The organism is Stutzerimonas stutzeri (assembly GCF_024448715.1).
Taxonomy (GTDB): Bacteria; Pseudomonadota; Gammaproteobacteria; order Pseudomonadales; family Pseudomonadaceae; genus Stutzerimonas; species Stutzerimonas stutzeri_AR.
Genome location: NZ_JAMOHZ010000001.1, coordinates 632,252 through 687,727, shown reverse-complemented (window position 1 = coordinate 687,727; position 55,476 = coordinate 632,252). Strand labels below are relative to the sequence as shown.

Genomic DNA, 55,476 nt, shown 5'->3' with positions numbered 1-55,476 from the left:
GGGTGCGGCCAGGAACCCGAACATGGTGTGCCCTACGTCGTGCAGCCCGAAAAAGTGATTCCCGGTGAGGCGCGTTGGTACGCCACCGCAGTTCCATTCGCCGGCTACGCCCAGCCTGTGCTGGGTCGCACCCATGTTGGCCGCCCGACCAAGCTGGAAGGCAATCCCAATCACCCCTCCAGCCTCGGCGCAGCCACCGCGTTCACCCAGGCCGCTATCCTTCAACTGTACGACCCGGATCGATCGCAAGCGCCGCGTTATCAGGGGCGCGGCACCACCTGGAATGCCTTCCAGACGGTGGCTTTCGAACGTGCGGCCAAGTGGGACGCCAGCGGCGGGCGCGGCCTGCATCTGCTGGCCGGGGCGAGCAGTTCGCCAACGCTGCAGCGGCAGTTCGCCGAATTGCTGAAGCGTTGGCCCGAAGCGCGCCTGTATCGCTTCGAGCCCTGGCATGGCGACGCTTACGCGGCTACCGAACAGGCGACCGGCCAGCCATTGGAAACCCATTACCGTTTCGAAAATGCCGAGTGGGTGTTGAGCTTCGAACATGACTGGCTTGGCGCAGGCCCGCACGAACTGCCCCACGCGCTGGGCTGGAGCGAGCGCAAGCGGCGGGCAGCGCGAGGTGAGGGCGAGGCCCGCCTGTTTGTCATCGAAGCGTTATCGACCGTGACCGGCGCCAAGGCCTCGGAGCGACGGCGTGTCGAGCCGGCCGAATTGCACGGCTATGTTCAGGCATTGGCCGCAGCGCTCGGCGAGAGCTCTGCACCGCCGCTTCCAGGCGATGCGCAACGCTGGATCGAGACCTTGGCGGAAGGGCTGCAGGCGCGTCGGGGGCGTTGTTTGATTACCGCTGGCGAATTCGCACCGCTCGACGTGCAGGCAGCGGTGCACTGGCTAAATCAGCGCCTCGGCAATATCGGCCACACCCTCGAATACACCCAGCCGATAACTTGGATCGAAGCCGGCGGCAGACGTCTGGATGATCTCCCAGCGTTGACGACCGCGATGGAACACGGCGAGGTCGAGGCCCTGCTGATGCTCGACTGCAATCCGGTACACACTGCGCCGGGCAACCTTGAGTTCGAGCGCTTACTGCAGCAGGTCCCGCTGCGTATCCATGCCGGCCTCTACTACGACGAGACCGCCGCTCATAGCCACTGGCACTTGCCGTTGAGCCATGCGCTCGATGGCTGGTGCGATATGCGCGCCGCGGACGGCAGCGTTTGTCTGGCACAACCGTTGGTGCGCCCGTTCTACAGCAGCCGTTCGCCGGACGAGATCCTCGCGTTGCTTCAGGGTCAACTGACGCCGGACGCCCGCGCGATGGTGCGTCAGACTTGGCAGAGCCTGGACGACCACGCCTGGCGTGAAGCGTTGGAGCGAGGCTTTATCTGCGCCTCGGCATACGACCCGGTTGAAGTGACCGTAAAGCCGCCACGCTGGGATTCGGTGGAGCCGCAAGAGGGACTGACTGTGCTGTTCCGACCCGATCCCAGCGTCTGGGACGGCCGTTTCGCCAATCTCGGCTGGCTGCAGGAACTGCCCAAGCCGATCAGCAAGTTGACTTGGGACAACGTCATCGGCATTTCCCCAAGCCTGAGCGAGCGGCGTGGCATTAGCAGTGGCGACCGGCTGCAGGTCACCATTGATGGCGCGTACATCGAAGGTCCGGCCTGGGTGATGCCCGGCCAGGCTGACGCCACGCTCAGCCTGTTCGGCGGTTACGGGCGCAGCCGTGCCGGCCGGGTGGGCGATGGCCTTGGCTACAACGTTGCGCCACTGCGCACGGCAAATGAGCCTTGGATGCGCCCCGGCGCCGCATTGACGCGTCTGGAGGGCCGAATCGAGCTGGCTTCAACCCAGCCGCACCACGTGCTGGCAGGCAAGGAACTGATCCGCAGCCTGCCGCGCGAAGAGGCATACCGGTACGAGCCGCCGAAACCCGCGCAACCGACCTTGTACCCGCCGCAGGCAAAAAGCGATACCGCCTGGGGCATGGTGATCGACCTGGACCAATGCATCGGTTGCAATGCCTGCGTGGTCGCATGCCAGGCGGAGAACAACGTTCCTGTGGTCGGCAAGGAACAGGTCCGGATGGGCCGCGAGATGCACTGGCTGCGGGTCGATCATTATTACGGCGGCGATCCGCGCGAGCCGAAGTCGGCATTTCAGCCCGTGCCCTGCATGCATTGCGATCAGGCACCGTGCGAGGTCGGCTGTCCGGTGAACGCCACGGTGCACGGCCCCGATGGGCTGAACGAGCAGATCTACAACCGCTGCATCGGCACCCGCACCTGTTCGTCGTACTGCCCGTACAAGGTCCGTCGATTCAACTGGTACAACCTCACGGCAGACGACCCGCCAGCATTGCAGGCGCAGCGCAATCCCAATGTCACCGTGCGTGGCCGCGGCGTGATGGAGAAATGCACGTACTGCGTCCAGCGCATCAGCGAGGCGCGCATCGCCGCTCGAATCGAAGACAGGGAAATCGCCGATGGCGAGGTGAAAACTGCATGCCAGCAGACCTGTCCGACCCAGGCGATCGTCTTCGGCAACCTGCTCGATCCGGCAGCCGAGGTCAACCGCGAGCGCCGCACCCGGCGCCACTACGCGTTGCTCGAAGAACTCAACACCAGACCCAAGACCACCTACCTCGGCCTGGTCGAAGACGCACCCGTATTGCCGGGCGAGGCGGCGCCGCTGGATCTGGAATCGGCGAAAGGGGAGCGCGATGGCTGACACACCGCATTTCCTGCGCCGCGACTTGCCGCTGGGTGAAGTGTCTGCACGAGTGCTCGACGTCCCGGTGCACTTCAATCGCTACCGCCGCGCCTGGTGGGTGCTGTTTCTCTGTGGCTGCCTGCTGCTCGGAGTATTTCTCGCCGCTGCGACCGTGGTGCTATGGAACGGCGTTGGCGTCTGGGGCAACAACATTCCGGTCAACTGGGGTTTTGCCATCATCAATTACATGTGGTGGCTTGGGATAGGGCATGCCGGCACCTTTATTTCCGCGCTGCTGTTGCTGCTCAACCGGCCCTGGCGCAATTCACTGAACCGCTTGGCCGAACTGATGACGCTGATGGCCGTGGTTTGCGCCGGCATCTACCCGATCCTGCATCTGGGGCGTCCCTGGCTGTTCTTCTGGACGGCGCCTTACCCGAACACCATGGAACTGTGGCCACAGTTCAAGAGCCCGACCGCCTGGGATTTTTTCGCCGTGCTCGGCTATCTCGGCGTGTCGCTGCTGTTTCTCTACGTGGGCTCGATCCCGGATTTCGCATCGGCGCGCGACCGGGCAACGAAGCGGCATTATCAGGTTTTCTACGGGTTGCTTGCCCTCGGCTGGCGTGGCGCAGCCTCGCATTGGAGCCATTGGCGCCGGACCTACCGCTTCATCGCGCTGCTAGCGGTGCCGCTGGTGTTCTCGGTATCCAGCGGCTATTCGTTCCTGCTCGATCTCGCTCCCGAAACCGGCTGGCATTCCACCGTGTTCCCGCCGTATTTCGTCGCCGGCGCGGTGTTTTCCGGCTTCGCCATGGTCATCGTCATCGCGCTCGGCCTGCGGCGTTTCTTTGGTTGGCAGGATCTGATCACCGACGCCCACCTGAACAAGCTCGGGTTGCTGTTGCTCGCCAGTGCCTGGATGACCGGCTACGGCTACATTCTCGAGCCGTTCATCGCGTTCTACTCGGGCAAGGAACATGAAATTCTGGTCACCCTCAACCGAATGGCAGGACCGACCGCCTGGAGTTTCTGGCTGGCGATCTTCTTCAATCTGGTGGTGGTGCAGGCACTGTGGTGGCCTGCGGTGCGGCGCAACGGCCGGGCGATGCTGGCGATCGCCATCGGCGTGCTGGTAGGGATGTGGTGCGAGCGCTATATGCTCATCGTCCAGCCGCCGACGCGGGACTATTTGGTGTCGAGCTGGCAGCCATACAGCCCATCGTTTTGGGATTGGGCGCTGTTCGTCGGCACCTTCGGCCTGTTCCTCGTGCCGTTTTCGCTTTTCATGCGCTTCTTGCCGATGGTCTCGACGTTCGAGGTCAAGAAAGTGCTGCACCGCTATCGCGGAGGCGCCGATGATTGAGCATCACTACGGCCTGCTCGCCGATTTCGCTCAGCCCGAGGCGCTGCTCGACGCGGCCCGCGCAGCGCGTGAGGCGGGTTACAAGCGGCTGGAAGCCTACAGCCCGTTTCCGCTGGAGGGGCTGGAAGAGATACTCGAACACCGCAGCAACAGCGTCTATTGGTTCGGCGTGGTCGGCGCGCTCTTCGGTGTTGCGCTCGGCCTCGGCATGCAGATTTACGCCAACCTCAGCTATCCGCTGGAAATTGGCGGCCGTCCACTGATCGCACTGCAATCGTTCAGCATCGTCACCTTTTTGATCATGGTCAGCAGCGCCACGCTGTTCGCCGTGTTCGGTCTGCTCTGGCGGTGCCGGCTGCCGCTGCTTTGGCATCCGCTGCATGGGGTCGAGGCCTTCGGCCGTGCCAGCGATGACCGCTTCCTGCTGTGTATCCGTGCCGACGATCCGTTGTACCAACGCACCGGGACGGCGTTGTGGCTGGCGGAGCGAGCGGTGTCGGTCAGCGAGGTGCCGGCATGAGGCGCTGGATAACCGCTGTGCTGCTGCCAGCGCTGCTTGCCGGTTGCGATGACATGTCGCGCCAGCCGCGGGACAGGGCACAGGAGTCCAGCGTTTTCTTTGCCGACGGTAAGGTCAATCAGACGCCTCCAGGCGGGACCGTCGCACGTGGCGATCTGGCCCGCGATGCCGAACTGGCACAGCGACCGGACATGACGATGGCGCTGTTGCAGCGTGGCGAAGAGCGCTACCGAATCTTCTGTTCGCCGTGCCACGGGCTCGCCGGTGATGGCAACGGCACCGTGGTCAACCGTGGTTTCCCACGCCCGCCGGATTTCACCGAATCCAGGCTGATCGACGCCCCTGACCGGCATTTTATGGATGTGATCGCCCACGGCTACGGACAGATGTACAGCTACGCAGCGCGTGTGGCGCCTGCGGATCGCTGGGCCATCGTCGGCTACATTCGCGCGCTGCAACTCAGCCGCCGCGCGGAGCTGAACGCGTTGCCGCAATCCGACCGAGCGACGCTGGAGACCTTGCCATGAGCGCACGCAAAGCGGCGACGGCGGCTGGCGTGCTGGGCCTGCTCGGATGGTTGCTGTGCCTGGTTTTCGCCAGCCGGGAAGCGGTCGCGGCCAGCCTCGCCAGCCTGCTTGGGTTTGCCGCTGTGCCGCTGGGTGGCGTGTGCCTGGGGCTCAGCCTGGCGCTGGTCAGCGGCAGCGCACGCGATCAGCTCTGGCCTTGGGCCGTGGTCAGCGGGCGATCCATGCCGGTGCTGGCGCTGATGGCCCTGCCGGTATTGGCCGGTGCGGGCGTGCTGTACGAGTGGGTCGGGGCCGAGGCGGGCGGATTTCGCGGTCTGTGGCTTGCCTGGCCGAGTTTCGCCATACGCGGCGTGCTCTACCTGGCACTGTGGATTGCGCTGGCGCGCTGGATATTGCCGACCGCGATCGTGCGTCCTGCCGCGTCCGGGATCGGCCTGATTGCGCTGGTGCTGAGCACATCTCTGGCGGCGGTCGACTGGTCCATGTCGCTGGAGCCGCATTTCAAATCGAGTCTTTATGGACTTATCTGGTTCGCACGGCTGTTGCTCGGCGGTGTCGCCTTCAACTGCCTGCTGGCACCGTCGGCGAACGCCGAACGCCCTGGCGTGCTGCGCGGCATGCTGGCTGCTGCGGTGCTGGTCTGGCTGTACCTGCATTTCATGCAATATCTGGTGATCTGGTACGGCAATTTGCCGGAGGAGATTCGCTGGTATCAGCATCGCGGCGAAGGCGGCTGGCTGTGGCTGACCTGGCTGCTCGGCGCGGGGCAGACGCTGGTGTTCCTCGCACTGCTCTGGCCGATTTCACAGCGCCCCAGGCTGCTTGCCGGTCTGGCGACGGCGACGCTGCTGTTGGGTCTGGCCGAGGGCGCGTGGCTGAGTTTGCCGGGTCTCGCTCATGTTCAACCGTCGTTGTTGGGTGTTTCCCTGATTTGCGCCTGGCTCGCTGGCGGCGGGCTGCTGGCGCTGGCGTTGCTGCCGAGGAGGACGACATGAGCGTGCCGGTCGACCCGGTTTCCAAGGAAGACGGCTTCGAGCACCAGGACGCCAACGTCAAGGTGCTGATGATGGTCGGCTTCAGTATTTTCGTCGTGTTGCTGCTGTCCGGAGCGGGCGTCGCGGGCCTGTTGTGGTGGTACGACAAACAGCCCGAGCCGCCAACCACGGCGCTCGAACGGCAGCTGCAAACACCGCCGGAGCCGCGTCTGGAGAACGATCCGCGCGCCGGCGGCAACCGAGTGCTAAGCCAGGCACGCACGCTGATCTCAGGTTATGGCTGGATCGACCGCGAGGCAGGTCTGGCGCGTATTCCGGTGCAGCGTGGCATGGCCTTGTTGGCTGAACGCGGCTGGCCCTCGCGCGTGGAGCCAGGCGAAACGACGCCGCCGCGCGTGCAGCAGGCCAAGGGGAGGGCGCAGCCGTGAGGCATCAACCCCTGGCCACGTCCCGCTTTGAACGCTACTTCGTCACCTTGCTTCTGGCATTGCTCGTCCTGCTGCACGGTGTCCCGGCCGCAGCCGAGGCGCCGTTCGATCCGTTCGCTGCCGCTGGGATCGAGCAAAAGCCCGGCGCTCAGGCGCCGCTCGACCTGCGCTTCCGGGATAACGAAGGCAAGTTGGTTGAGCTTGGCGAACTGATTGCCGAACGCCCGGTAATCCTCGCGCCGGTCTATTACCGTTGCCCGAATGTCTGCGGTGCGCAGTTGGCGAGCCTGTTCAATCTGCTCACGGCATTGTCGTTCGAAGTCGGAAAGGATTACGAGGTGATCGCCTTCAGCTTCGACCCGCGCGAGACCCCCGCTGATGCCCAGGCCGAGCGTGCCAAGCTGCGCGAGCGTTGGCCGCAATTGGCGGACTCGCCGCACGTGCACTTCCTGACGGACAGCGCGCCCATGGAGCAGGCCAGCAACAACCTATCAAACCCTGGCCCCGCGGCAACACCCATCCCGCAACAATCCTCCGGCGCCGCGCTGGCCGAGGCTATCGGCTTTCGCTACCGCTGGGACCCGGAAATCCAGGAGTACGCCCACGCCTCGGCCATCGCGACCCTGAGCCCGGCCGGGAAATTGGTGCGCTGGCTGTACGGCCTCGGCTACCAGCCGGACGACATGCGCCTGGCATTGACCGACGCCGGCGAAGGGCGCGTTGGCTCGCTCGGCGATCAATTGTTGCTGCTCTGCTATCACTACAATCCGCGCACTGGCGGCTACGACAACATCGTCATCGCCGCCCTGCAGGTTGGTGGCATCGGCACCACGCTTGCGCTGGGTGGCTTCATTGGCCTGACGCTCTGGCGTGAACGGCGCAAGCGGGGTGCTGCGGATGAATGAAGAGTTCGTCCGCTTCTGGCCGCAAGTCGCCTCCAGCTATGCCGGAAATGTCGACTGGCTGGTCATTGCCTTCACCGGAATGATGATGTTCTTCGTCGTGCCGGTATTCGTGCTGCTGACACTGTTCGCCTTCCGCTACCGCAAGGGCACCAAGGTGCCGCGCGACCATCGCCCGCGGGGCAGCATGAAGGTCGAATTGACCTGGATCGCGATTCCCTTCGTCGGTGCGATGGTCATCTACCTGGTCTCTGCCAGGCTCTATTACGAAGTACGCACGCCGCCACCCGATGCGATGGAAATTCAGGTGGTGGGCAAGCAATGGATGTGGAAATTCCAGCACCCCGGCGGCCAGCGCGAGATCAATACCCTGCACGTGCCCGTGGGGCGCCCGGTGAAGCTCAACATGATTTCCCAGGACGTGATTCACAGCCTCTACTTTCCGGCGCTGCGGGTGAAGCAGGACCTGCTGCCGGGACGCTATACCCAGCTCTGGTTCGAGGCCAACAAGACCGGTCGATTCGATGCCTATTGCGCCGAATATTGCGGCACCGACCATTCTCATATGCTCGCCAGCCTGATCATCCAGCCGGCGCAGGAGTACGAGGCCTGGCTGGAGCAGGCCGGCAGCTCGGAAAGCCTGGCCGAGCAGGGCGAGGCACTGTTTCGCCAGTTCGGTTGCAGCGGCTGCCACGGCGAGGCGAACGTCGCCCACGCACCAAGCCTGGAGGGCCTCTATGGCCGCCGCGTGGCGCTGCAGAACGGCCAATCGGTGGTGGCAGATGACGGCTACATCCGCGACAGCATTCTGCTGCCAAACAAACAGTTGGTGGCCGGCTTCGAGCCCATCATGCCCAGCTTCGACAACGTATTGGATGAAGAAGCAGTGCTGCGCCTGACGGCCTATATCAAGTCGCTCGGCCGCGCCGGGGAAGGCGGGCAGGACGACCCCGAACAGCCCTGAGCTACCCCAACAACAGGAGATGCGTCGTTGAGCGAAAAAAATCCCGCCGCCAATCAACGCCCGAGCTACCTCGCGGATGAGCACGGCTTGCGCACCTGGCTGATGACCACCGATCACAAGCGCATCGGCATTTTGTTCATGATCGCGGTGACTGCGTTTTTCTTTCTCGGCGGGCTGGCGGCCAGTGCGATCCGCATCGAACTGGTCACGCCGGAGGGCGACCTGCTGACCGCTGACGGCTACAACCGTGCCTTCACGTTGCACGGTGTGATCATGGTGTGGTTCTTTCTAATTCCCTCGATCCCCTCGGTATTCGGCAATTTCCTCATTCCGATCATGATCGGCGCTAAGGACATGGCGTTTCCCAAGCTCAATCTGTTCAGTTGGTATTTGCTGGTCGGCGGTGGATTGTTCACGATTTTCTCGCTGCTGGCCGGCGGGGTGGACACTGGATGGACCTTCTACACGCCTCTGTCGACCATGTTCAGCAATGGCCATGTGGTTGCGGTCATTCTTGGTGTCTTCATCACTGGCTTTTCATCAATCATTACCGGGCTCAACATCATCGTCACCGTGCACACCCTGCGCGCGCCGGGGATGACCTGGTTTCGCCTGCCGCTGTTCGTCTGGTCGCTCTACGCGACCTCGGTGATCCTTGTGCTTGCGACGCCGGTGCTGGCAATCACGCTGTTTCTGGTGGCAGCCGAACATCTGTTCCACATCGGTGTGTTCGACCCGGCGCTGGGCGGCGATCCCTTGCTGTTCCAGCATCTGTTCTGGTTCTACAGCCATCCGGCGGTCTACATCATGATCCTGCCGGCCATGGGGGTGATGAGCGAGCTGGTCACCGCCGCCGCGCACAAGCGCATCTTCGGATACAAATTCGTTGCGTACTCCAGCCTCGCCATTGCAGTCATCGGCTTCATGGTCTGGGGGCATCACATGTTCGTCGCTGGCCAGTCGATGTACGCCAGCATGGTTTTCTCGCTGCTCAGCTTTCTCGTGGCGATTCCGTCGGCAATTAAGGTCTACAACTGGACCGCGACGCTTTACAAAAGCAACCTCACCATCAACGCACCCTTTCTCTACGCGCTGACCTTCATCGGGCTGTTCGTGGTTGGCGGGGTGACCGGGCTGTTCCTCGCGCTGCTCGCCGCCGACGTGCATGTGCACGACACTTACTTCGTGGTCGCGCATTTCCACTACATCATGGTCGGCGCGGCAGTGGCCGGGTTCTTCGGTGCGCTGCACTTCTGGTGGCCAAAGATGACTGGGCGGATGTACTCGCAGCTCTGGGGCAAGATCGCCGCGGTGATGATTTTTTTCGGCTTCAACCTGACCTTCTTTCCCCAGTTCCTGCTTGGCTACCTCGGCATGCCGCGGCGCTATCACAGCTATGGCGAGGACTTTCAATTCCTGCATGTGCTGTCCTCGGCCGGCGCCGGGATACTCGCGGTGGCCTATATCCTGCCGTTCTTCTACCTGCTCTGGTCGCTGCGCTACGGGCCGATCGCCGATGACGACCCCTGGGAGGCGGCTGGCCTGGAGTGGCGCACCTCGTCGCCACCACCCACACACAATTTCACCGAGATACCGATAGTCGACTTCGAAGCCTACGACTATCCGCCAGAGGCCACGCATGGACGTTCGTGAGGGCTATCTCGCCGAACATTTCCAGACCGCCGCGCAGCAGCGTGAGGCCACCTATCTGGGCATGTGGCTGTTCCTCGCGACCGAATTGATGATGTTCGGCGTACTGCTCCTGGTGATCTGCTATTACCGGTTCGCGCACCCCGAGGCGGTGGCGGAGGCGGTAGGACATATGCATTTTCTGCTGGCCGGCTTCAATAGCGCGCTACTGCTGACCGGCAGCCTGTGCATGAGCCTCGTGGTGCGTGCTTCACGCTTGCAGGACTACCGCCAGATGCAGCTATGGCTGCTGCTCGCGGCATTGCTGGGGTTGGGCTTTCTTGGCCTCAAAGGCTTCGAATACGCCTGGGAATACCGTGAAGGTCTGCTACCGAACATGGGCGACGAATCGCCACTGACGCAACCGGCGGCGCGGCTGTATATGAACATCTATCTGCTCTCGACCGGGCTGCATGGCCTGCACGTTCTGATCGCCGTGGTGCTGGCGCTGGGCATGGCGGCGCGCATCCACTTCGGCCATATGAAACTGCCGGAACGTGCCATCACGCTGGAAATGGTCGGCCTTTACTGGCACCTCGTAGACGTCATCTGGATCTTTCTCTATCCCGCCCTCTATCTGCTCGGGAGACCGGCATGAGTCTGCGCGGATTGCTGCTGACCTACGCTGGCCTCTTGCTTCTGCTGGGCGCCAATGTGCTGCTCGCTCTGCTGTTGCCGGCCTGGTCCCGCTGGGTATTGCTCGGCGCGGCGGGGCAGGTGGCGTTGGTCATCATCGGCTTCATGCAGCTCGGCACCCATTCGGCGCTGGTGCGTTTCTTCGCGCTGGGCGCTGGCTTCTGGTTGTTGCTGATATTCAGCCTGACGCTTGCGGACCTTCTGACGCGTGGTGTCGGCTGACGCAAGGGAACGCGAGCGAGCGTCAGGGGTTCAACTGATTGCATGGGCTGGAGCTACAACCGGTCCGTTTCGCATTCAATCCGCAATCGGGAGGACCCCATGGCCGAGGCCCAGCAGCACGAGCACGAACGTTTGGAGCAGGTGATCGATGGCGTCGTCGAGCTGGGCGATGGTCAGGGCAAGGTTTCGATCAGCGATATCCAAGACAAGATCGGGCAGCGCAGCTTCGGTCCCTTTTTGTTCGTTCCGGCGCTCATAGAGATCAGTCCGGTTGGCGGTATTCCGGGTATTCCCACACTGTTGGCGTTGATCATCGCGCTATTTGCCATCCAGATGCTGTTCGGGCGGGATCACTTCTGGATTCCGGCGTTTCTCGGCAATCGCTCGGTCAGTGGCGAGAAACTGGAGAAAGGCCTGACCAAGATCCGACCGCTGGTGCGCTGGCTGGACAAAATCAGCAGGGCACGCTTGACCTGGGCGACCAGCAAGGGCGCCTTGCGGTTGATCGCCGTGTTATGCGTGCTGCTGGCAACTTCGGTTCCGCCGTTGGAGCTGTTGCCCTTCGCCAGTACCGCGCCATTCTCGGCGATCTGCCTGTTCGGCTTGGGTATTACCACCAGGGATGGCCTGGTGGTAATGCTGGGTCTGATCGTGTCAGTCGGTGCTTTTGTACTGGCGGGGATGGGGCTGCTAGGTGGTTGAAGCCGCAATCTTGCAGGTGCGCTTATCCACGCTGGCGTCCACTCTTTGAGCATCGCGACGAGTCCTGCGATTTGGCTTCTCCGGCTCAGCTGCCGGCGCGCTTCATGCATGCCAGGTGACGGTCGTTGACGCGGTTGGCGAACCAGGCGGTGGTGAGGTTGCGGGTGATTTTCGGGCTCTCCAGGCGAATACCCGGCAGCACGGCACGAGGCAAGGGTTTGCCCGCGCGCTTTTCGGCCAAGGCGAAGACGCGTTCGTATAGCCGGGTTTTCTCGAAGCCGTGGGTATCGCCGCGTTCCAGCGCGTTGCGGATGGCGGTGTCGCTCATATCCAGCTTGCTGGCCAGCGAGCGCACGGCCATTTCGGTCTGACCGGCCTTGCTGCTGCCGTGAATGATCAGATCGCCATCGAGCGCCAGCTTGGTGCCGCTGGCGCGGCTGACCGCGGCCTGAAAGGCAGCGTTACGGCTGGCATACCAGCCAGCATTGAAGTCGGCGAAGCGGTAAAGCGGCTGGCTGTAGCTGGCGGGGTAGTCGAGCAGGTGCGCGATGCCGAAATACATGCCGCCGCGGCGGGTAAAGACCTCGTCCCGAATCGAGCCTTCGCGGCGGTAGGGGTAGTCGCGTGCGCGATCTTCGGCAAAAGCGATGCTGACCTGCATCGGGCCACCAGTCTTGACCGGGTTGAGCGTGCCGAACAGCTGCTTGCCGAGTGGCATGATGCCGAGAAAGTCGTCGAAGATCGCGCTCAGCTGTTCCTCGGTACGCACCGCGGCGAGGCGTTGGCTGTAGCTCTTGCCGTTGGGCGATTGGACGTCCAGCGCCGCGTCTACGATGAAGCGCGGAATATGCAGCCGGGACGCACGCCGGTAGATCTCTTCGCGAGCGATCTTCGCCAGGCCAGGAACCGGTGGTGTCGCCTGGAAGGTGGATTCCTGCACGGTCACGGCCAGGACCGAGCAGATATTTTCGCTGTTCGGTGGGATATCCAATGAATCGAACGCGGCATAGATATCTGTCGCCCAACCCTGGCGGTTTGGTATATCGCTCGGGATCAGCCGAACGATCTTGGCGCGGACCTCATCGGGGCGTGGCGCGGGCGTTTCCGGTTGCTGGCTGCCGCATCCGGCCAGGCTCAGCAGCAGGGCGCCGCCGATACTGGCGGCGGCGCGGCGAGTAAGCGACGAGGCGTCGCCGGTCTGTGAGTGTCGCTGAAAAAGATGAAAAATCATGCCGTCCCGATCGTCGTGTACTGTGGGGCTTCGACAATGAAACAGACGAAGCTGCTGCGCAGTCTGCGTGAAAGCCTGGTGGCAATCAAAGCACGTCGGACGCGCCACCGGAACTTGCAGTGCGCGCGTTGTCCGAACCCAGACGAGCCCACCATGCGCTGTGCTATTGGCGCCGCGTCTCAATCGAGTACCCATCCATGAGTGAACAGCATTTCGACATTCGGCGACTCGAGCGCTACGACAGCACCACATCCGAGTATCTGCTCGCGATCATTACCGATGAGGACCACGCCTCGCAGGTGGAGCAGGAAGACGGCCGGATCGCCTGGCAGTCGACCTTGCGTCATGACCGCCTGCATCGGCAGGCGGACCCGCAAACCGGCCGGCCTCGATACCGGTTCGAGGACATACCGAAGAGCGAAGGCGGCGAATTCCAACTGATCAGCTTGATAGCCGAAGGCGGGCGGGGCGCCGAATTTTCCGAACTGGTGATGTTCGGCAAACGCCTGGTCACCTTCGACGATCGCACCGGGCTGGTCTGCGAAGTTCGCGGTCAGAATCAGTTGGTGCCGCGCAACATTCTCATGACCGGCAGCGGTGATGAGGAATTCAAAGGCTTCAAGAGCGAGTGGGCGACGCTTTGGAACGATCAACTCGTCATCGGAAGTCACGGCAAGAAGCCGGCCGAGGAATGGGTGAAGCTGCTCGATCGCAACTATGGCGTGCGCAGCGTCAACTGGGCCGATCGCTACCAGCGCATCCGTGACGCGCTCGGCGTCGGCCCCGACGGCTACGTCATCCATGAAGCGGCGGAATGGCATCCGTACCGCCGTGAGTGGCTGTTCTTCCCGCGCAAGATTTCGAACGAACCCTTCGACGAAGCGGTAGACGCGCGCGAGCGTGGCGCCAACATGCTGATCATTGCCAACGAAGACTTCAGCGAGATACGCACGCTGGAAGTGGGCGAGCGGATTCCCGAGCGCGGTATTTCTTCGTTCAAGATCCTGCCGGGACACCCCAACGAGTGCGTCGGGCTCAAAAGCGTGGAGATCGGCGATCGCACCGAGAGCTACCTGTTCTGCTTCAACCTCGACGGTGACGTGCTGCAGGACGATATCTTTATCGGCGACTACAAGTGCGAAGGGCTGGAGATACTCTGACTCGGCCCGTAGGGCAGGGCGCTCCGCGTCCCTACGACGCGGAGCGTTGTGCATCTGCATAGCTATAGCGCTGTCAGCGCCTCATTGTTCGGTCCGCTTGCCGCTGAACGCGGTGATCGGCTTCTCCGCCTCCTTGTCCAGTTCGCCGGCGAACGTCTTGAGCCCCTCGATGATCGGCATCAGCGCGGCCCACAGGTCGTCGTCGTGCAGCATCTTGTAGGCGCCAGTCACGCCCGGCGCTTCGTCGTGCTTGCCGTCGGGCTTGTAACCGCTAACGGCACCGAACGCGGACCGGAAGGCGAACACCACCTTGTAGAACTGCGCCGGTTCGATGCGCGACAGCGCCATGCCGAGGATCGACAGGTTCTGGATCGCATTGAGCGAGCCGTCCTTGCTGAGCCCGTCCACCAGCACCTTGAGGATGCGATCGTTGGCGCCGACCATGTCGTTGGCCAGGCGCAGCACGCCGCGCTGGTGCAGGGTTTCGAGAAGGGTGTCCAGCTCTTCCCGAGCGGTGGGGCCGATGGGGGTCGGCTTGACGTCATAGTCGATACGTTCAGCCATTAGAATCTCTCCGGGTGCGGGGCTCTGCCGGGTGGCGCGACATAGTCATCCTGGTACCATTTGACCTCGACCGGCACGCCATCGTTGGGGGTGCGATCGCCGTAGCGGAAGCTGTTGCGTGGCAACGGGTTCTCGCCTTTGCGAAGCACTTCGATCTTGACGGCGGTTTCCTTGTAAGCGGGCGTATTCACGTCGGGGTCGTGGTGCTCGCCGGTGAGCAGATTGACGCCCGGCTTGCCCTGGTGGATCGGCAGGAACAGCGTCTTGCCAGCGACCCGATCGGTCACCAGCGCGCGTACCTCGATCGAACCGCGACGCGAGCTGATTTTCAGCCAGGTGCCGTCCTCGATGCCACGCTCGCTCGCCAGCTCCGGGCTGACCTCGACGAACCAGTTGGGCGCCTGCGACCAGATGCGCGGGCCACGGCCGGTCTGGTTGGTGCCCTGGAACTGTTCCAGCATCCGTCCGTTGTCCAGCATGATGTCGAATTCGCTGTCTGCCGATTCGGCCGGGGCCTTCCATTCCAACGGGAAGAGCACGGCCTTGCCATCGTCGGTGTGAAAACGGTCCGTATAAAGCAGCGGCGTAGTGCTGCCATCGCTTTGCATCGGCCAGAACAGCGATTGCCAGCCTTCCAGTCGTTCGTAACTCACGCCCTGGAACATCGTGGCGATACCGGCCGCCTCGTCCATGATCTGGCTCGGATGGGTGTAACCCCAGTCGTGGCCCATGCGCTTGGCCAGGTCGGTGAGGATCTGCCAATCCGGGCGGCTGTTTCCCAGCGGTGGCAGCACCTGATAGAAACGCTGGATGCGTCGTTCGGTATTGGTGAAGGTGCCGTCCTTCTCGACGCTCGGGCAGGCAGGTAACACCACGTCGGCAAACTCGGCGGTGCGGCTGAGGAAAATATCCTGCACCACCATGAAATCCAGGCTCTCGAAGCCGCTGTGCACATTCTTGGTGTCCGCGTCGGAGAAGGCCGTTTCCTCGCCGATGATGTACATCGCCTTGACCTTACCTTCGTCCGCACCTTGGACCATAGTGAAGTTGTCGTTGCCTTTTTCCAGCGATAGCCGCTCGGGTGGAATACCCCAGGCCTTGGCCCACTTGTCGCGATTCTTCTCTTCGGTGACTTTTTCGTAGCCCGGATACATGTTCTTCAGGCAACCAAAGTCGCTGGCACCCTGCACGTTGTTGTGGCCGCGCATGGGATAGCCGCCGGTACCGGGGCGTCCGTAGTTGCCGGTAACCAGCAGCAGGTTCGACAGCGCCGTACTGGTATCCGAGCCGTGGCTGTGCTGGGTGATGCCCATGGCCCAGAGCAGGCAGACGCTCTCCGCCTGGCCGATCAGCTCGGCGGCTGCGATCAGCTGGTCCTTGGCGATCCCGGTGACCTCGGCGGCGAAGTCCATGGTGAAGGGTTCGAGGGATTTCTTGTATTCCTCGACCTGGTTGACCTTGCCGGTGAGGAAATCGAGGTCGGCGTAGCCATGCTCGAACATGTAGCGCGACAGCGCCGAGGCCCAGACCATGTCAGTGCTCGAATTGGGCCGCAGGTGCAGGTCGGCGCGTTCGGCCATCTCATGCTTGCGCGGGTCGAATACCACCCACTTTTGCCCGCGGTGCTTCTTTTGCGCCTTGAGCTTCGAGGCGATCACGGGGTGGTTCTCGGACAGGTTGCTACCGACGATCACGATCAGCTCGGCTTTTTCCATATCTTCGATGGTGCCCGAATCGCCGCCGTAGCCGACGGTGCGGAACAGGCCCTTGGTAGCCGGGTTCTGGCAGTAGCGCGAGGAGTTATCCACGCTATTGGTGCCGATGATTGCGCGGGCGATTTTCTGCGTCAGGTAAGCCTCTTCGTTACTCGCCTTGCTCGAACCGATGAAGCCGATGGCGTCCGGCCCATGGGTGTCGCGTATCTGCAACAGCCGGTGCGCGACAAGGTCGAGCGCCTCGTCCCAACTGGCTTCGCGGAATTTGCCGTTCTCGCGAATCAGTGGCGTAGTCAGGCGTTTGGGATCGTTGACGAAGTCCCAGGCGAACTTGCCCTTGATACAGGTGGAGATGCCGTTGGCCGGCGCATCGACCACCGGCTGCACCTTGAGAATGTGCCGGTCGCGGGTCCACATCTCGAAGGAGCAACCGACCCCGCAGTAGGTGCACACGGTTTTGGTGCGCTTGATTTCCGGCTGGCGCCAGTGCATGTCCATTTTGGAGATGGCGGTGATCGGCGGTGCGCCGATGGTTCGCTCCAGCTTCTTGATCATGTCGATCATTGGCCGTTTGATGTCTTGCGGCAGTGCAGTGAATGGCCCGGCGTCGGGCTGCATGGTCTTTTCCAGCAGCGCGTTGCAAGGGCAGACGGTGACGCAGTGGCCGCAACTCACACAGCTCGAATCGTCGATGGGCTTGCCACCATCCCAAAGCACGCGCGGATGATCCATGGTGAAGTCGATCGAGAGCGTCTCGTTGACTTCGACGTTCTGGCAGGCCTCGACGCAGCGGCCGCAGAGGATGCATTGGTCCGGGTCGTAGGTATAGAAGGGGTTGGAGTGGTCTTTCTCGTAGGGTTTGCGCTGGAACTGGTAGCGCTGGATGGGCATGTGCATGTCGGCAAAGGTGTTGTGCAGCGTGCAATCACCGGTGTTGTGCTCGCAAACCGTGCAGTACAGCTCGTGCTTGGCTAGCAGGCGATCCATGCCTTCCTCGCGCGCATCGCGTGCCAGCTCGACCTGGCTGGTGACGGTCAGCCCGTCCTGAGCCGTGAGCGTGCAGCCGCGCACCAGTTCGCCATCGACTTGTACCCAGCAGACATCACACGTCTGCGGCGAGCCCAAGGCGCGGTGGTAACAGACGTGAGGCAGATTGATGTCGTGCTTGGCCAGGAAATCGATTAGCGGGGTATCGGCGTCACCTGAAAGGGGTTCGCCGTCGAAGTGGATCGTGCAGTCGGTCATCAGGCCTCCGTGGATTGTTATGGTTAGGCGTCGGCAGCGGATACAGCACCGTGTCTAGTCCTAGCGTGGATGGCTATAAAAGGTGACTGACTGTCGATGTGATCGTTCAGGGTTGCGTCCAATCCGCGACGAGAGGAGCCAGGCGGAATCTGATGCCGGCGCTTGTCATCAATGCCGCGTTGCGCAGCGATCCCAGGTGCACTTTTCGGCTAATCTGAACCTTCTCTTGACAGCTCGCGAAAGGCCCGTAATGCATCAGCCAAACCTCACTGACCGGCACGCCCTTGCAGGCTCCAGCTTTTGGCGTGATGCCTCGCTGCCCTTTATCGAGGCGCGTACGGTGACGGATGGGCGCCGCGTCTGTTATGCCCGGCACAGCCATGAAACCTTCTCGGTGGGGTTGATCGACAGCGGCTCCAGTACCTACATCAACGGCCGTCATCATTGCCGTATCGACACCGGAACGCTGGTGCTGATGAATCCGGGCGATGTCCATGCCTGTAACCCGATCGAGGACCAGCCCTGGGCGTATCGCATGCTTTACGTTGACGCTGACTGGCTGAGCGAACTGCAGGATGACCTGGGCATGGAGGGTGCCGGTTTTCGCTGCTTCGCCCCGATTCTGACGCGCGATTCGCAGCTGCAGGCTGGTTTCCGCCGTTTTCATGCGGTGCTCACCGGTAACGAAGCCGAACCGCTGCAAAAGGAGGCGGCTGCCGTATCCTTTTTCACCGCGCTGCACGAGCGGTTGGGTGTAGAAGTAGCCGCCCCTGTGAGCGATGTGAAACTGCAACGAGCGGCCGAGTTCATCGCTGATAACTACCAGCGCTCGCTCAAGCTGGACGAGATCAGCCACACGGCAGGTGTTACGCCGTCGAGCCTGATCCGCGCATTCAAGAAGCACTTTGGAATGACGCCGCATGCATACCTGATCAATCGGCGTGTGCAATTCGCTCGCGCCGAGCTGCGTCGCGGCCAGCCCATCGCGGACGTCGCCCTGGCCGCCGGTTTCGCCGATCAGGCGCACCTGCAACGTGCATTCAAGCAGCTGCTGGCCGCCACGCCGGGGCATTACCGGGACGTGCGCCGTAGCGAGTGTCAGGTCAGCAGTAGGTAAACCGAGCAGCCGACCAGCAGCGCGGCCATCAACCTATTGAACAGTCGCATCCGTGCCGCTTCGCTCAGGTAGTGATGCAGAAACGTGCCAGCATAGGCCCAGCAGGCAAGCGAGGCATAGCAGATCACGAAGTAGATCGCCGCGAAGCGCCATACCGAAGGCGCATCACCGGCGGCGGCGAACAGCCCCATGCCGGCCACCGAGGCCAACCAGGCTTTCGGATTCAGCCACTGCATCATCGCGCCATAGAGCATCGTCGGTTCCAGGGTCGGTTTGTTCGTATTCAACCGACCGTCGTCGCTTGCCAGCCGGTAGGCCATGTACAGCAAAAATGCGACGCCGGCGAGGCGGATCGAGTCGGTCAGCCAGGGCCATCGCCCCAACAGCTCGCTGAGTCCGAGGCCGATCAGCAACAGCAGCACGGTGAAGCCGATGGTGGCCCCGCTGACATGGCGCATGGCGGCACGCAGGCCGAACTGGGCACCGGCACTCAGCGCGACGATATTGACCGGACCGGGTGAGATCGAAGAGGCCAGCGCAAAGGCGGCCATAGAGAGGAACAGACTCATGAAAAACTCCTAGTTTTCGCGCAGGGATGACCGCGCGAAGATAGGAGAAGGCGTTGTGCCGGTATTGAATGAAATGCGCGTCTTAACGGTTTACCAGCGCAACAGTCGCGGCCCCAACAGGGCACCGATGACGGTGGGTAGCAGCATGCCCAGCACGTACCAGACCGCCCAGAAGGCCACGCTCATCTCCGGGCAATGCAGGCTGTAGGCCAGCGTCGCCATCGAGCCGGCCAACAGGCCGCTCGCCGCCCCGGCCAGGCGCAGCCGAGTCGGCGCCAGGCCTCGCATGGCCCAAAACACCGTGACGAACGCCGGTATGGAAAGCACGGCGATATTGATCGGACAGGTTCGCCAGGTATTGCCGAGCACCAGCGTCCAGCGACTGTCGGCCGATACGCTGAGCAGCAAACCCGCTGCCGCCAGCCACACGGCAGCCACCGGCAGGCCGATCGCTGCCCAGCTGCCGCCGGCGCGCACGCCGGGCCGAGCCAGGCGGCTGCTCATCATCGAGGCGCCGCCAAGCAGCGAAGCGGGCAGCGCCAATTTGCCCCAGAACAGTGGCGTTGCTGCTACTTCGGCGAGGTCCGGACGCACGCCAAAGAACATCAGCAATACCAGCAGTGCGAGAAACAGGCCGATCACCACGGCGAGGCTGAAGCGCTTGGCGACGATCCGACGTTCGATGGGCGGCACGTTGCTGGCAAGCATTGAAATCAGGTCATCGGTTTTCATCGGGAACCTCTAATCAGGGCGGCGAGTGCGTTCAAACCGCGGTGCACGCCGACCTTGACGGCCGATACGGATAGACCCGTAAGTGTGGCGGTTTCGCCCACCGAGAGCCCCTGCAGCTTCACGTAAAGAATCGGCAACCGCTGCTTATCGGGCAACTGTTCGAGCAGCCGGGTCAAATCGCGCTGTGCCTGATCGGCCTGATGATCCTCACCTGCGAGCAGCATTACCTCGTCGTCCAGTGGGTCATTGAGTGCGTCGCGTCGTGCATGGGCGCGAAAATAGTCCATCAGCTTGTAGCGCGCGATGGCCTGTACCCAGGCGGTCAGCGGCTGGTCTGCGCGATAAGTGTGACGCGCGTTATGCACCGCCAACAAGGTTTCCTGCAGCAGATCTTCAACGTCTGCCGAGTGCAGCCGGCGCCTGAGAAAGCTGCGCAGATGCGCACCGAGCAACGTCAGGAATTGCCGGTAGGCCGCCTCGTCACCCTCCAGGCCTCGCAACAGCAGCGCTTGCAGGCGGATCTCGCGCGCCTTCAATGCCTCATGGTGGGTAGTTCGTTCCATTCGGTGCTCTGGTTACAAGAGAAGAATTTTTCGCTGCTGCAATTTCTGGGTTTAGTGAGCCATCAAGTTGAGGGCGTCGCTACGGTAGGGCGGGTTGAAAGAAATCTCAAAAATATTTTCCTCGGCCTGTAACCGTCGACCCGCTCCTTACGAACTATCGATTGAGTGGCCAGCAAACCCGCTGGTCGCATCTGAGAACCGTATGGAGAACCACATGAATACTCTCGCTCTTACCGCTGCTGCCGTTGCCCTCGCGTCCCTTGCTGCCGGTGCCACGGCTGCCGAAAAAACCGAAGGCGCCATGGAAAAATGCTATGGCGTCTCGCTCGCGGGTCAGAACGATTGCAAAGCGGGCGCCGGAACCAGTTGCGCTGGTACGTCGAAAATGGACTACCAGGGCAACGCGTGGAAGAACGTCCCGGCCGGCACCTGCACCTCGATCGAGACACCCAAGGGCATGGGCTCGCTGACGCCGATCGAATCCTGATCGACTAGGCTGCCGATGATCATGTCAGCTCAGCTGGGTGCCGGCCTCAGTCTCAAACCGGAGTACTACGAGGCGGCGCATGCATGTACCGCCTCCGGGCTCTGGTTCGAGGTACATCCGGAGAACTACATGCTCAACGGCGGCCCTCGTCTGGCCTGGCTGGAGGCGGTCGGGCAGCGGCATCCGCTGTCGCTGCACGGCGTGTCGCTGTCGCTGGCAGCCGATTGCCCGCCGGACGAGCTGCATCTGCAACGCCTCAAAACCTTGGCCGAACGGGTTCGGCCAGCCCTTGTTTCGGAGCATCTTGCCTGGTCCGCCTGGCGAGGTCAGTACCATCCCGATCTGTTGCCGTTTCCCCGCACGGACGCTTCGCTTGCGCGGATCGTCGATAACGTCCAGCACACCCAGGATTTTCTCGACCGCCAGATCGCCGTTGAAAACCCCAGCCATTACCTGCGCATCGAGGGGCACGAGTGGGACGAGATCGACTTTCTCGCCGAGCTGGCCAGGCGCAGTGGCTGCGGCCTGCTGCTGGACATCAACAACGTCTATGTCAGCGCGCATAACCTCGACTTCGATGCCTTTGCCTATGTCGATCGATTCCCCGCTCAGGCGGTGCTCGAGGTGCATCTGGCCGGCCATAGCCAAGATCCGCAAGGCGATTCCGGTTTACTGATCGATTCCCACGATGCGCCGATCACCGCGGCGGTCTGGGCCTTGTATCAGCGACTGATCGAACGAATCGGCGCGCGGCCCACGCTGATCGAGCGTGATGATCAGTTGCCGGTTTTCGCAGACTTGCTGGACGAGCGCGATTGCGCACAGCGCTTGCTCGATCGCCAGGGGAGGGTGGGATGAGTATGTCGCTGGGGCGGTTTCAGGACGCGTTCGTCGACGCTCTGCAGGGCGTCGAGCCGGCAGCTTTCGACGAAGCGGATGGCTTGATCGCGACGCTCACCGCTCAGCCAGGCTTCGCGGTGTATCGCAATACGGTGACGAAAGGCTGCGTAGATGCGCTACGGGCCAACTTCCCGACAGTCGAGCGGCTGGTCGGCGCCGAATGGTTTACCGCCGCGGTGGCCCACTATGTGCGGAGTTCGCCTCCGATACGGGCGCAGCTGATCGAATATGGCGCCGACTTCGCGGACTTTCTGCAGGCCTTCGAGCCAGCACGCGAGCTGCCTTATCTAGCGGGGGTGGCACGCCTGGATCGGCTTTGGATCGAAGCGTTCAGCGCCGCGGAACAAGCACCGCTGACACTGGATGCATTCGCCGCGCAGGCGCCTGAGACGCTTGCCGAGCTGCACCTCAGACCATGCGCTGCGACACGCTGGCAATGGTTCGCATTGCCCGTATTCACCATCTGGCGCTGCAACCGCGAAGAGTTGGACGTGCCGCAACCCCTAATCTGGCAAGGCGAAGGTGGGTTGATGTGCCGCCTGGCTGGACGCGTTGTCTGGCAGCCGTTGGGGGCCGGCGGTTGCGCGTTTCTCGATGCGTGCGCGGCGCGATGCAGGCTGGACGAAGCGTCGACACTGGCGCTGCAAGCCCAACCCGATCTGGACTTCAACGACCTGCTGGCTCGCCTGTTCGAGGCCGGCGTATTTGCCGCTGAGCCCAGCGACCTGACGAGTAATGGAGGCGATTGATATGGACGCGACACGCAGAACCTCATCCACCGCTCACCTGCGGTTGCTTCAATGCTGGAATCGGATCGCCGGCTGGCTGCAGGCCGTTATCAGCGATTCCGTATTGTCGCTGGTCGCTCGCCTGGCGATTGCCGCCGTGTTCTTCTATTCCGGTCGGACCAAGGTCAGCGGCTTTCTGACGATCAAGCCGGGCACGTACGACCTGTTCGAGACCGAATACGCACTGCCGCTGCTTTCGCCCCAGCTGGCGGCGCATCTAGCGACCTACGCCGAGCATCTGTTTCCCCTGCTGCTGGTGCTGGGCCTGCTGGCGCGGCTATCGGCGCTAGCGCTGTTGGGGATGACGCTGGTGATTCAGATGTTCGTGTATCCCGACGCCTGGCCCACCCATCTGACCTGGATGGGCCTGCTGCTGATAATCGTCGGCCGCGGTGCAGGCTGGTGGTCGCTGGACCGACTACTGGGAATTCGCTGAGCGATCCGCGTGGTGGCCTGGATAAAACTCGACGGGCTGGTCGCAGTCTAAGGCCTGTCCGCGCATTGGAGGCGTCGCGCCGTTGCCGCGCATCCACCACCAGGAGACCCGATGGCCACTATCGACCTGCTGATCAGCGATTGCGATGGCGTGATCGTCGACAGCGAAATCATCAGCCACCGTGTGTTGTTCGAGGCGCTGAGCCTCCACGTCCCGGCCGAGCGACTGGGTGAAGCCTTGGAAGGCACCTTCGGCCTCACGGTGCCGAGCATCATCGACTTGATCGAAAAGCGCTTCGACCTGAAGATGCCATCGACCTTCGATGACGATCTGCGGCGCCAAAGCGAGAAAACGGTGGCAGAAGAAGTCCAGGCAATTCCGGGCGTGCGTGACGCGCTGCATGCCATTGATCTACCACTGGCCGTGGCGTCCAACAGCCGCCTGCACAACGTTGAATCATCACTGCGTCGCGCCGGGCTGAGCGAGCGGGTCGCGGGCAACATCTTCTGTGCTGAAATGGTGGCTTCGCCCAAGCCCGCCCCCGATGTTTATCTGCTGGCCGCCGAACGCATGGGCGTTGCGCCCGGGCATTGCCTGGTGGTCGAAGACAGCCCGACCGGCGTGCTGGCCGCGCGCACCGCCGGCATGCAGGTGATCGGCTTTACCGGTGCCAGCCATATTCCGGCCGGCCACGACCAGGCGCTGCGTGAGCTGGGAGTGTCGGCGGTGATCAGCGATATGCGTGACCTGCCGGCAACGGTTACCCGGTTCTTGGAGAACTGATCTGCGACCGCGGCGGCTGATTAACAAACTGCTCACCTTGCGCAACGGTCATTGTCCGGTCTTGTCTGTACTGAAACGGACGAATGGCGAGTAGCAGATGGTCGAGCGTTGGAAGTGGTTTCTCATCCGTATCAGCAAGCGGCCCTGGTTCAGAGCCAGCCTGTTTTCCGTCCTGGGTGTCGCGACTGCGCTGCTCGCTCTGGCTGTGGCGCCCTATATCCCTGACGACATCCCCACCAAGATCGGTTCGGATGCGGTCGATAACATCCTCGGGGTGCTCGCTTCGAGCATGCTTGCGGTCACCACCTTTTCATTGAGCATCATGGTGGCGGCCTATGGTTCAGCGACCAGCAATGTCACCCCGCGGGCGATCTCGTTGTTGGTGGAAGACCCCACCACACAAAACACCCTATCCACCTTCATCGGTTCGTTCATCTTCAGCCTGGTCGGCATCATCGCGCTGAGCACAGGCCTTTATGGTGATAAGGGCAGGGTGGTGCTGTTCGCGGTGACCATCGGTGTGGTCGTTTTGATCGTTTATGCGCTGTTACGCTGGATCGATCAGCTCTCAGGACTTGGCCGGGTCGCAGAGACGACCGCACGGGTGGAGGATGCTGCCACCAAAGCCTTGTGTCAGCGAATAGAGCAGCCATTTTTAGGCGGTTGCCCGTTGGCCGTCGATCCGCGGGCGTTGCCCGGTGCCCGTCCCTTGTATCCCACAAAGGTAGGCTTCGTGCAGCACATCGATATGCCTGCGCTAGGCCTGCTGACGAAGGAGGAGAGCAGCTCGGTCTATATTTGTGTTCTGCCCGGAACCTTCGTCGAACCGACTCAGCCAATCGCCTGGACGATTGGCATCGAGGACGAATGCGAGGGCCAGCTGCGTGATGCATTCATCATCGGCGCGCAACGGACCTTCGAGCGCGACCCGCGTTTCGGAATCACTGTGCTTGCCGAGATTGCCTCGCGAGCCTTGTCGCCGGCCATGAACGATCAGGGAACGGCCATCGACGTCATTGGTCGGGGTGTTCGGGTGCTCTCCCACCTCTCCAGACCAGTCGCTCCCGAGGAACCGCTATTTCGCCGTGTATTCGCGCCGGGGCTGAGCGTGGCTGACATGCTCGATGATTTCTTCACCCCAATCGCCCGGGATGGCGCGGCGCTGATCGAAGTCGGAATCCGCTTGCAGCAAGGACTGGCATCGTTGGGGCGCCTTGGCGATGCGGCGGTTACGGTCGCTGCGAACCGACATGTCGAACTGGCGCTGAAACGTGCTGAAGCTGCACTCGTTCTGCCCGAAGACACGCAACGCTTGCGGCAACTGGCGGGAGAATCCGGGCTGTTGGAGCACGCAAACTAGCGAAGGACAACCGGTCGCAGTTCTGCTGTTGGGAAACCTTACTTTTCCTTTACGTCCGCTTCACACGAATCTGACTGTCCTAGGCGTAGAGTTCTGTTCAGGCTGATGGAACAGTCTGCTCCCTTGGGTGGGTTGGCCGCGACCTGGTTGTTGATACAGCTATCGAGACGCGGCGGCCCGCTGCTTTTTGCCTGGGTCGCTTGGGCAGGATTGCCGCATTGTGCCAGCACGACGTTGGCGATTATCTGGATTGCCAATACTGCGTTAGAAATCGCTTAAAAAGGCTCATATACGGCTCTTCAGCGATTCCCGTCTTGTCTTGGCCGGCTTGCCAACGTTTTCGCCGACCCGCTAGAAGCGGGGCGTTTAATCATCTTTTTCCATCGTGGAGAGACCAGTCACCATGATTCTTCGTAAAAACTTCATGGCTGTCGTGGCAGGCGTGGCGCTGTTTGGCCAGACGCTCGTTGCTCACGCCGAGCTGCCGGATTTCACGCCGCTGGTCGAGAGTGCCTCGCCGGCAGTAGTCAACATCAGTACCAAACAGAACAAGCCGATGCGTGGTGCACAGGCGCAAATGCCTGACCTCGAAGACATTCCGCCAATGTTCCGCGAGTTTTTCGAGCGCGGCATGCCACAGCAGCCGGATCGCCGTCGTGAGGCGCAGTCGTTGGGTTCGGGCTTCATCATTTCCGAAGACGGCTACGTACTGACCAACAATCACGTGGTGGCTGACGCCGATGAAATCATGGTCCGCCTGCCTGACCGTAGTGAGCTGCAAGCCAAGCTGGTCGGGGCCGACCCGCGAAGCGATGTCGCCTTGCTGAAAATCGAAGGAGATGGTCTGCCGACGGTAAAGCTAGGCAACTCCGAGGAGTTGAAGGTGGGCGAGTGGGTCGTCGCCATCGGCTCGCCGTTTGGGTTCGATCACACCGTAACCGCTGGTGTGGTCAGCGCCACCGGCCGCAGCCTGCCGAATGAGAGCTATGTGCCTTTCATTCAGACGGATGTGGCAATCAATCCGGGTAACTCCGGTGGGCCGCTGTTCAATCTGGAAGGCGAGGTCGTTGGCATAAACTCACAAATCTTCACCCGCTCCGGTGGCTTCATGGGCTTGTCGTTCGCGATCCCTATCGACGTTGCCATGGACGTCGCCAATCAATTGCGTGAAGACGGGAAAGTCAGCCGCGGCTGGCTCGGCGTGGTAATTCAGGAAGTAAACAAGGACTTGGCCGAGTCCTTCGGTCTCGAACGTCCGGCCGGTGCGCTCGTTGCACAGGTCATGGATGGCGGCCCGGCGGCCAAGGGTGGATTGCGAGTGGGCGATGTAATCCTGAGCCTGAATGGCAAATCCATCGATATGTCCGGCGATTTGCCGCACTTGGTCGGCGCGATGAAGCCGGGTACCGAAGCCAAGCTCGAGGTGGTGCGCGATGGCGACCGCGAAACCCTGATTATCGATATTGGCGCCTTGCCGGAAGATGGCGATCTCCTTGCGTCCGCTGGCGGCTCGGGTGGGGCCACGCACAGCTACAACCGCTTGGGCGTTTCCGTGACAGAACTGACGGACGCGCAACGTCAGGCGCTTGAAATCTCGGGTGGCGTGGTAATCAGCGATATCAGCCAGGGCCCTGCTGCGATGATCGGTCTGCGTCCGGGTGATGTGATTACCCACCTCAACAATGAAGCCATCGATTCGGTCGACACGTTCAGCCAGGTCGTCAAGGATTTGCCGAACAATCGGTCCGTGTCGATGCGTGTACTACGTGAAGGGCGGGCCAGCTTCATTACCTTCAAGCTGCCGAAGTAACGGCCCAGTCTTCCGATCCTCTGCCCAGGCCCGCTTGATGCGGGCCTTTTTTTCGCGTGTGTAAGGCAGCTCGATTGGATAAAGACTACGAAGGTGCGGATCGAACTCACGCAGGTTCTGACGGCTCATATGGTATGAGTCGACTTTCACGGGGCTTCGATGAAAACGATTTTGATGCTGGGCTTGTTCCTGCTGCCACCGATGGCTCTGGCCGATCCGCTCGAGCTGGAACGTGAACTGAACGGCTTGAATCTCGACGTGCAGATAAGCGAGTTGGACACCGATACCCAGGCTGGCATCGAGTCAGGGTTGGTGCAGGTCCTTATCACCAATCACGAGCGCTTCAAGGTAGCCTGCCAGCTGCATCCTGGCGATACCGAGGCCTCGCCAGGGCTGGACGAATCTCCTGTCTCAATCATCGCTCCGGGTGGCCGCGGCGCGCTTACCATGAGCGGTGAATACGGGGATTCAACCCTCAACGCGCTGCTGACCTGCATACGCGATGAATGACGGGAGCCGTTTCCGGCAAGCAGGGCGTTAAAACTACCTGCGGCAAACGCTATCCAACGAATACGCGACCCGCGCGGATCGCTTAAGCTAAACCGTTTCGCCAAAGATCTATATCAATGCCCTGAGTCAGCCAGGGCGCGAGGGGTGGAGCTATTTTGAACCAGGCAAGTGGAACGAAACCGGCCCGTTCGGTACCGTTGCGCAGCCGTCTGCTGGCTATCGCGCTTGCCGGGATTATGCCTTTGGCGCTAGTAGCCGGGCTGGGCCTGGTATCGATCGTCAACGACCAGAAGCAATTGGCGAAACAGCGCAGCCTCGAAGCCACACGCCTGGCCGCCACAGCCGTCGAAGTCGAGCTCAAGCGCTCCTTGGACGTGCTACAGGCGTTGTCGCAGTCATCGTTGCTCGAAGAAGGCGATATCGATGGCTTCTCCGGTATGGTCCGGCGCGTGTTGCCTTCGGTGCCCAGCTGGTATGCGCTACTCATCATCACTCCCGACGGCGAGGTTATTCGGCGCGTTTCGCAGCACGATCCGCCTGCATCCAAGGCGATTGCCGAGCCGCGCAGCTTCGCTGAACTGATGCGCACAGGTGAGCCGCAGATCGGAAACATGGGGCTGGGTCCCGGTGGGGTGTGGGGGATTCCCATACGCGTGCCGGTCGAAATCGACGCGGGCACCCGCTATGTCCTGACGGCGGTGCTCAAGCCTGAATCCATCGTTGAAGTTATCAGCAACCGCCGGTTGCCTCAGGGCTGGGTTACTACCGTGCTGGACGCTTCGGGTAAACGCATCGCTCGCTCTCAACGACACTTGGAAACAGTGGGCCAGTCGGCCTCGCCGACGCTTGCGCAGATGCTCCTAGACAATCCCGCCGACGAGGGCATCGGATTGTCGATGACGATGGAAGGCTCTTCGGTCTATACCGCGTTTGTCCGCCTGTATCCGTCCAAGTGGGTAGTCGCGACAGGTGCGCCCACCGAGGCGGTAGAAGCCGGTGCTGCTCGAGCGTACACCTTGTACGGCGGTGGGCTGCTGCTGTCGCTGATGTTCGCGGTTGCCGCGGCGTTGTTCGCGACACGGCGAATCAACGTGCCGATGCGTCAGTTGCGGCGTGCAGCCCAAGCCATCGGTCGTGGCCAATTGGTCCAGGCAGCGGATAGCGAAATCGACGAGGTGCGTGAGGTCGGTCGTGCCCTGGCTTCTGCTGCCCAGGCGCGCCAAGCGAGCGAAGCCGAGCGCGACAGCATGCTGTCACGGCTGGAGCTGGCGCAGCGGGATCTTACCCAGCAAGTAAGCGATCTCGAACTGCTGCAGGCGTTAGGTAACCGCCTGCTGCAATTGCCGACGCTGGCTGCTCAGCTCGACGCAATTGTCGATGCGTTGTGCGAGCTGCACGGCGCAACCCATGGATTGCTGGCGCTCAGCGATGGCGCGTCACCCTTGCGCATTCACGCATCGAAGGGGTTTTCAGCCGCTTCACTGGAACTCATGGACAATGTAGCGCCCGGACTCGGCGCTTGCGGTGCGGCGATACAGAATGGCTGTCGGGTAGTGGTGACAGACACCGAAACCGATTCGCGTTTTACTGAGTTTCTTGCGGTATCCCGTACCGAAGGGTTTCGCTCTGCTCACAGCACGCCGATTCGGCATAGCGATGGCAGTGTTCTGGGCACGCTGACCGTACAGCTCAAAGAGCCGCGACCACCGACCGAGCGGGAGATCCGCCTGGCCGACCTCTCGGCCGGTCTTGCCGCGGTATTCATCGATCGGTCGCGGGTACAGACCAAGGCGGGCATGCTTGAAAGAAGGCTGCAGGTGGCGCTGGACTCGTCTACCGTCCCGTTCGCCATCCTCTCGCCACACCTTGATGTTGCAGGTGAGTTGCATGACTTTCGGCTGGACTTCATCAATCCAACCGGTGCCACGAGCTTGCACGGAATGGTCGTGGAGCTGACGGGACGTCGCCTCAGCGAAGTACTCGGGCCTAATGCCAATCCGCAAGCCATGGGCACGCTGGTGGCGGTGGCGACGCAGCAGCAGCCGCGTGATGTGGAGATGCGTAGCACGGCCTTTGACAGCGAACGTTGGGTGCGCCTGATCGCCACACCCTTCGAGCACAGGCTCGCCGTCTGGTTTGCCGACGTCACCGAGTCCAAACGCCAGGAACAGGCGATCCTGGAGTCTGATCGACGCAAGGATGAATTCCTCGCGACCTTGGCCCATGAGCTTCGCAATCCGCTGGCACCGATACGCCTGGCAGCCGGCATCTTCGGCTCGCCCGCTGCGTCCGAGGCGCAGAAGCTGCGCAGCCAGCAGATCATTGAGCGGCAGGTCCGTCACATGGCGTTGCTGTTGGACGACCTGCTCGATATATCCCGCATCACCCTGGGCAAGCTGATACTCCGCAAGGAGTCGCTGGACCTGAGCGCAGTGGTCGATGGTGCCGTCGAGACGGTTCGCGCCAAGATCGAAGCGAAACAGCATGAGCTTATCGTGAAGCTGCCCACTGAGCCGATCCTGGTGGACGCCGACCCGCTCCGGCTCGAACAGATCCTCACCAATCTGCTGAACAACGCTGCCAAATTCACCGCCAATGGTGGGCGGATCAGCATCAGTGCCGCTCTGAACGGCGAGATGGCGACCATTTCGGTGGCAGACAACGGCCTGGGTATCGCTCGTGAAAACCTCAAGCTGATTTTCGAGCGATTCGCACAGATACCCACAGCCGGGATGCAGGTCAACAGTGGCCTGGGTATCGGTCTGGCGTTGGCCAGAGGGTTGGCGAATCTGCACGGCGGGGATATTCGCGTCAGCAGCGCGGGGCTGGGTCTGGGTGCTGAATTCATTCTGAGTCTGCCGGCAATGGCGGTAGCACAATCCGGCCGGCAACCCAGCGAGCGTGGCGGAGTTACGGTCCGCACGCGGCGGATTCTGGTTGCCGATGACAACCGCGACATCGGCGAAACCATGGCCGAAATCCTCCGGCTGGAAGGCCACGAGGTTCATTTGGCTTTCGACGGTATCGAGGCGTTCAAGCGCTACCAGGAGCTCGAACCGGAAGTGGTGTTGTTGGACATCGGCATGCCTGGCCTGCGCGGCGATGAAGTAGCGCGGTTGATTCGAGCGCACCCTGTTAATGCGGACGTCCTGCTGGTGGCCATTACTGGCTGGGGGCAGCCGAGCGACAAGGAGAACGCGCTGGCGGCGGGTTTCGACATCCATATGACCAAGCCAGTCGACATTGCCCGGTTGATCTCGGTGGTGGGCGGCTGACGTTGCGTCTGTGCCGGGCCGCTCGGCGGGGGTATCTTCTATTTGGTTTGTGTTGTAGAAATGCTGGACGCCAATCGCTTTCTTGCATCCGAATGCACTGGCCAGTCGGCCGGATGGTAAAGCCGATGTAGCGATGAATTTTCTGGCACGCAGCGTGCCTAGCTTTGTCTATCGGGAGATCGCCGTTGATCGCCTGATAAAGGATGGTGTGGTATCGGGAGAGACTGCAACGGCATCGCCGTGTGCAGCGCCGAAGGAGCAACCGCCCCGGAAACTCTCAGGCAAAAGGACCGATATCGCGGGTGAACTCTGAAGAGCCGCCAGGCTTCGTCGCTTGGCGCACCGAAGGAGCAAACGAGGACCGGCTACGCCAGCTCTCGTGAAACTCTCAGGTCCAGAACAGAGGGGGCGCCTGATCCGCATGTGCGGGCGGGCTCTAACCTGTTGACGTTCTGGAGCTGCAAAAATGAAGACGATCGCTGTCGTTGGTGGTGGTATTACCGGCATCACCACTGCCTATGCGCTGGCCAAGCGCGGTTTCACCGTGACCCTTTTCGAAAAGCACCGCTACGCCGCGATGGAAACTTCCTTCGCTAATGGTGGCCAGCTTTCTGCCTCCAACGCGGAGGTGTGGACCCATTGGTCGACCATCCTCAAGGGCCTCAAGTGGATGCTTAAGAGCGATGCGCCGTTGCTGGTCAATCCCAAGCCCAGCTGGCACAAGCTCTCCTGGTTCGCCGAGTTCATCGGCTCCATCCCGCAATACCGCAACAACACCATCGAGACCGCACGCCTGGCCATCGCTGCCCGTGAACACCTGTTCGCCTGGGCAGAGGACGAGGGCATCGATTTCGATCTGAAAAAGGCCGGCATCCTGCACATCTACCGCGACAAGGCCGGCTTCGATCATGCCGGAAAGGTGTCCACGCTATTGGCTCAGGGCGGCTTGCCGCGCCGTAGCGTGACGCCGGACGAGATGCGGGCCATCGAGCCGACCTTGGCAGGACAGTATTACGGCGGCTACTACACCGAATGCGACTCCACTGGCGACATCCACAAATTTACCAATGGCCTTGCAGCGGCGGCCATTCGCCTGGGCGTAAATTGCCGTTACGGCGAGGACGTCAAACATGTCGCGGCCGACGGCAACGGTGCCAGCGTGACCATTGCCACGCCAGGCGGCGAAGAGCGCCTGGATTTCGATGCCATGGTCGTCTGCGCCGGCACCTCCAGTCGAGCACTGGCTGCGCAACTGGGCGATCGGGTGAACATCTATCCGGTTAAGGGTTACTCGATAACGGTCAACCTCAACGACGAGGCCAGCCGTGCGGCTGCACCGACCGTCAGCCTGCTGGACGACGAAACCAAACTGGTAACCAGCCGCCTCGGCGACCGCCGTCTGAGAGTGGCTGGCACCGCCGAGTTCAACGGCTACAACCGCGACATCCGCGCCGACCGTATTCGTCCGCTGGTGGATTGGGTCGCCGAATGTTTCCCCGGCATTAGCACTCAAAGCGTCATCCCCTGGGCCGGGCTGCGCCCGATGATGCCGAACATGATGCCCAAGGTCGGCCGCGGTAAGTCGCCCTGCGTGTTCTACAACACCGGCCACGGGCACCTCGGCTGGACCCTGTGTGCCATCACTGCGGACATGATCGGCGACGTGGTCGTCCAGTCGCTGGGCTCAGCGAACCCGACTCTCAATACGACCCGGCAGGCCGCGTTGGTTTGATCTGGTTGTGGCTGCGGCGTTAGCGCCGCAGTCATTCAATCATCGCGCGTCAGCACTTCCAGCAGCTCGATTTCGAAGATCAGGTTCGAGTTCGGCCTGATGTGCTCGCCGATCTGCCGTTCGCCGTAGGCGAGGTGGGCGGGGACGAAAAGTTTGCGTTTGCCTCCAACTTTCATGCCCATCAGGCCCTGGTCCCAGCCTTTGATCACGCGCCCGGTGCCGATCACGCATTGGAAGGGCTTGCCGCGCTCATAGGAGGAGTCGAAGGTGGTGCCGTCTTCGAGCTGGCCGCGGTATTCAGTAGTGATTAGCGCACCCTTGACGACTGCCTTGCCGTCGCCCAGCAGGATGTCCTCGATTTGCAGCTCGTTGCTCATAAATTCTTCTCTGGAGGGGCATCGCCGCATCAGACCTCATCCAAGGGATGCGGGTTACCTTGTTCTTTTGCTGTGGGCGAGCGCCCGGGGTTCTGTGGGAGCGGGGCAAGCGGCTTATTCTACTGAACAGACGAGTCGATGATGTCGTCCCAGTCACGATGCTTCTTTACATAGGCGGCGACGAACCCGCAGACGGGCACGATGCGCTTGCCGCGCCGGCGAGCATCGTCGAGCGACTGGCGAATCAATATGCTGCCCATGCCCTGGCCTTCGAGGCTCTGATCCACTTCGGTGTGGGTGAATATCTGGCGGTCGCCGTCCTGCCGATATTCGGCAAAGCCGAGCGCTTTGCCATCGATTTCCAGCAGGTAACGCTGTTGGTCTTCGTCGTGTCGGACGTTCGCGTTGTTCTCACTCATCGGTAGGTTTCCTTCTGATGATATGCAGGGGGAAGGCGCCGCGAATACTGGCTAGGAATGCTCCTGTATCCCCGTGTGGCACCGCTACAGCTCATCGACCAGTCGTTTGCCCAGTTCCGTGCCGTGCTCGAGCGCTTCGTCGAAGCTGCGGTAATGCTGCGTCTGATCGACGTTCACCGGGACTACGATCTCGCGGTCTTTCACCACCTCGGCCCCCACGGCCCAGAGTGTTTCACCAAAGGTTTCGTACTCGTACCCGGTGATATGCACGATGATGTCGTGGTCGCGATAGATCAGTCGGTGACTGTGCGGAATCTGGTGGTTGCTGCCGCTCGGTATGTGTGTGGGCGTATCGAAGTAGGGTTGTTCTGCGTCCGGTTTGACTGCCTTGCTCATCGCTGGATCTCCGGGTCGGTGGTCTAGCTTGGGCCCGGTGCGGCCATGCATGTTCCCGCTTGGTGTGGCATCGGCGACGGACGCACTCCTGGCTCCGCCCAGCGCGACTTCGACGGCACGGTTTTACGAAATACAGCTTTCACGTCCGAAAAGGCGCATCGCAACGTCGTCCGATGGGAATGACCATACGGTTCTGCAAATTCGCAGAGCCTTTCTGCAGCTGTCCGTATTGTTCTCAGGCGTTATCCGGCTAGGATCGACCAACCCTGTGCCGCTTCGACCGGCGCAACCTGAAATCAATGAAAGAGAACAACCATGGCTGAACGCGAAATCGTCATTGTCGGCGCCGTCCGTACACCGATTGGCTCCTACGGCGGCGCGCTGAAGGACGTCGACCTGATTTCCCTTGCCACTACCGCCTGTCGCGGCGTTCTGGAGCGTTCCGGCACGCCGCCGGATGCGGTTGGCCACGTGGTGATGGGCAACGTGATACCCACCGAACCTCGAGACGGCTATCTGGCGCGAGTGGCCGCCGTAGATGCAGGTATTCCGCTGGAAACACCGGCGTTCAACGTCAACCGCCTGTGTGGGTCGGGCCTGCAGGCGGTAATCTCTGCCGCGCAGTCGATCCTGCTCGGCGATACCGATGTGGCCATCGGTGGTGGAGCCGAAAGCATGAGCCGCGGGCCGTTCATCCTGCCCAATCTGCGCTGGGGCGCGCGCCTCGGTGACAGCACGGCGATCGACTACATGAACACGCTGTTGCACGATCCCTGGGGCAAGTTTCACATGGGCGTGACCGCAGAAAACGTCGCCGAACGCTACGGCATCAGCCGTGAACAGCAGGACGCACTGGCATTGGAGAGCCAGCGGCGTGCCGCTCGAGCATTGGAGAGCGGTTACTTTCGCGAGCAGATCGTTCCGGTCGAAATCGCTACCCGCAAGGGCAGCGTTTTGTTCGATACCGACGAGCATCTGCGCCCGGATCTCACGGCCGAACGACTCGCCACACTGAAACCGGTGTTCAAGAAGGAAAACGGCACCGTGACTGCGGGCAACGCGTCCGGTCTGAACGATGGTGCTGCGGCGCTGATACTGGCCGAGGCGGGACGGGCAAAGGCACTCGGGCTAACGCCCATGGCGCGATTGGTCGGTTATGCCCATGCCGGTGTCGATCCGGCTTACATGGGCATCGGTCCGGTGCCGGCGGTGCGCAAGGTGCTGGAGCGCACCGGTATCCGTCTGGAACAAATCGATGTGATCGAAGCCAACGAAGCCTTCGCCGCCCAAGCCTGCGCGGTGATGCAGGAGCTCGGCATGGACCCGGCGCGGGTCAATCCCAACGGCTCAGGCATCTCGCTCGGGCATCCGGTGGGTGCCACGGGCGCGATCATCAGCGTCAAGGCGGTGCATGAACTGCAGCGCATCCAGGGCCGCTACACTCTGGTCACCATGTGCATCGGAGGCGGGCAGGGAATCGCGGCGATCTTCGAGCGGGTCTGATCGGTGGAAGCCGGCATCCCGTCGGGCGCGGTTGGTCTTCGATTGAAGATTTCTCCGCGCCAGCCGACAAGGCTGTAGCGAGGTTATTTCGCCGCACGAGACTGGCTTTCTATCAGGACTATCCATGAATAACGCATCCGCCACCGACTCCTTATCGCTTCTGCTGTTCACGCTTCGCAGTGGCAAGCAGATGGCGATCAATTTGTTGAAGGTCAGCGAGATAATCCCGACCCCGTCATTGACCCGTCTGCCCGAGGCGCACCCCCATGTACGGGGCGTCGCCACGCTGCGGGGTCAGCCGCTGTCGGTCATCGATCTGAGCCTGGCCATCGGCATGGCGCCGCTGCAAGACCCGAAGGGCGGCTGCCTGATCGTCACCCAGATCAGCCGCTCGAAGCAGGGCCTGCACGTGCAGTCGGTGGTCAAGATCGTCCACATCCAGTCCTCGAAAATCCTGCCGCCGCCATACGGCGCTCGTACCAGTTCGTTCATTACCGGCACGGCAGAAGTCGACGGTGAATTGATCCAGATCCTCGACGTGGAAAAAGTGATTCAAAACATCTCTCCGATGCCGGTCGATGCGGACATTTCCCATCTCGATGATCAGGATGCACAGCTCCTCACCGAAACCCGCGCGCTGATCGTCGATGACAGCCAGGTGGCGATTCACATGTCGGTTTCGGCGCTGAGCAAGATGGGCATCACCTGCCATGCGGTGCGTAGCGCCCGCGAAGCCTTCGAGAAGCTCGACAGCCTGAAAGGTACATACGAGGCAATCAACGTCGTGGTGTCGGACATCGAAATGCCCGAAATGGATGGTTATTCCTTCACTCAAGCGTTGCGCAAACATCCAGATTACGCCTCTATCTACGTGCTGCTGCATACCTCGCTGGACAGCACTATCAGCACCGACAAGGCCAAGGCGGCTGGCGCTAATGACATCCTCACCAAGTTTTCGCCGCCGGAGATGGCCAAGTGCATGCTCCGTGCTGCGCGGGTGATTCATCTGGGCGAGGATGCGTCGGTCGCCTGAGCGAGCGGGCGCTTCCGGGTAGCGCGCCCAACCTGTAGAAGCGAGCTTGCTCGCGAACGCTTCTGGCCTCGTGTGGCAGCTGATCGCGAGCAAGCTCGCTCCTACAAAAGCAGTCTGTTAAGTGGGGCGCGACGAGATGTTTCATCGGTTCGCCCGATCAGACCGAGGTCTGGAGGGGGCACTTTCTGTAGGAGCGAGCTTGCTCGCGAACGCATTGAGCCCGGTGTGGCAGCTCTTCGCGAGCAAGCGCGCTCCTACCTAAAGCTGGGTTTGGGTAGACGAGCGGCGCCTACTCAGGCGTCATATTTGCCGAAGCTCGCGTCGCGTGTGTTGACGTACAACGCATAGATCGAATGGCTGCTAGCCATGAACAACCGGTTGCCCTTGCTGCCACCGAAGCACAGGTTGGCGCAACGTTCCGGCAAGCGGATCTTGCCGATCGCCGTGCCCTGCGGGTTGAAAATCATCACACCGTCCAGTTCCGCCGTGTCGGCTTCCGGTGAGCCCGAGCTGCCCCATCCCACACCAGAGATTGCCGTCCTCGTCGCAGGCAATTCCATCGAGCGCGCCGTGGGTTTGCGCCTCGATATGCTTGCGGCGCTCACCCAGAGTGCCGTCATCGTTGACCGGATAGGCCCAGACGAGACGATTGGGCTTGGCGCGGCCTTCGACCACATACAGTTCTTTCTCGTCCGGCGAGAAGCAAATGCCGTTGGGGCCGGCAATCGAGTCAATCACGCGGGTCACAGCACCGGTGTCGCCATCGATGCGGTAGACCGCGTCCGGCAGTTCGGTCTCGATCTTGTGCCCCTCGTAGTAATTGGCGGTCTGGAAGGGTGGGTCGGTGAACCAGATCGAGCCGTCCCGTTTGACCGCCAGATCGTTGGGCGAATTGAAGCGCTTACCCTCGAAGCTGTCCGCGAGCACCGTGATGCTGCCGTCCGGTTCGGTGCGGGTGACTCGGCGGCCCTGGCCGTTGGTGGTCGAGCCTTCACAGACCAGCAGTCGTCCCTGCAGATCGCGCGCTAGGCCATTGGAGTGGTTCGAGGGCTCGCGATAGACATCGAACGAACCGGTGATTTCATCCCAGCGCATGATCCGGTTTTCTGGAATGTCGCTGACCAGCAGGTAGCGCCCATCGCCGACCCAGACCGGACCTTCGGCCCAGCGCATGCCAGTGGCGAGCCGCTCAACGCTGGCGTTGAACAGTCGGTACTTGGCGAAGCTCTCGTCGAGAATCTCAACCAACTCATCTGGATACCGCTGAGTCAGCGGCTCGGCGATGGCGAGCCGAGACAGCCCCAGACTTCCCATCGAGGCGACACCCGCCGACACCATCAGCGAGTTTTTCAGAAAGGCGCGGCGGGCACTGCATTGGTCGTCGGTCGCGGAGTCATCTTTGCTTACTGTCATCGTGGTGCGTCCTAGGTAGAGGTCTTTTTGTGGGCAAAGGCGTGCGTCTCTGCCGAGCGTCGACAGAGAAGCGGATGCAGGTGAGTTCAGCGGTTCAGGTGAGGTGGGCTGTGCGCGTGAGGTAGCGGCAGCGAAAGGCGTGCGGGAGCTGGAGCAGGTGAAAGGGACATGTCGATTTCCGTTGTTATTGTTGAGTCATGTCATCGTACAACCTGCTTCAGTATTGTTAGCGCCCAGCGGCTTGTCAAAGGCAATCCTGCGATGAATTGGCTATTCCAGTGCGATGCTCGTCTCAATGACGGGTTCGTAGTGATCGTATGACTAGGCCGCCTAGCTTCATCGCGCCTGCGAAGACAATGCGACGTAGAATGGCGTGCTACGAAACAGTCCAAGGTAGCTAGCGGTGGATTTACAGCAGGGCTTCGTCCTGACCCGGCACTGGCGCGACACGGCGGCAGGCACTGAGGTGGAATTCTGGCTGGCGACCAACGCTGGCCCGCGCCGGCTTCGGGTTCCGTACCAGCCTTCGGTTGCGTTCATTCCCGCAGAGCAACAGCGCAAGGTCGAAATGCTGCTCAAGGACGAGCGCGACGTCGAATTGCGCCCGCTGAGCCTGACCGATTTTCGTCACCGGCCGGTGGTCGGCCTGTACTGCAAGCAGCATCGGCAATTGATGAATCTGGACAAGCGTCTGCGCGCCGCGGGGCTAGATGTCTATGAGGGCGACATACGCCCACCTGAGCGTTATCTGATGGAGCGCTTCATTACCGCACCCGTCAGCTTCAATGGTCAGCCGGATGCGGAGGGCGTGCTGGTTGAGGCGCAGATCAAGCCCGCGCCGCACTATCGGCCACAACTCCGGCTGGTCTCGCTGGACATCGAAACCACCATGCGCGGCGAGCTGTATTCCATTGCGCTGGAAGGCTGCGGCCAGCGTCAGGTCTATATGCTCGGGCCAGCCAACGGCGACGCCGGCACGGTGGATTTCCAGCTGGAATATTGCGACAGCCGCAAGCAGTTGATCGAGCGGCTGAACGACTGGCTGGCGTTGCATGATCCAGACGCCATCATCGGCTGGAACCTGGTGCAGTTCGATCTGCGCGTGTTGCGTGAACAGGCCCAGCGCTATCAGGTGCCGTTGCGGCTGGGGCGCGGTGGCGACGAGATGGCCTGGCGCGAGCATGGCAGCCGCAGCAACCACTTCTTCGCCGCGGCGGCGGGGCGGTTGATCATCGATGGCATTGAGGCGTTGCGCTCGGCGACCTGGAGCTTCCCCTCTTTCAGCCTGGAAAACGTCGCGCAAACGCTGCTTGGCGAAGGCAAGGCGATCGACACGCCGTACCAGCGCATGGACGAAATCAACCGCATGTTCGCCGAGGACAAGCCGGCTCTTGCGCGCTATAACCTCAAGGATTGCGAGCTGGTCACGCGAATCTTCCACAAGACCGAACTGCTGACTTTCCTGCTTGAACGCGCCACGGTCACCGGCTTGCCGGCCGATCGTAGCGGGGGTTCGGTGGCCGCTTTCGAACACCTCTACATTCCTCTGATGCACCGCCAGGGCTTCGTTGCCCCCAACCTCGGCGAGCGGCCGCCCGAAGCCAGCCCCGGCGGTTTCGTGATGAATTCACAACCGGGCCTGTACGAATCTGTGCTGGTGCTGGACTACAAGAGCCTCTACCCGTCGATCATCCGTACCTTTCTCATCGATCCGGTGGGTTTGGTCGAAGGGATGCGCCATCCCGACGACAGCGAGTCGGTACCGGGTTTTCGCGGTGCACGCTTTTCTCGGGTGCGGCATTGCCTGCCAGCCATTGTCGAGCGCGTCTGGGATGGGCGCGAGACGGCCAAGCGCGAAGGCAACAAGCCGCTTTCACAGGCGCTGAAGATCATCATGAACGCCTTCTACGGCGTGCTCGGTTCCAGCGGTTGCCGCTTCTTCGACCCGCGCCTGGCTTCGTCCATTACGCTGCGCGGGCATGAAATCATGCGCCGCACGCGGGAACTGATCGAAGCCGAGGGCTACAGCGTGATTTACGGCGACACCGATTCGACCTTCGTCTGGCTAAAAAGCGCGCACAGTGACGAGGATGCGGCGCGCATCGGCAAGCGCCTGGTACAGCGGATCAACCTGTGGTGGCGTGAGCATCTGCAGCACGAGTTCGGCCTGGAAAGCGCCTTGGAGTTGCAGTTCGAAAGCCACTTCAAGCGCTTTTTTATGCCGACCATTCGCGGTGCGGAGGAGGGCAGCAAGAAGCGCTACGCCGGGCTGGTCACGCGCCCCGACGGCAGCGATGGGTTGGTCTTCAAAGGACTGGAAACCGTCCGTACCGACTGGTCGCCACTGGCCCAGCAATTCCAGCAGGAGCTGTACCGGCGCATCTTCAACCGCGAGCCGTACCAGGACTACGTGCGCGACTATGTACGCCGCACCCTGGATGGTGAGCTGGATGAACTGCTGATCTTCCGCAAGCGATTGCGCCGTCGCCTGGATGACTACGAGCGCAACGTGCCGCCGCACGTGCGTGCCGCGCGGATCGCCGACGACTACAACCTGCAACAGGGCCGCCAACGCCAATATCAGAACGGCGGCTGGATCAGCTACCTGATCACCGTGGCAGGTCCGGAGCCCTTGGAAGTGCGACGCGCGGCAATCGATTACGACCATTACGTGACCCGCCAGCTGCAGCCGATCGCGGACGCCATCCTGCCGTTCGTGGAGGACAGCTTTTCGGCACTGATCGATGAGCAGCTCGGGCTGTTTTGAGCTCAAGCGCGAAGAAATTCTCGACCGAAGCGTTATCTGTCCGAATCCCTGGGGCGTTGTCCTGTATAGCGCTGTGCAAGATGCTCGACAGGCACACCGCATGCGAACTGTAACGCCAGGAGGCGGTTGTGCAGGGAGCGACGCCACCAACCGTCGCGCTGCCAACGCCGCGGGTCGACGCGGATGCCGTCATCCAGGCGAATGAAATCGCCGTGCTTGCGTAAACATTTCACCAATTCGACTTCTTCGAACAGCGGCCAGGGGCTGTGCTGTCCGCAGCGTTCGTAGGCCTCGGTTGCGACGAACAGGCCTTGGTCACCGAAGGGCACGCCGAACCGACAGCGCAGGCTGATCAGCTGTTCGAGCAGCTTGCCTTGCCAGCCTGTCCGACCGGCAAAACGGAAACTGAAATAGCCGCCGATTGCACCGCTGGCGATTGCGTTCTGCATCGCCGACAGCGGATTGCCGTGCAGTTGGGCATCGGCGTGCAGAAACCATAACAGCGGATGCCGGGCTTGGCTTGCGCCCAGGCGCAGCTGCTCGCCGCGGCAAGGGTTGGTCGGCAGCCAACGTGCCGCATGTCGCTCGCAAAGGTCTCGGCACTGCTCGTTATTGGCGCCATCCACGACAATTATTTCGCAGGCTACTTCAGCTGTTGCGAACAACTCGCCGAGGCCGCCCAGTAGCCGCGCCAACGCCTGTTCGTCCCGCCAGCAGGGAACGATCACGCTGATGCCGCTGCGCTCAGGCATCGCTGCCAATTCCGAGCCGCTGAAGCAGGCACAGCAGCTGGCGACGCGCAGGGCGATCATCGCCGAGCAGCGTGGTTGCGAGGTGCGAGAGGTCTTCGGCGTGGTCGATGTCGAACGACTCGCCAGCGATGACGACACTGTGTCCGTCGTGGCGACACAGCTGCGCGAGGGAGCTGCCGAGGTGATTGGTACTCCAGGGCAGCGCAACGAGATCAGGCCATGGAAGGTTGGAAGCCATCAGTACGACGCCGCCATCGCGCGCACCGAGCAAAACGGTATCAAACGATTGCAGCAGGTCGCTGACGTTCTGATAGTCGTCCGGGAGCAGGGCGGGGCAATCGCTGCCGATGAATATCAGCTGGCGCTGGCCTTTGTGGCGCAGTTGGCGGTCCAGCTCGTTCAGGCGCTGGCCGAGGTTGCCGTCGGATTGCGCGATGCAGGTCGCCTCGCCGCCGAGCGAGCTCGCCCACGTCAGGTGTTGTTCCTGATCCGGCGCAATCACCCGTGTGCCTGGCCATTGACGCAGGTCTTCCAGCGCACAATCGAGCAGCGCCTGTGCCACGACCAACGCCGACTGTTGCCCCAGCGTTGCGGCCAGTCGCTGTTTGGCGTGGCCCAATGCCGGTCGTTTGCACAGCAGGACCAGGCAGGGCGCGGCGGTCTGTTTTGCTGTGGTCGGATCTATAAGCAACGTGGTCTCCTGGCGGTCGGGTGTCGGGTTCTCGGCAGGCTTGGCTATGCTTTGACGGAGAACGCTCGGCGTTGTGCGTTTCTTCGGCAGTCTGAATTCCGAACCGTCCTGTGCCTCCAAAATCAGCATCTGGAGTAGCGACTGTCATGCGTGACACTTTACCTCTGCTCGATGCGTTGAGCTTCCCGCCGATTCGCCGTGCACATTTTGAGGCGCTGCAAGTCAACCTGACCTACCGCTGCAATCAGCGTTGTCTGCATTGCCATGTCAACGCCGGACCAACTCGCCCAGAGGCCATGACCGACGACAGCCTGGCCTTGCTGCATCAGGTTATCGACGCGCATCCGGTGCAGACTTTGGACCTTACTGGCGGCGCGCCTGAGATGCACCCGCGCTTTCGTGAAATCGTTGTGCATGCTCGTCGCGAAAGGCTGAGGGTAATCGATCGCTGCAATCTGACGATTCTCAGTGAGCCTGGTTACGAGGGGCTCGCCGCGTTTTTGGCCGAGCAGCAAGTCGAGGTGACCGCCTCGCTGCCCTGTTATTCGCGGGAAAACGTCGACCGCCAGCGTGGCGATGGCGTGTTCGAAGCCAGCATTGCCGGGTTGCTCCAGCTCAATGCGTTGGGTTACGGGGAAGAGGGCGGCGGGCTGATTCTCAACTTGGTGTACAACCCGCAGGGTCCCATGTTGCCACCACCACAGGCGCAGCTGGAGGCCGACTACAAGGCGCATCTGGCCGAAGATTTCGGCATTCACTTCAATCACTTGCTGACCATCACCAACCAGCCGATTGCACGCTTCGGCAGCACGTTGGTGAGCAAGGGGCAGTTCAGCGACTACATGCAGCTGCTGCGCGATAGCTACCGGCCGGAAAACCTTGGCGGTGTGATGTGTCGCAATCTGGTCAGCGTCGACTGGCAGGGCTACCTGTACGACTGCGATTTCAATCAGATGCTCGACCTGCCCATGCCACTGCCTGGCCTGATCGATCGGGACCGCGCGCACCTGCGTGATTTGCTCAAGTCATCCAGCCTGGATGGCAATCCCATCGTTACCCGTGATCACTGCTACGCCTGCACCGCCGGGCAAGGATCGAGCTGCGGTGGCGCACTGAAGGACTGAAACGGCGCCGAGGAACGGACACACCGGATCGCGTTACCTCTGATGCCTTCAGTTATACGTATATGAATTTAATAGTTGAATTAATACGTATACGTAGTAACCTTCGCTTAGTTGCAATAACCAGGCGGAGTTGAAGATGAAACTCGAACAGGCGGTCAGCAAACCGGATATCACCTCGCCCGATGCCGGGCGAGTGGCGCTGACGTTCTTCTTCAATCTGATGGGCTTGTGGAACTGCAGCGCTGATCAACAACGCGTCCTCTTGGGTTCGGTGGGTAATACCACTTACTTCAAATACAAGAAACTTCCGGAAGTTCGTTTGCCACGCGACACGCTGGAGCGGATCTCCTACCTGATGGGTATCCACAAGGCGCTGCGCATCATCTTCAGTAACCAGGCCGAACGGGGCTACGAATGGGTGCACAAACCCAATGACGCGGCGCCCTTCAACGGCTCGAGCGCGCTCGATTACATGCTCGGCGGTCAGGTGGTGGATCTTGCGGATGTGCGCCGTTATCTCGACGGAGTGCGCGGCTGATGCCGCAGCAGGATGTCCTACCGGGATGGCGTAAAGCGTATCGGCTGATCAACAGCTCGTTTCCGCCGTTGGCGGTATTCGAAGATACCTTGAGCCCGGACGATTTGGACATTGCCTTCGCTCTGGAAGCCATGACCAATGACCGCTTGCGCGAGGAAGCCGGCGCATTGCAACGCGTCGCGCCTGGCGATCGTGTCAGTGGCCCCGGTTCGACAGCGGTGATGGCCGCATTCACCCATATTGGCAAACTCAGCCGTTTCAGCGACGGCAGCTACGGTGTTTATTACTGCGCCAACTCGATCGATGCGGCTATTGCCGAAACCAAGTTTCATCAGGAGCGGTTTCTTGCAGCGACTCGCGAGGCGAACGTGGAAATCACCATGCGCGCATATGTGAACAAAGTGGTTAAACCGCTCATTGACGTGCGCGACATGCCCGAGCTGCATCAGCCCGATCCGGCTGCCTATGGCAGCAGCCAGGCGTTTGCCCGCAAGCACCGAGACGGCAAGATTTGGGGACTGTTGTACCGAAGCGTACGACTGGAAGGGCACGAATGCGTCGCAGCGTTCCGCCCGCAGGCGGTCTCGCTGCCTGTCCAGGGGCCGCACTTTCGGTACGTCTGGGATGCAAAGGCAGGCGCCATCACTCACGTTCTGGAAATCACCGAAATGCGGGTCTGAGCTGTCGCACTGTGGCGTGGGGTAATGCGCCAATCGAAGCGGGCTGGATACTTGAGAGGATTCCCAACGCCACAGGTTTCGTAGCGGAGTTGGCATGACCTCGACGATTCTGACCTTAGTAGGACTCGCTGGGGTAAGGCCGTTACCGTTGGACAAATTCGGTATTTTGCAGCGACAGGGCATGGCTCGATGCATACATGTCGAGCATTCGGCGCACCTTGCCGAGCAGCTCGCTAATTTGAAAAGGTTTAACCACCATGTCCATTCCTTCGGCGAGAAAGCGGTCACGACGCACCGCATTTTCTGCATATCCCGTCATGAACAGTACCGGCAGGGTCGGGCGGTGAACACGAGCAGCATCGGCTAACTCACGTCCGGACAATTGCGGTAAGCCGACATCCGTCAGTAGTAAATCGATGCTCAAATCTTCCTGCAGCACCGATAGCGCTGTCGCGACATCACCGACGCCGCTGCAACGGTAGCCCGCTTCCTCCAGCATCTCGATGACCAGCATGCGTACAGCTGGCATGTCTTCAACGATCAGCACATGCTCGCCATAGCCCTGCGGCATATCACCGTTTGGCTCGGATAAACGGATGGTTTCGCTGGCAGCGGGCAGCACCAGAGTCACTTCTGTGCCTTGACCAACGACGCTGTTAATCCGCGCTTCGCCGCCGGATTGGCGGGCGAAGCCGTAAATCGATGAAAGGCCGAGGCCGGTGCCCTGGCCGAGCGGTTTAGTAGTAAAGAACGGCTCGAAAACCTTGCTGATAACGGCTGGGTCGATGCCGGTACCATCGTCTTTGACGCTCAGCGTGACGTAGTCGCCATCAGCCAGATCGGCATTTCCCTGCGATCGCAGCGCAGCGGTCCGGATGGTGATATTCCCGCCTTTAGGAAGCGCGTCACGCGCATTGATAACCAGGTTGAGCACGGCGCTTTCCAGCTGATTGGCATCCACCTGGGCGATCATGTCGCCTTCGTAGAGATCTAGGTTCAGCCTGATGCGTTCGCCGATGGTGCGTTGTAACAGTTCTTCGAGAGAGCGAATCTCGTCATTGAGGTCAGCAGGACGCGAATCCAACGGTTGCTGGCGTGCAAAGGCCAGCAGCCGGTTGGTCATTGAAGCTGCGCTCCGTGCGGAACTCAATGCGGTATCAGCGAAGCGTAATACCGCGTCGTTACGCCCTTGCTGAAGCCGCTGTTTGAGCAGCTCGATCCCGGTGATGATGCCGGTCAGCAAGTTATTGAAGTCATGAGCGATGCCACCAGTCAATTTGCCCAGCGCATCCATCTTCTGCGCCTGCATCAATTGCGCTTCGGTGCGTACGCGTTCAGCCACTTCGCGAGCCAGCTCGCTGTTGACGTTATCGAGCTGTTGCAACTGTGAGCGTTCGCGCTGGCGTTGCTCGGTCACGTCTTCGACGAATACCAAGCCAAGTTCGAACGCACGATGATAGGGTGAGACTTGCCATTTCGTTTCGCGCAGTTCGCCTGCTACGCGCATAGTCAGCGTGTCGTTCCAGCGCATGCCATTTGCCAGGCTATCACGCAGCTTTTGCAGCTTGTCTTCTTGATTTTCCGCGAGGCATGCAACCAATGCTGAAGAGTCCCGTTGGTCTCCCAACAGCATTTCGAATGCCTGATTGCTCTCATGGATTTGCAGACGTGTATCGATAACGCCGATTGGTGCTGCCACGTTGGCGAAAATTTCCCGGAAGCGTGCTTCGCTTTCACGCAATGCATGCTCGGTATCGCGAACGCGCAACAGCGTGCGCAGCGTAGCGAGGAGCACGTCTGGGTCGACCGGGTGAATCAGATAGGCATCCGCGCCCGCGTCGAGGCCAGTGATCATATCGCCGGTCTGGATCGATGCCGCGGACACGTGAATGACAGGTAGCAACCGCGTGCAGTCATCCGCACGCAATTGTCGGACAATATCGAAGCCGCTCATGTCCGGCAGGTTTACATCGAGAATCAGCGCATCAACCTCATCGTTGGCAATGATGGTCTGACCTTCGAAGCCGGTACCGGCTTCGAGCACGGCATAGCCATGCCGCTCCAGTACCCGACGTATCGCGTAACGCGTAGCAGCATTGTCATCAACCACTAGCAGTCTGCATTTATGCTCCATCGACCGGCTCCGCAGAAATGGCGAGGGGAATAATGACAAAAAAAGTCGAGCCTACGCCGGGCGTACTTTCCACACCGACGCGTCCACCGAGTAATCCGGCGAAGCGTTTGCACAGCGATAACCCCAACCCTGTACCTCGCAGGCGCTTCTGAAGGGGCGTGTCGATCTGGACGAAGTCTTCGAACAGGTTGCCGTGTAGATCCTCAGGTATACCAATGCCGCTGTCAGTGACGGCGAAGCGGATTTCTCGCTCACCTTCAGGCCGTGCGGAAATGCGCACCTCTCCTTGTTGGGTGAACTTCAATGCATTGGAAATGAAATTGCGCAGAATTTGCGCAAGCTTCTTGTCGTCAGTGTAGAGGCGCGGGATGTCTTGCGGCTCCTCGAAAATCAAATCCACCGAATTGCCATCGACGATCGGACGAAACATGCCGCGCAACGCTGCGAACAGGTCGAACATATCGAACCACGCCGGTGAAATGGTGATGCGACCCGCCTCGATCTTAGCCAGGTCGAGGAGATCATCGACCATATCGCTCAGTTCGGTGGCAGCGCCGCTGATGAACACCACCTGCTTGTGTTGCTCGTCGCTTAGCGGGCCGTCCATCTCGTCGCTGAGCAGCCGTGTGATGCTGCGGATCGAGCCCAAGGGCGTGCGGAACTCATGACTCATGTAGGACAAAAAGCGGCTCTTGAGATCGGACGCCTGGCGCAGCTGTTCGGCTTGGGTGTCTAGCTCGGCATACAGCGCCAGCACGCCCTGGTTGGTCTCTTCGAGCTCAGCGCGCAGCGACTCGTTCTCGCTGCGCAGTCTTTCGATCTCTGCGTCGTTATAGACGGTCGAGTCAGTCACGAGTCGCCTCCAAGGCAATCACCAAAACAGTCACATCGTCACGGCCGCGACAAAAATCACGATGCAACACGGCTGCAATAAGAGCTGGGTGTCGGTGCACCAAGCCAGGATAGTCGCGCAGGTCCCAGCGTGATTGCAGCCCATCGCTGTACATAATCAGCAAATGGGCTCCTTCAACGGGATAGTCGAAGGCGCGCGCTTTTCGAAAATGCGAACCGACGATTCCTGGGTGCGAGGCCAGGCCACGACTTTTTTCCGGACTGAGCAGACTAGCGCCGATGTTGCCAATACCGGCAAAGCGTAAGGTCTTGAGACGAGCATCGAACAGCGCGACGGCTGCGGCTCCGCCGCGGGTGCCAGACATCGCCTGATGCATCTCGGTAATACTGATCTCAGGCTCAGCGAAGGGCTCCGCTGCGAATACGATGGCGCCGGCAGTACTAGCCTCTTGCGCATCTGCTCCATGGCCGATGCCGTCTATTACCAGAGCACTGAGCCGGTGTTTGTCGATCGCCAAGTGCCACGTGTCGCCACACGCCGGATCGTCAGCCAAGGAATGTTGATTAACTCCAACACGCAAAGGCAGCGCCGAAACGTTGCGTGGATACAGCTGAACGAGCACGGCCGATCCTCGGCTATCCGAGTACGCATCGAAGCACTGCGCCTGTCGCATCAAGGCGCCTAGCCCTGTGCCTTGCGTGCCGCCCGTGGAAAAGCCATCAGTCAGGCATTCGCTGAAGTTAAATCCCGGCCCGCGATCCACCGCAATGATCTCGATACCAAAGCCGGTACTCGCGGGTATCGAGCGCAGGTGCAAAGCACCATGGTGGGCATGCTTGAGTAGGTTGGTAGCCAGCTCCGTGGCTGCCAGCGCGACACGCCCCGCATCGGTGTCGCCGAAATCCAGGCTTTCAGCAAGGCGCTGCGCAACGCGGCGTGCGTGACCTACCTGGCTGCTGTCCTCGATCGGTAATACCGTTGTCAGCGAGCCGTAGAGGTTCATGACCATCGTGTGATACTGATTCGAGTACCAATGCCTGGGGTGCTATCGAGTTCGAACTCATCCACCAGTCGCTTTGCACCGGTCAGCCCGAGTCCGAGACCTCCGCCGGATGTCCAGCCGTCGGTCATGGCCAGTTTTAAGTCGGCTATGCCGGGACCTTCATCGCGGAACGTCAGACGGATACCGGTGCGAGGGCCCTCGTCAATGACTTCCCAATCCATATCGCCGCCGCCGCCGTAGACCACCGTATTACGGGCCAGCTCGCTGACGGCAGTGACCAGTTTCGTTTGGTCGATCAGGCGCATACCGCAATCCTGTGCCAATCGACGGGCCGCCTGACGGGCAAGTACCACGTCCTGCTCAAGGCGTACCGGCAAGCTACCGCTGGTGCGAACGGTCATTTTTCGGCCATCCGTTTATGCAGGAGCTGCATACCTCTCTCGACATTCAATGCAGTGCTGACGCCCTGCAGCGTCAGGCCTAGTTCGACGAGCGTAATTGCTACCGCCGGCTGCATTCCGACCACTACGGTCTCGGCATCCATGATGCTGGATAGGCCGGAGATCGAGCTGATCATCCGGCCTATAAACGAATCGACCATGTCCAGAGCAGAGATGTCGATCAATACGGCACGGGCCGAAGTCGCACTGATGCGCTCGGCGAGGTCGTCCTGCAAGGTCATGGCCAGTTGGTCGTGCATGTCGACTTGAATGGTGACGAGTAAAAACTCGCCCATCTGCAATATAGGAATACGCTCCATTACACGGCCTTGGTTACAGTGAGGCCGGAGCGGCGTAATGCCAGTGCCAGCGCATCGGCGAGTGACGCCTTGGTCACGATGCCTTGCAGATCGAGTCCGAGATGCACGATCGTCTGGGCTATCTGCGGACGTACTCCACTGATAATGCAGTCAGCGCCCATCAGGCGAATTGCAGTGACGGTCTTGAGCAGGTGCTGTGCCACCAAGGTGTCCACCGTAGGCACGCCAGTGATGTCGATGATGGCTATTTCCGAGCCAGTATCGACGATTCGCTGCAACAACGATTCCATCACCACCTGGGTGCGTTGCGAATCGAGGGTGCCGATCATGGGCAGCGCCAGCACGCCATCCCAAAGCTTTACAACCGGCGTGGACAGCTCAAGCAGTTCCTCTTGCTGACGCTTGATCACGGCCTCGCGAGATTTCTGGAATACACGCACCGTGTACAAACCGAGCTCGTCAACCAGTTCGGACAGAGCCCAAAGCTGCTCGGCTAGCAAAGCTGGTTCGTCGGCATACTCTTCCTGCAACAGCGGCATCAGAGTTCGTTTGATCGAAAAGATGAAGCCTGCGGTTTGTTGTGAATCGAAGCCCAGTTGCACTCGGCTATGCGACAGTTTTTCGAGGAACAGACGCATTTCATCCCAGCTAGCGTCCCTGACGTCACCTGAGTTGGTTCTGCCGGCGCCTGCGATCAGAAAGCGAATGAAATCGACTGTTTGCTGGCGTAGATCTTCGACTTTGACGGTCCGGTACTGACCACTGGATTCCAGTTCAGAGGTCCACTTGTCGAGCAGTTCCGATTGCTTGCTGGCGATGACGTTGAGTATGCGTTCCTGCAATAGAGCCATTAGCGCTAATTCCTTCATAGAGCATGCTGGGAATAGTAGGCATGCGGATAAGATTCTGGTTGGTTGCCGGCGTTCCGCTTCCATGAGATGGAATCTTTTGGATCGAAGCCCGGCTGTATTAATCAGCGGTCCGTGTGCTGGATACGCTGATTAAGCCCTATGTGATGTGACGAATGACCCTTGCCTCGGCTGGCGTCTCGCCAAAGTCAGTCTGATTCTCCTATGGGAACAGCGTCACATTTCGCCTCATGTTCGCAGCTCGGTCAAGGATCATAACCCCCTTTTTTCTGACGCCAGGGAATGCAGCAGCCAAGTGGGCCCGGCCATCGTGATGCAGGTCGCCAACAGATTCGCCGCGCTCGTTACGCCTGGCTGACGGTTGCGTCCCTCGCAACGGGATTCATTTGATTTGCCGACCAGGGCTCGCTGAATGACCGCCTGGCAGACGATTCATTTCTTTGCCTTTAGAAAATGTTTTTCCGAACGATGAGCTAGCACGATAGCGCAGTCTGAACAGGTTACCGTGCCGGAAAGATGGCACTTTGCCTTTAGTGACTGTTCGGTCAAGATTCGCTGCCTTTCCAAGGAACCAGACCATGCTAGCCGGTAGCTATAACAACATTCTTGTTTTTTTCTCTTTCGTTGTCGCTGTGCTTGCGTCCTATACCGCGCTGGACATGGCTGGACGGGTCGCAACGGCCAAAGGTCGCGCTGCCCGACTGTGGTTGATCGGCGGCGCGTTCTCCATGGGGTTGGGTATCTGGTCGATGCATTTCATCGGCATGCTGGCCTTCAGTCTGCCGATTCCGCTTGGCTATGATCCGCTGATAACCGCCGGCTCTCTAGTCATTTCCATCGCGGCGTCGGCAATCGCGCTCTGGCTGGTTTGTCAGCGGGCACTGCCCTGGGTGCGTTTGGCGCAAGGCGCGATTCTGATCGGTTCCGGCATTGCTGCGATGCATTACAGCGGTATGACCGCGCTGCGCATGCAGCCGGGAATCGTCTATCACGCTGGCTGGCTGATTGCCTCGGTGGTGGTGGCGATTCTGGCATCCACTGCTGCGCTGTGGCTGGCATTTCGCCTGCGCGCGAACGTGTCGCATCTGAAACTCTGGCGAGGAATGGCCGCGCTGGTAATGGGGCTTGCGATTGCCGGCATGCACTACACCGGGATGGCTGCGGCGAGCTTTCCTGAAGGCAGTTTCTGCAGCGCTTCCAATACCGGCGTGGACACCAACTGGCTGGCACTGCTGGTTATCGTTCTGACCCTGGGCGTGCTGGCTATTACGCTGATCGTCTCGGTTTTGGACGGCCGCTTGCAAGCGCGCACCTCGATACTCGCCAGCTCGCTGGAAAAGGCCAATAGTGAGCTGATCCAACTGGCGCTTCATGACAACCTGACCCGGCTGCCCAACCGCCTGTTGCTAGAGGATCGCTTGAGCCAGTCGCTCAGGATCGCCGAGCGCGAGCGCTCCTGCTTCGCCGTGATGTTCATGGACCTGGACGGTTTCAAGGCCGTCAACGATGCTTACGGCCACCACATCGGCGATGAGCTGCTGGTCAGCGTTACCGAGCGGCTGCGTTCGTGCATTCGTGCTCAGGACACGCTGGCGCGGCTTGGCGGAGACGAGTTCGTGTTGCTGGCATCGATCGCCGGTCCGGATGACGCGGCGACACTGGCTGACAAGTTGGTGCAGAGCATCGATGAATCTTTTGTGCTGTCGCGTTATGAGTTGCGTGTTTCGCTCAGCATCGGCATCGCAGTGTATCCGGGTGATGGCGAGACCGAACGTGACCTGCTGCTGCATGCCGATGCGGCCATGTACCACACCAAAAGCGCCGGCCGGAACGGTTACAGCTTCTTCGAAGCGTCGATGAATGCCAATGCCGCCGAGCAGCTACAGCTGCTGCATGATCTGAAAATGGCTGAATCGCACGGTGAGCTGCGCCTGCATTACCAGCCAAAATTCGAAGCGCCGGATGGGCCCGTGCGAGGCTTCGAGGCGCTGTTGCGCTGGGAACACCCACAACGTGGCTTGCTCTACCCTGATGTATTTTTGCCCCTGGCTGAAAAGACCGGCCTGGTCGTGCCCATGGGGAAATGGGTGTTGGACGAGGCGTGCCGGCAACTACACGAATGGCACCTGCAGGGCTTCAGCCACTGGACCATCGCGGTCAACCTTTCCGCCGTGCAATTCGAACAGCCGGATCTGCTCGGTGTGGTGGCCGGGGCCATCGGTCGCCATTCCATCCCACCGACGATGCTAACCGTCGAAGTCACCGAAACCGTTGCCATGCGCAATCCGGAAACCACCATTGAAACGCTGGAAAAGCTAACTGAACTTGGCGTAAAGGCGTCAATCGACGATTTCGGCACGGGCTATTCGAGCCTGCTCTATCTCAAACGTCTTCCAGCCAGTGAACTGAAGATCGATCGAGCTTTCGTCAAGGAAATGAGCGCCGGCAACGAGGACGCAATGATCGTGTCGGCGATCATTGCGTTGGGCAAGGCGCTGGGGCTGGGAATCGTCGCCGAGGGCGTGGAGACCGAAGAGCAGCAGCAATTCCTTACAGGGCTCGGTTGTGAAACCCTGCAGGGCTTCTTGCTCGATCGGCCAATGACAGCTGACCAAATCCTTGAACGCGTCGGACAGACGCGACCAGGGTTGTCGATAACCACCGCCGTCGAACCAAAGATATTGGTGCCCAGCTAATCCTTTAGAAAAAGCCTGGCCCGCCAGAACTCAGAACCAGCGGTCGTTGCGCTTGCGGCCACGGGTCATGGCCGGAAGGATCAATCCAGCCAGCAGGCCTGCGCCTGCAATGCTGCCGCCATAAACCATGTAGCGCATCAGCACCTGATTGTTCTCATCGCCAAGTCGCGCCTCGGCGTCACGCAGTTCCGATTCGGTGGCGGTGAGGGCTTCGTCGAGGGCCTTGCGGCGCGTCTCAAGCTCGTCGATCAGCGCCTTGCGCGAATCAAGCGTCTCCTGCATGCCCAGCACTCGAGCCTTCCAGTTGTCATCGATGGTTTTCAGCTCCTCGCTGAGTTCGACAACTTTTTGCTCCAGTTCCGGCAGTCGCTCCGCCTGGCCGGGCACGTCTTGTAGATCGCTGCTGCGGATCCAGACCCGGTCGCCATTTTCGCCGCGAACCTGACTGTAGTCGCCCTGGGTGTCGAGTAGTTCGACCTTCTCCCCGGACGTGAGGCTGCCGACGATGCGATAGCCGTCGGTCGGACCGCTGCGTACGTAGGTATTCAGACTATCGCTGACCCAGCGTTCATTGACTGCTTGCTGAGCCTGGGCCGGCACTATGAACGCCAGCAGCGTGCCGAACAGGCCCGCACGGAAAGCCTGACGCTGCGCGGTGGACCCGGAAATACGGGAAAGAAGTGCAACGAGATGACGGGATATGGGCATGGTGGTCTTCATGTGGACTGAAAATGAAGGCCCCGGTGAACGGGCCGGAAAAAATGAACCTGGCCTGGCGATGTTCCGCCAGCTGGCTGCAACAGGGCAGTCTCAACGTCTATGGGTACGGGCTGTTCGCGAGGGGGAGATACTTTCTCCCGTTAATGGGTGCATGGCCCATCAGCCGTCGTCCCTGTGATCCTGCAGCAGGAGAGACAGTGCGACGCTCACAAAGTTCACTAAAATTTCATACGGTTGTGCATGGCTGCCTGAGCGATGACTGCTCGGCAATCGCCATTTTGCAGTCAGGTTCGTTCATAGCAGGCTGACGCGATGCGCGCGGACCATTATTCGTTCCTGCCGAAAGCGAGTCTCCAGCGAGGATCGATAATCATGCCACCACTCCCGATCGAGCTTCGGCGCCATCACTTCATAAATCACCAGATCGTCCCGTACGGCATGTTCACCGTCTTCCAGCCAGAGCCCATCGACCGGCGCTCGGGTATAGGCAGTCAATCCGCCGAAGCGTTCGATCAGTTCGCGGCGAACGTCACTGAATAGCGCTTTGGGCAGCGGCCGATCGTCGTTGTCATATAGAGGAAGCAAAAGCTGGATCAGATGCATGGTTGACGTCCAGGAGCAGAATGGCCTCGTCACTTCGACCACAAGCGTCGTCCCGCGACGCCCTGAAGGATCGACTCGTGCTTGGTGGTGTCGATTGGTGCAAGACCGCTTCATCCTGGAGCCCGGACACCGACCATGGCGGAAGACACATTTCAGACAATCGACGAGCTCTCTGTGCCAGCGGCACCCTGGACGCTTCATGGCTCGGCATGCCTGTCGCTATGGCGTGTTCGGGCTGTTGAGCTGCCGGTAGCCGCGGTCGATATTCCCTATCTCCGCCTTGCGGCTCACGCACTGGTTGCAACTGTGTTTGCAACGTACAGCGGAGGCACGCTGCGATACGACGAGCTGGCAGCTGTGGTGCTGGTGCGCGGCAGGGGCTTGCTCGTGCCCGCGGGTACGGTGAAGGACATCTGGGTCAATGACCCGGTCTCAGCTGCCGGTGGTCGCCGTCTGTGGCATATCCCCAAGAAAATTGCCCGCTTCGAAACCGGGTCTCGTGATGACGAGCAGCGCTTTACGGGCCGAATGTTCATCACTGACGAACGGGTGGCCTCGTTAAATTTCGAACCAAAGATGGCTCTTCCGGGCCGACTGCCGGTCAGCGGTTTCGTCATCCAGCCAGGCCGGGGAGGGCCGTTGCGCACGCGTTGCACTGTTTCCGGGAAAGTCCTGACGGGGCGAGCGCGTTGGGAATTCGCCGCGTCGAGCCCGCTCGGTTTCTTGTGTGGACGCAAGCCGTTACTGAGTATCCGAATTTGCGGGCTGCAGGCGAGTTTCGGTGTTTAGAACCCGTCACCCTCATCGCGCTTTCGCAGCAGCTTGGTAAGCCCGCCGGGCACCGGTGTCGGGTGCGCCAGTCGAACCAGTTTGCCTTGGTCCGCCAAAATCGCCTCGGCGGCGAGCGCGCCGGCACGGGTCGCACTCTCCATACAGAAGGGCAGACCGGTGTCGACCCAGTCGCCCGCGAGGAACACGCCTTTTTCAAGACGAGTAGCGGGCCGCGCCGTTTCCACGCCAGGTTGCGCGCATGGAATCGACATTGGGATGTGGTGCACCGCCGCGGCAACCAGCCGCGCCTGATGAACCTCAGGCGCGAAGTCGCCAATTTCACCGATGGTTGCCTCGATGATCGCCTGATCTGACAGGCCAGCCGTGCGATGGCTCCAGATGATATTGGTGGCGATCATCGATCCGGACTTGGTCATGTCCGAACGGATGTTCGACAGGTCATAGAAGTCGGTATTCAGGCTGTCAGGTGACCATGGCCGCGCCCAGAACCGCGCCGAAGTGAGCTTTCGATCGAACCAGAGGTAGCAACTTATATAAGGGCTGGGTTCGAAGTGCCCGGCAACCGTAGCCAACGGATGCTCTTCTGACAGCAGGCCGCTAATGGAGGTGGGCGGAACCGCGAGAACCACTGCTGGCGCGGGAATAACCGTACCGCCGACAAGCGTTACGCCTGCGACAGTATCGTCACGTCGATGAAGGCC

General features: G+C 60.9%; 52 protein-coding genes, 1 pseudogene and 2 riboswitches (2 of these 55 only partly in view). Of the genes and pseudogenes, 32 read left to right on the top strand and 21 right to left on the bottom strand.

The window, feature by feature from the left end; translation table 11 throughout:
- From NAV33_RS03000 to NAV33_RS02945, 12 genes are all read left to right on the top strand, one after another.
- A protein-coding gene (locus tag NAV33_RS03000) for a TAT-variant-translocated molybdopterin oxidoreductase (protein WP_255976769.1) crosses the window boundary here: on the top strand, positions 1-2,742 show its 3' portion. The gene continues 210 nt to the left of window position 1, outside the view; only the last 2,742 of its 2,952 coding nucleotides appear in the window; the start codon falls outside the window, past its left edge; the stop codon is at positions 2,740-2,742.
- Positions 2,735-4,090: an NrfD/PsrC family molybdoenzyme membrane anchor subunit gene (gene nrfD, locus NAV33_RS02995; protein WP_255976767.1), complete on the top strand. Its 1,356-nt coding sequence runs from the start codon at positions 2,735-2,737 to the stop codon at positions 4,088-4,090. The genes NAV33_RS03000 and nrfD overlap by 8 nt, the downstream gene beginning before the upstream one ends.
- The gene (locus tag NAV33_RS02990) at positions 4,083-4,610 is read left to right on the top strand and encodes a DUF3341 domain-containing protein (RefSeq protein WP_255976765.1); all 528 of its coding nucleotides are present in this window, start codon (positions 4,083-4,085) and stop codon (positions 4,608-4,610) included. Before nrfD ends, NAV33_RS02990 begins: the two co-directional genes overlap by 8 nt.
- Positions 4,607-5,137, top strand: a complete 531-nt coding sequence (locus tag NAV33_RS02985) for a c-type cytochrome (RefSeq protein ID WP_255976763.1) — start codon at positions 4,607-4,609, stop codon at positions 5,135-5,137. The genes NAV33_RS02990 and NAV33_RS02985 overlap by 4 nt, the downstream gene beginning before the upstream one ends.
- Positions 5,134-6,132 (top strand): hypothetical protein, encoded by a 999-nt coding sequence (locus tag NAV33_RS02980; RefSeq protein ID WP_255976761.1) that lies wholly within the window; start codon positions 5,134-5,136, stop codon positions 6,130-6,132. The genes NAV33_RS02985 and NAV33_RS02980 overlap by 4 nt, the downstream gene beginning before the upstream one ends.
- A complete protein-coding gene (locus NAV33_RS02975) occupies positions 6,129-6,560 on the top strand; it encodes a hypothetical protein (RefSeq protein ID WP_255976759.1) in 432 nt (143 codons plus the stop codon). Before NAV33_RS02980 ends, NAV33_RS02975 begins: the two co-directional genes overlap by 4 nt.
- Complete coding sequence (locus tag NAV33_RS02970) at positions 6,557-7,465, top strand: SCO family protein (RefSeq protein WP_255976757.1); 909 nt, start codon at positions 6,557-6,559, stop codon at positions 7,463-7,465. Before NAV33_RS02975 ends, NAV33_RS02970 begins: the two co-directional genes overlap by 4 nt.
- Positions 7,458-8,426 carry a cytochrome c oxidase subunit II gene (gene coxB, locus NAV33_RS02965; RefSeq protein ID WP_255976755.1) on the top strand — a complete coding sequence of 323 codons (969 nt, stop codon included), beginning with the start codon at positions 7,458-7,460 and terminating at the stop codon, positions 8,424-8,426. Before NAV33_RS02970 ends, coxB begins: the two co-directional genes overlap by 8 nt.
- 27 nt (positions 8,427-8,453) lie before the next feature.
- Positions 8,454-10,079: a cytochrome c oxidase subunit I gene (locus tag NAV33_RS02960; protein WP_255976753.1), complete on the top strand. Its 1,626-nt coding sequence runs from the start codon at positions 8,454-8,456 to the stop codon at positions 10,077-10,079.
- The gene (locus tag NAV33_RS02955; protein WP_255976751.1) at positions 10,066-10,713 is read left to right on the top strand and encodes a cytochrome c oxidase subunit 3; all 648 of its coding nucleotides are present in this window, start codon (positions 10,066-10,068) and stop codon (positions 10,711-10,713) included. The genes NAV33_RS02960 and NAV33_RS02955 overlap by 14 nt, the downstream gene beginning before the upstream one ends.
- Positions 10,710-10,973 (top strand): hypothetical protein, encoded by a 264-nt coding sequence (locus tag NAV33_RS02950; protein ID WP_255976749.1) that lies wholly within the window; start codon positions 10,710-10,712, stop codon positions 10,971-10,973. Before NAV33_RS02955 ends, NAV33_RS02950 begins: the two co-directional genes overlap by 4 nt.
- Positions 10,974-11,072: 99 nt before the next feature.
- A complete protein-coding gene (locus NAV33_RS02945; protein ID WP_255976748.1) occupies positions 11,073-11,675 on the top strand; it encodes an exopolysaccharide biosynthesis protein in 603 nt (200 codons plus the stop codon).
- Between the two features lie 85 nt (positions 11,676-11,760).
- On the opposite strand, the gene NAV33_RS02940 is transcribed toward NAV33_RS02945, so the two are convergent.
- Positions 11,761-12,906: a DUF1615 domain-containing protein gene (locus NAV33_RS02940; RefSeq protein WP_255976746.1), complete on the bottom strand. Its 1,146-nt coding sequence runs from the start codon at positions 12,904-12,906 to the stop codon at positions 11,761-11,763.
- Positions 12,907-13,103: 197 nt separating this feature from the next.
- On the opposite strand from NAV33_RS02940, the gene NAV33_RS02935 reads away from it, so the two are divergent.
- Positions 13,104-14,066 carry a hypothetical protein gene (locus NAV33_RS02935; protein WP_255976744.1) on the top strand — a complete coding sequence of 321 codons (963 nt, stop codon included), beginning with the start codon at positions 13,104-13,106 and terminating at the stop codon, positions 14,064-14,066.
- Between the two features lie 81 nt (positions 14,067-14,147).
- Here the strand turns inward: NAV33_RS02935 and NAV33_RS02930 are convergent, their stop codons facing one another.
- Both NAV33_RS02930 and fdhF read right to left on the bottom strand, forming a co-directional pair.
- Positions 14,148-14,630 (bottom strand): DUF1641 domain-containing protein, encoded by a 483-nt coding sequence (locus NAV33_RS02930; protein WP_255976742.1) that lies wholly within the window; start codon positions 14,628-14,630, stop codon positions 14,148-14,150.
- Entirely contained in the window at positions 14,630-17,590 is a 2,961-nt protein-coding gene (fdhF, locus tag NAV33_RS02925) for a formate dehydrogenase subunit alpha (RefSeq protein ID WP_255976740.1), read from the bottom strand. Before fdhF ends, NAV33_RS02930 begins: the two co-directional genes overlap by 1 nt.
- A gap of 250 nt (positions 17,591-17,840) precedes the next feature.
- Between fdhF and NAV33_RS02920 the strand changes: the two genes are divergently transcribed.
- On the top strand, positions 17,841-18,707 hold the full coding sequence (locus NAV33_RS02920) for a helix-turn-helix transcriptional regulator (protein WP_255976738.1): 867 nt from the start codon (positions 17,841-17,843) through the stop codon (positions 18,705-18,707).
- Here NAV33_RS02920 and NAV33_RS02915 read toward each other — a convergent pair.
- The 3 genes from NAV33_RS02915 to NAV33_RS02905 form a co-directional block, all read right to left on the bottom strand.
- The gene (locus NAV33_RS02915; protein ID WP_255976736.1) at positions 18,689-19,276 is read right to left on the bottom strand and encodes a LysE family translocator; all 588 of its coding nucleotides are present in this window, start codon (positions 19,274-19,276) and stop codon (positions 18,689-18,691) included. The genes NAV33_RS02920 and NAV33_RS02915 overlap by 19 nt on opposite strands.
- Positions 19,277-19,366: 90 nt before the next feature.
- On the bottom strand, positions 19,367-20,008 hold the full coding sequence (locus NAV33_RS02910; RefSeq protein WP_255976734.1) for a DUF1109 domain-containing protein: 642 nt from the start codon (positions 20,006-20,008) through the stop codon (positions 19,367-19,369).
- Positions 20,005-20,571 (bottom strand): sigma-70 family RNA polymerase sigma factor, encoded by a 567-nt coding sequence (locus NAV33_RS02905; RefSeq protein ID WP_255976732.1) that lies wholly within the window; start codon positions 20,569-20,571, stop codon positions 20,005-20,007. The genes NAV33_RS02910 and NAV33_RS02905 overlap by 4 nt, the downstream gene beginning before the upstream one ends.
- A 214-nt stretch (positions 20,572-20,785) precedes the next feature.
- Here NAV33_RS02905 and NAV33_RS02900 point away from each other — a divergent pair, with 214 nt between their 5' ends.
- From NAV33_RS02900 to NAV33_RS02855, 10 genes are all read left to right on the top strand, one after another.
- Complete coding sequence (locus NAV33_RS02900) at positions 20,786-21,058, top strand: DUF2282 domain-containing protein (RefSeq protein WP_255976730.1); 273 nt, start codon at positions 20,786-20,788, stop codon at positions 21,056-21,058.
- Between the two features lie 15 nt (positions 21,059-21,073).
- Positions 21,074-21,916, top strand: coding sequence for a DUF692 domain-containing protein (locus tag NAV33_RS02895; RefSeq protein ID WP_255976728.1), 843 nt, complete (start codon positions 21,074-21,076; stop codon positions 21,914-21,916).
- The gene (locus tag NAV33_RS02890; RefSeq protein WP_255976725.1) at positions 21,913-22,707 is read left to right on the top strand and encodes a DNA-binding domain-containing protein; all 795 of its coding nucleotides are present in this window, start codon (positions 21,913-21,915) and stop codon (positions 22,705-22,707) included. The genes NAV33_RS02895 and NAV33_RS02890 overlap by 4 nt, the downstream gene beginning before the upstream one ends.
- A 1-nt stretch (position 22,708) precedes the next feature.
- On the top strand, positions 22,709-23,182 hold the full coding sequence (locus NAV33_RS02885) for a DoxX family protein (RefSeq protein WP_255976724.1): 474 nt from the start codon (positions 22,709-22,711) through the stop codon (positions 23,180-23,182).
- Positions 23,183-23,293: 111 nt separating this feature from the next.
- Positions 23,294-23,965: an HAD family hydrolase gene (locus NAV33_RS02880; RefSeq protein WP_255976723.1), complete on the top strand. Its 672-nt coding sequence runs from the start codon at positions 23,294-23,296 to the stop codon at positions 23,963-23,965.
- A 97-nt stretch (positions 23,966-24,062) separates the two neighbouring features.
- Entirely contained in the window at positions 24,063-25,325 is a 1,263-nt protein-coding gene (locus tag NAV33_RS02875; protein ID WP_255976721.1) for a DUF2254 domain-containing protein, read from the top strand.
- Positions 25,326-25,728: 403 nt separating this feature from the next.
- Positions 25,729-27,135, top strand: coding sequence for a DegQ family serine endoprotease (locus NAV33_RS02870; RefSeq protein WP_255976719.1), 1,407 nt, complete (start codon positions 25,729-25,731; stop codon positions 27,133-27,135).
- 159 nt (positions 27,136-27,294) lie between these two features.
- Positions 27,295-27,645, top strand: coding sequence for a hypothetical protein (locus tag NAV33_RS02865; protein WP_255976716.1), 351 nt, complete (start codon positions 27,295-27,297; stop codon positions 27,643-27,645).
- A 155-nt stretch (positions 27,646-27,800) separates the two neighbouring features.
- Positions 27,801-30,920, top strand: a complete 3,120-nt coding sequence (locus tag NAV33_RS02860) for an ATP-binding protein (protein ID WP_255976714.1) — start codon at positions 27,801-27,803, stop codon at positions 30,918-30,920.
- Between the two features lie 205 nt (positions 30,921-31,125).
- A riboswitch (glycine riboswitch) is annotated at positions 31,126-31,223 on the top strand.
- A 4-nt stretch (positions 31,224-31,227) separates the two neighbouring features.
- A riboswitch (glycine riboswitch) is annotated at positions 31,228-31,325 on the top strand.
- 61 nt (positions 31,326-31,386) lie between these two features.
- Positions 31,387-32,652, top strand: coding sequence for a D-amino acid dehydrogenase (locus NAV33_RS02855; protein ID WP_255976712.1), 1,266 nt, complete (start codon positions 31,387-31,389; stop codon positions 32,650-32,652).
- Between the two features lie 35 nt (positions 32,653-32,687).
- On the opposite strand, the gene NAV33_RS02850 is transcribed toward NAV33_RS02855, so the two are convergent.
- The 3 genes from NAV33_RS02850 to NAV33_RS02840 form a co-directional block, all read right to left on the bottom strand.
- Positions 32,688-33,029 (bottom strand): FKBP-type peptidyl-prolyl cis-trans isomerase, encoded by a 342-nt coding sequence (locus NAV33_RS02850; RefSeq protein ID WP_255976710.1) that lies wholly within the window; start codon positions 33,027-33,029, stop codon positions 32,688-32,690.
- A gap of 119 nt (positions 33,030-33,148) precedes the next feature.
- Positions 33,149-33,448, bottom strand: a complete 300-nt coding sequence (locus tag NAV33_RS02845) for a GNAT family N-acetyltransferase (RefSeq protein WP_255976708.1) — start codon at positions 33,446-33,448, stop codon at positions 33,149-33,151.
- A gap of 84 nt (positions 33,449-33,532) precedes the next feature.
- On the bottom strand, positions 33,533-33,844 hold the full coding sequence (locus NAV33_RS02840; RefSeq protein WP_255976706.1) for a hypothetical protein: 312 nt from the start codon (positions 33,842-33,844) through the stop codon (positions 33,533-33,535).
- 315 nt (positions 33,845-34,159) lie between these two features.
- Between NAV33_RS02840 and NAV33_RS02835 the strand changes: the two genes are divergently transcribed.
- Positions 34,160-35,347 (top strand): acetyl-CoA C-acyltransferase family protein, encoded by a 1,188-nt coding sequence (locus NAV33_RS02835; protein WP_255976704.1) that lies wholly within the window; start codon positions 34,160-34,162, stop codon positions 35,345-35,347.
- A 124-nt stretch (positions 35,348-35,471) separates the two neighbouring features.
- The gene (locus tag NAV33_RS02830; RefSeq protein ID WP_255976702.1) at positions 35,472-36,380 is read left to right on the top strand and encodes a chemotaxis protein CheV; all 909 of its coding nucleotides are present in this window, start codon (positions 35,472-35,474) and stop codon (positions 36,378-36,380) included.
- A gap of 293 nt (positions 36,381-36,673) precedes the next feature.
- Here NAV33_RS02830 and NAV33_RS02825 read toward each other — a convergent pair.
- Positions 36,674-37,718: pseudogene (locus tag NAV33_RS02825) on the bottom strand (SMP-30/gluconolactonase/LRE family protein).
- A gap of 478 nt (positions 37,719-38,196) precedes the next feature.
- On the opposite strand from NAV33_RS02825, the gene NAV33_RS02820 reads away from it, so the two are divergent.
- Entirely contained in the window at positions 38,197-40,560 is a 2,364-nt protein-coding gene (locus NAV33_RS02820; protein WP_255976700.1) for a DNA polymerase II, read from the top strand.
- Between the two features lie 32 nt (positions 40,561-40,592).
- Here NAV33_RS02820 and NAV33_RS02815 read toward each other — a convergent pair whose 3' ends face one another.
- Positions 40,593-41,312, bottom strand: coding sequence for a glycosyltransferase (locus NAV33_RS02815; RefSeq protein WP_255976698.1), 720 nt, complete (start codon positions 41,310-41,312; stop codon positions 40,593-40,595).
- Entirely contained in the window at positions 41,305-42,003 is a 699-nt protein-coding gene (locus NAV33_RS02810; RefSeq protein WP_255976696.1) for a TIGR04282 family arsenosugar biosynthesis glycosyltransferase, read from the bottom strand. Before NAV33_RS02810 ends, NAV33_RS02815 begins: the two co-directional genes overlap by 8 nt.
- Positions 42,004-42,149: 146 nt before the next feature.
- Here NAV33_RS02810 and arsS point away from each other — a divergent pair, with 146 nt between their 5' ends.
- From arsS to NAV33_RS02795, 3 genes are all read left to right on the top strand, one after another.
- Complete coding sequence (arsS, locus tag NAV33_RS02805; RefSeq protein ID WP_255976693.1) at positions 42,150-43,127, top strand: arsenosugar biosynthesis radical SAM (seleno)protein ArsS; 978 nt, start codon at positions 42,150-42,152, stop codon at positions 43,125-43,127.
- Between the two features lie 136 nt (positions 43,128-43,263).
- The gene (locus NAV33_RS02800; RefSeq protein ID WP_255976691.1) at positions 43,264-43,665 is read left to right on the top strand and encodes an MbcA/ParS/Xre antitoxin family protein; all 402 of its coding nucleotides are present in this window, start codon (positions 43,264-43,266) and stop codon (positions 43,663-43,665) included.
- Positions 43,665-44,345: an RES family NAD+ phosphorylase gene (locus tag NAV33_RS02795; protein WP_255976689.1), complete on the top strand. Its 681-nt coding sequence runs from the start codon at positions 43,665-43,667 to the stop codon at positions 44,343-44,345. Before NAV33_RS02800 ends, NAV33_RS02795 begins: the two co-directional genes overlap by 1 nt.
- 142 nt (positions 44,346-44,487) lie before the next feature.
- Here NAV33_RS02795 and NAV33_RS02790 read toward each other — a convergent pair whose 3' ends face one another.
- Genes NAV33_RS02790 through NAV33_RS02765 form a run of 6 tightly spaced genes read right to left on the bottom strand, consistent with a single transcriptional unit; the run spans position 44,488 to position 49,946 of the window.
- Positions 44,488-46,479, bottom strand: a complete 1,992-nt coding sequence (locus tag NAV33_RS02790; protein WP_255976687.1) for a response regulator — start codon at positions 46,477-46,479, stop codon at positions 44,488-44,490.
- Positions 46,469-47,332, bottom strand: coding sequence for a sensor histidine kinase (locus tag NAV33_RS02785; RefSeq protein ID WP_255976684.1), 864 nt, complete (start codon positions 47,330-47,332; stop codon positions 46,469-46,471). Before NAV33_RS02785 ends, NAV33_RS02790 begins: the two co-directional genes overlap by 11 nt.
- A complete protein-coding gene (locus tag NAV33_RS02780; protein WP_255976682.1) occupies positions 47,325-48,335 on the bottom strand; it encodes an ATP-binding protein in 1,011 nt (336 codons plus the stop codon). Before NAV33_RS02780 ends, NAV33_RS02785 begins: the two co-directional genes overlap by 8 nt.
- Positions 48,332-48,736, bottom strand: coding sequence for an anti-sigma regulatory factor (locus NAV33_RS02775; protein WP_255976680.1), 405 nt, complete (start codon positions 48,734-48,736; stop codon positions 48,332-48,334). The genes NAV33_RS02780 and NAV33_RS02775 overlap by 4 nt, the downstream gene beginning before the upstream one ends.
- Positions 48,733-49,095, bottom strand: a complete 363-nt coding sequence (locus NAV33_RS02770; RefSeq protein ID WP_255976678.1) for an STAS domain-containing protein — start codon at positions 49,093-49,095, stop codon at positions 48,733-48,735. Before NAV33_RS02770 ends, NAV33_RS02775 begins: the two co-directional genes overlap by 4 nt.
- Positions 49,095-49,946, bottom strand: a complete 852-nt coding sequence (locus NAV33_RS02765; RefSeq protein ID WP_255976676.1) for an STAS domain-containing protein — start codon at positions 49,944-49,946, stop codon at positions 49,095-49,097. Before NAV33_RS02765 ends, NAV33_RS02770 begins: the two co-directional genes overlap by 1 nt.
- Positions 49,947-50,542: 596 nt before the next feature.
- Between NAV33_RS02765 and NAV33_RS02760 the strand changes: the two genes are divergently transcribed.
- Positions 50,543-52,660, top strand: coding sequence for a putative bifunctional diguanylate cyclase/phosphodiesterase (locus tag NAV33_RS02760; RefSeq protein WP_255976674.1), 2,118 nt, complete (start codon positions 50,543-50,545; stop codon positions 52,658-52,660).
- 30 nt (positions 52,661-52,690) lie between these two features.
- Here the strand turns inward: NAV33_RS02760 and NAV33_RS02755 are convergent, their stop codons facing one another.
- Both NAV33_RS02755 and NAV33_RS02750 read right to left on the bottom strand, forming a co-directional pair.
- Entirely contained in the window at positions 52,691-53,368 is a 678-nt protein-coding gene (locus tag NAV33_RS02755; RefSeq protein WP_272887185.1) for a TIGR04211 family SH3 domain-containing protein, read from the bottom strand.
- Between the two features lie 306 nt (positions 53,369-53,674).
- Positions 53,675-53,983, bottom strand: coding sequence for a hypothetical protein (locus NAV33_RS02750; RefSeq protein ID WP_255976672.1), 309 nt, complete (start codon positions 53,981-53,983; stop codon positions 53,675-53,677).
- Between the two features lie 84 nt (positions 53,984-54,067).
- Here NAV33_RS02750 and NAV33_RS02745 point away from each other — a divergent pair, with 84 nt between their 5' ends.
- Positions 54,068-54,772 (top strand): acetoacetate decarboxylase family protein, encoded by a 705-nt coding sequence (locus tag NAV33_RS02745; RefSeq protein ID WP_255977003.1) that lies wholly within the window; start codon positions 54,068-54,070, stop codon positions 54,770-54,772.
- Here the strand turns inward: NAV33_RS02745 and NAV33_RS02740 are convergent.
- Positions 54,769-55,476: the end of a hydroxysqualene dehydroxylase gene (locus NAV33_RS02740; protein ID WP_255976670.1), read on the bottom strand. 741 nt of this gene lie beyond the right edge of the window; 708 of the gene's 1,449 nt are visible here — the last part of the coding sequence; the start codon falls outside the window, past its right edge; its stop codon occupies positions 54,769-54,771. The two genes, NAV33_RS02745 and NAV33_RS02740, sit on opposite strands and share 4 nt — an antisense overlap.

What these genes read in the sequence shown, in the direction of transcription:
- nrfD (WP_255976767.1), top strand. Translation starts at nt 2,735, where the DNA reads ATGGCTGACACACCGCATTTCCTGCGCCGCGACTTGCCGCTGGGTGAA.
- NAV33_RS02990 (WP_255976765.1), top strand. Translation starts at nt 4,083, where the DNA reads ATGATTGAGCATCACTACGGCCTGCTCGCCGATTTCGCTCAGCCCGAG.
- NAV33_RS02985 (WP_255976763.1), top strand. Translation starts at nt 4,607, where the DNA reads ATGAGGCGCTGGATAACCGCTGTGCTGCTGCCAGCGCTGCTTGCCGGT.
- NAV33_RS02980 (WP_255976761.1), top strand. Translation starts at nt 5,134, where the DNA reads ATGAGCGCACGCAAAGCGGCGACGGCGGCTGGCGTGCTGGGCCTGCTC.
- NAV33_RS02975 (WP_255976759.1), top strand. Translation starts at nt 6,129, where the DNA reads ATGAGCGTGCCGGTCGACCCGGTTTCCAAGGAAGACGGCTTCGAGCAC.
- coxB (WP_255976755.1), top strand. Translation starts at nt 7,458, where the DNA reads ATGAATGAAGAGTTCGTCCGCTTCTGGCCGCAAGTCGCCTCCAGCTAT.
- NAV33_RS02955 (WP_255976751.1), top strand. Translation starts at nt 10,066, where the DNA reads ATGGACGTTCGTGAGGGCTATCTCGCCGAACATTTCCAGACCGCCGCG.
- NAV33_RS02950 (WP_255976749.1), top strand. Translation starts at nt 10,710, where the DNA reads ATGAGTCTGCGCGGATTGCTGCTGACCTACGCTGGCCTCTTGCTTCTG.
- NAV33_RS02945 (WP_255976748.1), top strand. Translation starts at nt 11,073, where the DNA reads ATGGCCGAGGCCCAGCAGCACGAGCACGAACGTTTGGAGCAGGTGATC.
- NAV33_RS02940 (WP_255976746.1), bottom strand. Translation starts at nt 12,906, where the DNA reads ATGATTTTTCATCTTTTTCAGCGACACTCACAGACCGGCGACGCCTCG.
- NAV33_RS02935 (WP_255976744.1), top strand. Translation starts at nt 13,104, where the DNA reads ATGAGTGAACAGCATTTCGACATTCGGCGACTCGAGCGCTACGACAGC.
- NAV33_RS02930 (WP_255976742.1), bottom strand. Translation starts at nt 14,630, where the DNA reads ATGGCTGAACGTATCGACTATGACGTCAAGCCGACCCCCATCGGCCCC.
- fdhF (WP_255976740.1), bottom strand. Translation starts at nt 17,590, where the DNA reads ATGACCGACTGCACGATCCACTTCGACGGCGAACCCCTTTCAGGTGAC.
- NAV33_RS02920 (WP_255976738.1), top strand. Translation starts at nt 17,841, where the DNA reads ATGCATCAGCCAAACCTCACTGACCGGCACGCCCTTGCAGGCTCCAGC.
- NAV33_RS02915 (WP_255976736.1), bottom strand. Translation starts at nt 19,276, where the DNA reads ATGAGTCTGTTCCTCTCTATGGCCGCCTTTGCGCTGGCCTCTTCGATC.
- NAV33_RS02910 (WP_255976734.1), bottom strand. Translation starts at nt 20,008, where the DNA reads ATGAAAACCGATGACCTGATTTCAATGCTTGCCAGCAACGTGCCGCCC.
- NAV33_RS02905 (WP_255976732.1), bottom strand. Translation starts at nt 20,571, where the DNA reads ATGGAACGAACTACCCACCATGAGGCATTGAAGGCGCGCGAGATCCGC.
- NAV33_RS02900 (WP_255976730.1), top strand. Translation starts at nt 20,786, where the DNA reads ATGAATACTCTCGCTCTTACCGCTGCTGCCGTTGCCCTCGCGTCCCTT.
- NAV33_RS02895 (WP_255976728.1), top strand. Translation starts at nt 21,074, where the DNA reads ATGATCATGTCAGCTCAGCTGGGTGCCGGCCTCAGTCTCAAACCGGAG.
- NAV33_RS02890 (WP_255976725.1), top strand. Translation starts at nt 21,913, where the DNA reads ATGAGTATGTCGCTGGGGCGGTTTCAGGACGCGTTCGTCGACGCTCTG.
- NAV33_RS02885 (WP_255976724.1), top strand. Translation starts at nt 22,709, where the DNA reads ATGGACGCGACACGCAGAACCTCATCCACCGCTCACCTGCGGTTGCTT.
- NAV33_RS02880 (WP_255976723.1), top strand. Translation starts at nt 23,294, where the DNA reads ATGGCCACTATCGACCTGCTGATCAGCGATTGCGATGGCGTGATCGTC.
- NAV33_RS02875 (WP_255976721.1), top strand. Translation starts at nt 24,063, where the DNA reads ATGGTCGAGCGTTGGAAGTGGTTTCTCATCCGTATCAGCAAGCGGCCC.
- NAV33_RS02870 (WP_255976719.1), top strand. Translation starts at nt 25,729, where the DNA reads ATGATTCTTCGTAAAAACTTCATGGCTGTCGTGGCAGGCGTGGCGCTG.
- NAV33_RS02865 (WP_255976716.1), top strand. Translation starts at nt 27,295, where the DNA reads ATGAAAACGATTTTGATGCTGGGCTTGTTCCTGCTGCCACCGATGGCT.
- NAV33_RS02855 (WP_255976712.1), top strand. Translation starts at nt 31,387, where the DNA reads ATGAAGACGATCGCTGTCGTTGGTGGTGGTATTACCGGCATCACCACT.
- NAV33_RS02850 (WP_255976710.1), bottom strand. Translation starts at nt 33,029, where the DNA reads ATGAGCAACGAGCTGCAAATCGAGGACATCCTGCTGGGCGACGGCAAG.
- NAV33_RS02845 (WP_255976708.1), bottom strand. Translation starts at nt 33,448, where the DNA reads ATGAGTGAGAACAACGCGAACGTCCGACACGACGAAGACCAACAGCGT.
- NAV33_RS02840 (WP_255976706.1), bottom strand. Translation starts at nt 33,844, where the DNA reads ATGAGCAAGGCAGTCAAACCGGACGCAGAACAACCCTACTTCGATACG.
- NAV33_RS02835 (WP_255976704.1), top strand. Translation starts at nt 34,160, where the DNA reads ATGGCTGAACGCGAAATCGTCATTGTCGGCGCCGTCCGTACACCGATT.
- NAV33_RS02830 (WP_255976702.1), top strand. Translation starts at nt 35,472, where the DNA reads ATGAATAACGCATCCGCCACCGACTCCTTATCGCTTCTGCTGTTCACG.
- NAV33_RS02815 (WP_255976698.1), bottom strand. Translation starts at nt 41,312, where the DNA reads ATGCCTGAGCGCAGCGGCATCAGCGTGATCGTTCCCTGCTGGCGGGAC.
- arsS (WP_255976693.1), top strand. Translation starts at nt 42,150, where the DNA reads ATGCGTGACACTTTACCTCTGCTCGATGCGTTGAGCTTCCCGCCGATT.
- NAV33_RS02800 (WP_255976691.1), top strand. Translation starts at nt 43,264, where the DNA reads ATGAAACTCGAACAGGCGGTCAGCAAACCGGATATCACCTCGCCCGAT.
- NAV33_RS02795 (WP_255976689.1), top strand. Translation starts at nt 43,665, where the DNA reads ATGCCGCAGCAGGATGTCCTACCGGGATGGCGTAAAGCGTATCGGCTG.
- NAV33_RS02790 (WP_255976687.1), bottom strand. Translation starts at nt 46,479, where the DNA reads ATGGAGCATAAATGCAGACTGCTAGTGGTTGATGACAATGCTGCTACG.
- NAV33_RS02780 (WP_255976682.1), bottom strand. Translation starts at nt 48,335, where the DNA reads ATGAACCTCTACGGCTCGCTGACAACGGTATTACCGATCGAGGACAGC.
- NAV33_RS02775 (WP_255976680.1), bottom strand. Translation starts at nt 48,736, where the DNA reads ATGACCGTTCGCACCAGCGGTAGCTTGCCGGTACGCCTTGAGCAGGAC.
- NAV33_RS02770 (WP_255976678.1), bottom strand. Translation starts at nt 49,095, where the DNA reads ATGGAGCGTATTCCTATATTGCAGATGGGCGAGTTTTTACTCGTCACC.
- NAV33_RS02765 (WP_255976676.1), bottom strand. Translation starts at nt 49,946, where the DNA reads ATGGCTCTATTGCAGGAACGCATACTCAACGTCATCGCCAGCAAGCAA.
- NAV33_RS02760 (WP_255976674.1), top strand. Translation starts at nt 50,543, where the DNA reads ATGCTAGCCGGTAGCTATAACAACATTCTTGTTTTTTTCTCTTTCGTT.
- NAV33_RS02755 (WP_272887185.1), bottom strand. Translation starts at nt 53,368, where the DNA reads ATGCCCATATCCCGTCATCTCGTTGCACTTCTTTCCCGTATTTCCGGG.
- NAV33_RS02750 (WP_255976672.1), bottom strand. Translation starts at nt 53,983, where the DNA reads ATGCATCTGATCCAGCTTTTGCTTCCTCTATATGACAACGACGATCGG.